Source organism: Mycobacterium alsense (assembly GCF_002086635.1).
GTDB classification, from domain to species: Bacteria; Actinomycetota; Actinomycetes; order Mycobacteriales; family Mycobacteriaceae; genus Mycobacterium; species Mycobacterium alsense.
The window spans coordinates 1-56569 of record NZ_MVHD01000030.1; the positions used below are offsets into that span (position 1 = coordinate 1).

Genomic DNA, 56569 nt, shown 5'->3' on the forward strand with positions numbered 1-56569 from the left:
CCATCGCCGCCGCCACCCCCGTCGCCACCGGGGCCGTACAGCCATCCGCCGCGGCCACCGTCGCCTCCGGCGCCGCCGCTACCGCCGGCGGCGCCGGGGGCGCCGGTAGAGCTGGTGCCGTCGCCGCCGGTCCCGCCGGCCCCGCCGGCGCCCCACAGCCCGGCCGAGCCGCCGGCGCCCCCGCTGCCGCCGTTGGTGCCGCTGCCGAGAAGGCTCGCTACACCGGGCCCGCCGTGGCCGCCGGCCCCGCCGTTGCCGAACAGCCACCCGCCGTTCCCGCCGTTTCCTCCGGCCGCGCCGGGGCCGCCGGTGCCGCCGAGCCCGCCGTTGCCCCACAACCCTGCGCTACCGCCGGCGCCGCCGGCGACTCCGTTGGCGCTGCTGTTGAAGCCGTTGCCGCCGTTGCCGTACAGCAGCCCCCCGCCCTGCCCGTTGGGGCTCGTCGCGGTGCCGGCCCTGCCGTCACCGACCAGCGGGCGGCCCACCAGCGCCTCGGTTGGTGCGTTGATCAGCGCGAGCGCGTCTTGTTCGACGCTTTGCAACCCGAAGGCCGCCGCGGTCTCGGCGGCCGCATACGACTGCGCCCCACCGGTCAGGGCCTGGACGAACTGGGCATGAAATCCCGTCACTTGGTCGCTGAGCGCCTGATATTCCGCCGCGTAACCGGAAAACACCGCGGCGATGCCCGCGGACACCTCGTCGCCGGCCGCGGCCAGCAGTCCGGTCGTCTGTGTCGCCGCGGCCCGATTGGCCGCGGTCAGCGCCGCGCCGACACCCGCCAGATCCGTGGCCGCAGCCGTCAGCGCCTCCGGCGCCGCCATCACGTAGGACATCGTTGTCCTCCCAAAGGCAAGCCGATATGCCCGAGACCTGCAGAGTTTACCCCGGTCATAGTTGCCGGTGTGCAGAATTCACGGAATGGGAGAAAACGGTCGATCGCTTCCTGAATCCGCGTCCCGCGGAACTGAAATGTTGGCCATTCTGGGAGAACGGTGGCGCTCGGGACACAATGACCACATGACGCTGGACCTGAACGGATACTTCGGCCGCATCAACTATCGCGGTCCGGCCGAGCCCAACCTCGACGTGCTGCGGGAGCTGGTGACGGCGCATACGCAAACGATCCCGTTCGAGAACCTCGATCCGGTGATGGGCGTGCCGGTCGACGACCTCAGCCCAGAGGCCTTGGCGGACAAGCTTATTCGTCGGCGGCGCGGTGGCTATTGCTACGAGCAGAACGGGCTGATGGGCTACGTGCTGGCCGAAATCGGTTTTCGGGTGCGGCGATTGGGCGGTCGGGTGGTCTGGATGCGTGCGCCCGACGCGCCCTTCCCGGCGCAGACGCACACCGTGCTTGCGGTGACGTTCCCGGGATCGCAGGGGTCCTATCTCGTCGACGTGGGCTTCGGCGGTCAGACGCCGACCTCGCCACTGCGCATCGAAACCGGCAGCGTGCAGCAGACGACGCACGAGCCGTACCGGCTCGAGGACCGCCGCGACGGGCTGGTCCTGCAGGCCCAGATCCGTGGGGAATGGGTGCCGCTCTACGAATTCACCACGCGGACCCAGCCCCCGATCGATCTGGAGGTGGGCAGCTGGTTCGTCTCGACCCACCCCTCGTCGGGCTTCGTGACCGGCCTGATGGTCGCGCTGGTCACCGACGACGCCCGGCTGAACCTGGCCGGCCGTCACCTGACCATCCACCGCGCCGGCGGCAGCGAGAAGCTCCGCCTCAACGACGCGGCGGCCGTCGTGGATGCCCTGGCCGGGCGGTTTGGCATCAACGTGGCCGATGCGGGCGAGGCCGCCGCGCTCGAGGCCCGCCTCGACGCGATCCTCGGCGCTTAGCCCCGCCGCCACGCAATCGCCATGGGGGACAACCCGGTTGCGCGGGGTGACCGGCAGCCTGCGCGGCGCGGATAGTGACGACCACCATATAGCCAGAAATGTTCAAATTGTAAGTCTGTCTATTAATCTGTCCCCTCGTGAGTCGGGATCACGGGTTGACCAATGCTGCGCCGAGCATCGTCGTGCCGGAGGGCACGACGTTGACATCGAATTTCGACGCGAACAGGGCCGAATTCGGTGACGCTCCGGCCTACCGCTTCATCGACTACTCGCAGGAACAGGACGGCCGCGTCGTCGAGCTCACCTGGAATGAGTTGTGGTCGCGGGTCTGCGCCATCGGCGCCCGGCTGCAGCAGGTGACCGAGCCCGGTGATCGGGTGGCGATCCTGGCGCCGCAGGGCCTCGACTACGTGGCGGGTTTCTTCGCCGCCGTGCACGCCGGCAACGTCGCGATCCCGCTGTTTGCGCCGACGCTGGCCGGGCACGGCGAGCGGCTGGCGGCGGTGCTGGCCGATGGCCGCCCCGCGGCGGTACTGACCACGACCGCGGCGGCCGAGTCGGTTCGGACGTTCATCCGAACACTGGCCCCGGACGAACGGCCGCGGATGCTCGCGGTGGATGCGATCCCCGCGACGCTCGGTTCGATGTTCACCGACGTGGTCCGCGACACCGGCGATCTCGCGTATTTGCAGTACACGTCGGGCTCGACGCGCACGCCGGCCGGGGTGGAAATCACCCACCGCGCCGTTTACACCAATGCGATGCAGATGATCGTGCACGGGTGCCTGGACACGGACGTCCAATGTGTGAGCTGGCTGCCGCTGTATCACGACATGGGTTTGATGATGATCGTGTTCACCGCGTTCTTCGGCGCCCACGTCACGTTGATGGATCCGATGGCCTTCCTGCGCCGGCCCTACCGATGGATCAAACAGCTGGGCATCGCGGCCCAAAGCGGCCGGACCATGGCGGCGGCGCCGAACTTCGCCTTCGAGCTGACGGCCCAGCGGGGGCTGCCCCCACAGGGCGAGAACCTCGACCTCAGCAACGTCGTCTGCCTGCTCAACGGGTCGGAGCCGGTGACGATGTCGGCCATCGAGCAGTTCACCAACGCGTTCGCCCCGCACGGTCTGCCCGCGTCGGTGGTCAAGCCGTCCTACGGAATGGCGGAGGCGACGCTGTCGGTCGCCAGCATCGCCCACGACGCCGCGGCCAGCGCCGTCTTCCTCGACCGGGAGCAGCTCGGTGCGGGCCGCGCCGTGGTCGTCGAGCCCACCGCGCCGGGCGCGGTTGCCCACGTCTCGTGCGGCCGGCCGATCGTCGATCAGTGGGCGGTGATCGCCGATCCGGATGGCGCCGAGGTGCCGGACGGCACCGTGGGGGAAATCTGGTTGCACGGCAACAACATCGGCCGCGGATATTTCGGCCGCGAGGAAGAAACCCGGCGCGTGTTCGACAACAAGCTGCAGTCCCGGCTCGACCTGGGAAGCCACGCCGAAGGCGCACCGGACAACGGATGCTGGCTTGCCACAGGCGATCTCGGTGTCTATCTCGACGGCCAGCTGTACCTGACCGGGCGGATCAAGGACCTCATCATCATCGACGGTCGCAACCACTACCCGCAGGACATCGAAACGACCGTCAGCGAAGCCTCTCCCGCGATCCGCTCCGGCTACGTCGCCGCGTTCTCCGTTCCCGCCGACGCGGTTACAACTCCTGATGGAAACGGCGCCTCCGGCGAGCAGGTGGTCGTCGTCGCGGAGCGCGCGGCCGGGGCGGGCCGTGCCGAGCTCGGCCCGATCGCCGAGACGGTGCGCGCGGCGATCTCCCGCCAGCACCAGATCCGCGTCGCCGACGTCCGGCTGGTGGCGGCGGGGACCATTCCCCGCACCACCAGCGGCAAGCTGGCCCGCAGCGCCTGCCGGGCCGAGTACCTCGCCGGGCGGCTCAGCCGCTGACGCGCAGCCAGGGGCCGATGCGGCGCAGGGCTTCCTCGATGTCGGCCGTGGGTCCGGCGAACGACAGCCGGACGAACGAGTCGCCCCGCGCGGTGTCGAAGTCGATGCCCGGCGCGATGGCGACGCCGGTGTCGGCCAACAGCTTTGAGCAGAACGAAAGCGAGTCGCTCGTGAAGTCCGAGACGTCGGCGTACACGTAGAACGCGCCGTCGGTGGGCGCCAGGCGGTCGATGCCGATGCGGCGCAGGCCATCGAGCAGCAGCGACCGGTTGACCGCGTAGTGGCGCAGGTTGCCGTCGGCCTCGGCGGTGGCCTCCGGGGTGAACGCCGCCACCGCGGCGACCTGGGACAGCACCGGCGGGCAGATGGTGAAGTTGCCGGTCAGGCAGTCCACCGCCCGGCGCAGCTCCGGCGGCACCAGCAGCCAGCCAAGCCGCCAACCCGTCATCGCGTAGTACTTCGAAAAGCTGTTGACCACCACCGCGTCTCGCGAAGTCTGCCAGGCGCAGCTGGTCTGCGGCGCCCCCTCGTAGACCAGTCCGTGATAGACCTCGTCGCTGATCAGGCGCACCCCGTTGGCCGCACACCAGGAGGCGATCGCGGCCAACTCGGCCGGCGGGATGACCGTGCCGGTGGGATTGGCGGGGCTGGCGACGACGACGCCGCGGGGCGGCGGGTCGAGCTCGGCGAGCATCTGCGCGGTGGGCTGGAAGCGGGTCTGCGGCCCGCACGCGATGTCCACCACCTGACATCCCAGCGCCGACAGGATGTTTCGATAGCAGGGGTAGCCGGGACTGGCCAACGCCACCCGGTCGCCCACGTCGAAGCACGCCAGGAAGGCCAGCAGAAAGCCGCCCGAGGAGCCGGTGGTCACGACGACCGCGTCGGGCTCCACATCGATGCCGTGTTTGCGTTCGTAGTCCGCCGCTATCGCGGCGCGCAGCTCGGGAATGCCCAGCGCCACCGTGTAACCCAGCTGGTTGACGTGCAGCGCGGCGGCCGCCGCCGCACGCACCGGCTCCGGCGCGCCCACGCTGGGCTGCCCCGCCGACAGGTTCACCAGGTCGCCATGGCTGCGCTGGCGCTCCGCGGCGGCCAGCCAGACATCCATCACATAAAAGGGCGGGATGCCGGCGCGCAGGGCGACCCGATCGGTCACGTTGGCAGGACTTCGGATTCCAGCCGGCGCAACAGCTCTCGCGGCGAGCCGAGCAGCCGCGCACTGCCGTGTGCGCGCTTGAAATACAGGTGCATGTCGTGTTCCCAGGTGATCGCGATGCCACCGTGCAGCTGGATCCCCTCGGCGGCAACGGTTTGCAGCGCCTCGGTCGCGGCCAGCCGCGCGGTGGCCGCGTTCGTGGGGGTGGGGGCATCGCACGCCTCGGACACCACGGCCTTGGCCGCGGCAACGGTGACATACAGGTCCGCCATCCGGTGCTTGAGGGCCTGGAAGCTGCCGATCGGGCGGCCGAATTGCACCCGGCTCTTGGCGTATTCGACGGTCAGCTCCAGGCAGCGCTCGGCCGCGCCGATCTGCTCGGCCGCGAGCAGGATCGCCGCGGTGTCCGCGAGGCCCGGGTCGGCGCCGATCGTTTCGCTCTGCTCCGGCCGCACCCGGGCCAGGCGGCGGGTCGGGTCCATGGTCGCGACGGGCTCGGCGGTGAAGCGCGTCCACCGGGTCAGCTGCCCGCCGGATGGCCCGTCCGGTGCGGCGGCGACCACGATGTCGGCGATGTCGCCGTTCACCACGTAGTCCGCATCGAGCACCAGCGCCCCGATCGAGGTGCCCTCGGCAAGCCCGGCCAGCGCCTCGGCGTCCGGCTCGGGGGCCGCGAGCAGAGCCAGCTCGGCGAGCGTGGTGCCGAGCAGGGGAGAGGGCACGAGGGCGCGGCCCAGCTCCTGCAAAACTGTTGCCGCGTCGGCTAATTCGCCGCCCGCCCCACCCAGCTCCTCGGGGACCATCAGCGCGGCGGCGCCGACCTGTTCGCACAGCAGCCGCCACAGCGATTCGTCGTAGCCGCGGTCGGACTCCATCGCGGCACGCACCGCCGCGGGGTTTGCGTGCTTGGTCACCAGCGCCGCCACGGTCTCCCGCAGCATCTGCCGTTCTTCGGTCATAAGGCCTCCAGCACCCGCCGCCGGTGGTCCTCGGGCGTGCCCCAGGCCGAGCGTAGCGCCTGGACCCGCAGCAGCCACAGCGACAGGTCGTGTTCCTGGGTGAACCCGATCGCGCCGTGCGTCTGCAGCGAGGCGCGCGCCGCCAGCAGGGCCGCCTCGGATGCCGCCGCTTTGGCCGCGCTGACGTCCCGCCGGTCCAGCGTCAGCGCGGCGCCGTACACCAGCGGGCGGGCGAGCTCGACCGCGATGTGCACGTCGGCGAGCTTGTGCTTGATCGCCTGATACGAGCCGATCACCCGGCCGAATTGGCTGCGCTGCTTGGCGTAGTCGACGGCGCCGTGCAGCAGGGCCTCGGCCGCACCCACCAGCTGCGCGGCGGTGGCCAGGGCCCCGAACTCGTAGGCGCGCTTGGTGTCCGCCTGCCAGGTGTGGCCGGTCGCGGTCACGTCGTAGAGCCGGCGGCTGGGGTCGACGGACGCGTGCCGGTCCCCCGGTCGGGCCTCGCTGACCCCGCCGGTCTCGTTCAAGGTGGCCAGCAGCACCAGCCCGGCGGCATCGGCGTCCGCCGCGCGCGGGACGTGCGGCGGCAACGCGACCGTGGCGACGAGCCCGCCGGCGGCGAGCGCGGCGCAGCGCTCGGCGTGATCGTCGGAGGCGAGCAGAACCGGTGCCACCGCAACGGATTCGGCCACCGGACCCGGCACGCACCAGCGCCCGAGCCGTTCGAGGGCCACCACCAGGTCGACGGGGCCGGCGCCGATGCCGTCGAATTCTTCGGGCACGGCCAGCGCGGTGACGCCCAGCTCGGCCAGCCGCTCCCACACCTTGCGGCCGGGCGCGGTGTCCCCCGCCGCCCAGGCCCGCACCGCGCCGGGCAGGTCGGCCGCGCCCAGCGCGGCGTCGATGCTGGCCGCGAAGTCGCGCTGCTGTTCGTCGAGTGCGAATCTCATTTCTTGGCGGCCCCGGTCTTCTCTCGCGGCAGGCCCAGCAGCCGTTCCGAAATGATGTTGCGCTGGATCTCGTTGGTACCCGCATAGATCGGGCCGCCCAGCGCGAAAAGCAGGCCATCGGTCCACGGGCCGGCCAGCTCGCCGTCGGCCGCGAGGATGTCGAGCGCGGTCTGGTGAATGGCCACGTCGAGCTCGGACCAGAACACCTTGGTCACCGACGATTCGGCGCCGAGTTCGCCGCCGGCGGCCAGCCTGGTCACCGTGCCGAAGGTCTGCAGCCGGTAGGCCTGCGCCTTGATCCACGCGTCGGCGACGCGGTCGGCGAACGCGGCGGGTGAGCCACGGTCCTTCCACAGCCGCACCAGCCGTTCCGCGGCCGCCAGGAAGCGGGCCGGGCTGCGCAGCGACATGCCGCGCTCGTTGCTCGACGTGCTCATGGCGGCCCGCCAGCCGTCGTTCGGGGTGCCGATCACGTCCTCGTCGGGAACGAAGGCGTCGTCGAGGAAGATCTCGCCGAAGCCGGTGTCGCCGCCGAGCTGGACGATGGGCCGCACGGTGACGCCCCTGGCCTTCAGGTCGAACATCAGGTAGGTCAGCCCGTTGTGCCGCTCGGCGTCGGGGTCGGAACGGAACAGGCCGAAACCCATCTCGGCGAACGGCGCGCGCGAGCTCCAGATCTTCTGGCCGTTGAGCAGCCAGCCGCCGTCGGTCCTGGTGGCGGTGGACCGCAGCGACGCGAGGTCGCTTCCGGACTCGGGTTCCGACCAGGCCTGGGCCCAGATCTGTTCGCCGCTGGCCATTTTCGGCAGGATCCGGTCGAGCTGCTCCTCGGTGCCGTGCGCGAACAGCGTCGGCGCCAGCATCGAGGTTCCGTTCGCGCTGGCCCGCCCCGGCGCACCGGCGCGAAAGTACTCCTCCTCGAACACGACCCAGTGCAGCAGCGGCGCATCGCGGCCCCCGTACTTCTTCGGCCAGGTGATCACCGACAGGCCGGCGTCGTATAGCACCCTGTCCCAATGCCGATGTTGGGCAAAGCCTTCGGCGTTGTCGTAGGACTTGGTCGGTATCGACTCGGCGTTGGCGGACAGGAATTCCCGGACCTCGGCCTGGAAGGCCAGGGTATCGTCGTCTAATTGCAGGTCCATTACTTCATTTCTCGCAGTTGTGGTTTGACCACCTTGCCGCCCGGATTGCGCGGCAACGCGTCGACGAACCGCACCGACCGCGGCGCCTTGAAGTTCGCCAAATGCTCACGGGTGTAAGCGATCACGGATTGCTCGTCGAGGTTCGCCCCCGGCCTGGCCACCACAAACGCGCGGCCGACCTCGCCCAGTCGCTCGTCGGGTACCCCGATCACCGCCACGTCGGCCACCCCTTCCATCCGGGCCAGCGCCTGCTCGACCTCGGCGGGGTAGACGTTGAAACCGCCGCAGATGTACATGTCCTTGAGCCGGTCGGTGATGCGCAGGTTGCCGGCCTCGTCGACGGTGCCGATGTCGCCGGTGTGCAGCCAGCCGTCGGGGTCGATGGCGGCGGCGGTCGCCTCCGGGTCGTCCAGGTAGCCCAGCATCACGTTGGGCCCGCGCAGCAGCACTTCACCGGAATCGGCGATGCGCAAATCGAAGTCGGCGAAGGGGCGGCCACAGGTGGAAGCGACGGTGACGGCGTCGTCGTCGGCGCGGCACATCGTTCCCATGCCGTTGGCCTCGGTCAGCCCGTAGGCCGTCAGCACGATGTCGATGTCGAGTTCGGATTGCATGCGCTCGACCAACACGACCGGCACGGTGGCCGCGCCGGTCACCGCGAACCGCAGCGAGCTCAGGTCGTAGTCGCCGCGCGCGGGGTGGTCGAGCAGCGTCTGGTAGATCGTCGGCGGCCCGGGCAACACGGTGATGCGGTGCCGCTCGATGGCCTGCAACGTGCGCACCGGGTCGAAGGTCAAATGCGGGATCAGTGTGGCGCCGGTCTGCAGGCAGGCCAGGATGCCGGCCTTGTAGCCGAAGTTGTGGAAGAACGGGTTGATGCACAGGTAGCGGTCGTCGGCGGTGATCTTGCCGTTGGCCGCCCACGCCGCCGAGGCGGAAAGCGACTGCCGGTGCGCGCACAACACGCCTTTGCTGCGGCCGGTGGTGCCGGAGGTGAACAGGATGTCGCTGACGTCGTCGGGCGCGACGGCGGCGGCGCGCGCGGCGACCGCATCGGCGTCGGATGCGTGCTCGATGAAGTGGTCCCAGGTGCCCGGGACGGCATCGTCGGCCTCGACCGGGATCCGCACGACGTGGCGCAGCGCCGGCAGGGCTTCGGAGCCCAAGCGGTCCAGTTCAAAGACGCGGTCGTTGCCGAGGAATCGGCCCATCGCGAACAGCACCGGGGCGCCGGTGCGGGCCAGGATGTCGCCGGCCTCCCCGGCGGTGTAGCGGGTGTTCAGCGGCACCATGGCGGCGCCGGCGTGGTGAATCGCGAGGCAGGCCACCACCCAGTGCCAGGTGTTCGGCGACCAGATGGCCACCCGGTCTCCGGCTTGAACGCCCAGCGCGATCAGCGCGGCCGCCGCGCGGCGCACCTCGTCGCGCAGTTCGGTGGCGGTGAAGGACCGTTCGTCGGTGATCAGCGCGGGCTGATGGGGGAATTGGCGCACGAGACGATCCAGCGCCGCGGGAATGGTGCGCGGTTCGCCGGTCATCGATGCTCCCTTGGGTCAATCGCCCGGCTCTCCGCACGCCGCTGCGCGGCGCGCATCGTCGCCCGGGCCACCAAAGCAAGTGCTTGGTAGGTTAGCCTACAGGGCATGCAGGACGTCGAGGAGTTCCGGGCGGAGGTCCGGCAGTGGCTCGCCGACAATCTGGTCGGCGAGTTCGCCGCCCTCAAGGGCCTGGGCGGGCCCGGGCGCGAGCACGAGGCGTTCGAGGAGCGCCGGGCGTGGAACCAACACCTCGCGGCGGCCGGGCTGACCTGCCTGGGCTGGCCGGTGGAGCACGGCGGGCGCGGGCTGTCGACCGCGCACCGGGTGGCGTTCTACGAGGAGTACGCCCGCGCCGACGCGCCGGACAAGGTCAACCACTTCGGCGAGGAGCTGCTCGGCCCGACGCTGATCGCGTTCGGGACCCCCGAGCAGCAGGCGCGGTTCCTGCCGAGGATCCTCGACGTGACCGAGCTGTGGTGCCAGGGGTACTCCGAACCCGGCGCCGGCAGCGACCTGGCGAACGTGTCGACCACCGCGGAACTCGACGGCGACCAATGGGTCATCAACGGCCAGAAGGTGTGGACGTCGCTGGCGCACCTGTCGCAGTGGTGCTTCGTGGTCGCGCGCACCGAGAAGGGCTCCAAGCGGCACGCCGGCCTGTCGTATCTGCTTGTGCCGCTGGATCAGCCGGGCGTGCAGGTGCGCCCGATCGTCCAGATCACCGGCACCGCGGAGTTCAACGAGGTGTTCTTCGACGACGCCCGCACCGATGCGTCCCTGGTGGTCGGCGAGCCCGGCGACGGCTGGCGGGTGGCCATGGGCACGCTGACGTTCGAGCGCGGCGTCTCCACCCTGGGGCAGCAAATCCGCTACGCCCGTGAGCTTTCCAACCTGGCCGAGCTCGCGCAGCGCAACGGCGCGGCAGACGACCCGTTCATCCGGGATCTGCTGACGCGGGCGTGGGCGGGCCTGCGGGCCATGCGCTCCTACGCGCTGGCCACCATGGACGTCGAGCAGCCCGGGCAGGACAATGTGTCGAAGTTGTTGTGGGCCAACTGGCATCGCGCCCTGGGGGAGCTGGCGATGGACGTGATCGGTAAGCCGTCGATGACGTTGTCCGATGGGGAGTTCGACGAATGGCAGCGGCTTTACCTGTTCACCCGCGCCGACACCATCTACGGCGGCTCCAACGAGATCCAGCGCAACATCATCGCCGAGCGGGTGCTCGGCCTGCCACGAGAGGTCAAGGGATGACGCTGTCCGAAGCGCCGCACGAGATCCCCGGGCACGGTCTGCTCAAGGGCAAGGTGGTCATCGTCACCGCGGCCGCCGGCACCGGCATCGGTTCGGCGACAGCCCGGCGCGCCCTGGCCGAGGGCGCGGACGTGATGGTGTCCGACCACCACGAGCGACGCCTGGGCGAGACCGCCGACGCGCTGTCCGCGCTGGGACTGGGCCGAGTCGAGAAGGCGGTGTGCGACGTGACGTCCACCGCCCAGCTCGACGCCCTGATCGACTCGACCACCGCGCGCCTGGGCCGCATCGACGTGCTGGTCAACAACGCAGGGCTGGGCGGGCAGACGCCGGTGGTCGACATGACCGACGACGAATGGGACCGCGTGCTGGACGTGACGCTGACGTCGGTGTTCCGCGCCACCCGCGCCGCGTTGCGCTACTTTCGCGACGCCAGGCACGGCGGCGTCATCGTCAACAACGCCAGCGTGCTGGGCTGGCGCGCCCAGCACTCGCAGTCCCACTACGCCGCGGCCAAGGCCGGGGTGATGGCGCTGACCCGTTGCAGCGCAATCGAAGCCGTCGAGTACGGCGTGCGGATCAACGCCGTCTCGCCCAGCATCGCCCGGCACAAGTTCCTGGACAAGACGACGTCGGCCGACCTGCTCGACCGGCTGTCCGCCGGCGAGGCGTTCGGCCGTGCCGCCGAGCCGTGGGAAGTGGCGGCCACGATCGCGTTCCTGGCCAGCGACTACTCGAGTTACCTGACCGGAGAGGTGATTTCGGTATCCAGCCAGCACCCGTGAGGCTGCCGCGTCCCGGCGTTACCCCAACATCCGGCTGAGGTTGAAGATCCCGGAGGCGGTGGTACTCGTGTTGAACAGGCCCGAGGCATAGCCGCTGACCGCGCTGCCCAAGAAGATGATGGGGCTGTCCGGGATGATGTGGTTTCCAATGCCGGAGACCTGCCAGTTGTAGACGCTTCCGCCGGTGACCGAGTTGAAGAACCCCGACACAGAGCCGTTGAAGCCTGTGCCGCCGCCGGCGGTGTTGAAGAACCCCGAGACGTCGTCACCGACGTTGCCGTAGCCCGAGTTGAGCAGGCCCGAGTCGGTGGTGATGCCGACGCCCGTGTTCGTGCTGCCCGAGTTCCAGAGTCCCGTGTTGACGAAGCCCGAGTTCCCGTTGCCGGTGTTGACGTCGCCCGAATTCCAGTTGCCCGTGTTGTCCTGGCCCGCGTTGCCGAAGCCCGTGTTCTGGGCGCCGGAGTTCCCGAAGCCGGTGTTCGATTGCCACGCGTTGCCGATGCCGGTGTTGCCCAGGCCCGAGTTGCCGAAGCCGACGTTGTTGCTGCCCGAGTTCCCGACGCCAAAGCTGTTGACGTGGCCCAGCGGGTTCAGGGTGCTGGCTCCGGTGTTGAAGATGCCGACGTTGCCGTCACCGGAGTTGAAGAACCCGATGTTGTTGGTGCCCGAGTTCCCGAAGCCGATGTTGCCGGTGCCCGAGTTCAACCCGCCGAGGTGGAACGTGTTGGTCGCCCGGTCGAAGTAGGCGTTCCCGATGCCGACCTGGTTGTTGCCGGTCAGCCCGAACCCGATGTTGTTGTTGCCCGTGTTCCCGCCGCCGATGTTCCCGTTGCCGACGTTTCCGCCGCCCTGGTTCCCGATGCCCTGGTTTCCGAGGCCGACGTTGTTGTTGCCGGTGTTGCCCATCCCGATGTTGCCGCCCGAGGTGGGCGTGTTGCCCCAGTTTCCGAAGCCGATGTTTCCGGCCCCGATGTTTCCGGCGCCGACGTTGTGGTCGCCGGTGTTGCCGCTGCCGATGTTGTTGTTGCCGATGTTGCCGCCGCCCAGGTTGGAGCTGCCGGTGTTGCCGCTACCGACGTTGCCGCTGCCCTTGTTGCCGCCGCCGACGTTGGCCGCGCCGACGTTGCCCAGCCCCAGGTTGGGCAGCTGGGCCAGCAGGCCCTCCAGCGTCTGGGCGGGCACCAGCTGCGCCGCCGCCGCCGACACGCCGCCGTGGTAGCCGACCATCGCCGCCACGTCCGCGGCCCACATCTCCTCGTACTGGGCCTCGGCGGCGGCGATCGCCGGTCCGGCGAGCCCGAGGAAGTTCGACCGCACCAGTTGCAGGAACGCGCTGCGGTTGGCCGCCACCGCCAGCGGATGCACCGTCGCGGCCTGCGCGGCCTCGAAGGCGCTGACCACCGCTTGGGCCTGCCCGGCCGTCGTCGCGGCTTGCGTCGCCGCCGCGCCCAACCACCCGCTGTACGGTGTGGCCGCGGCCGCCATCGCCTGCGCCGCCGGACCCTGCCAGGCCTGCGCGGCCAGCCCGGAAGTCACCGAGGCGAATGATTGTGCCGCGGTGGATAATTCGTCGGCCAGCCCCGACCACGCCTGCGCCGCCTGCAGCATCGGCGCGGCGCCCGCCCCATCGAAGATCAGCAGAGAATTGATTTCGGGCGGCAACATCGGAAAATTGACCACAATAGACCTCCCAACTTGTAGACCGCCACCGGGAAACCGTGTTCCCCGGCTGGGACGGGGCGGTAGGCCTCAGATGCTACAACGAGGCCGCGGCAAAACGCGCGCTTTTCGCCAACTATGGCTATAGCCGGGCTACAGGCGGGCTATAGGCGGCCGATGTTGAACAGGCCCGCAATGCCCGAGCCGATATTGAACAAGCCCGAGTTGTAGACGCTGGCTTGGCCGGCGGGCAGGCCGGCGATCGCTTGGGTGACAGCGGTGTTCAAAAAGCCCGACATGCCGCCGTCGACGTTGACGCCGCCGAACGCCAGGTTGGAGAACCCGGAGATTGCTTCTCTTGTGGCGCCGTCCCGGGCCGAATTGAAAAATCCCGATACCCTGTCCCCGGTGTTGTTGAAGCCCGAGGTTTGGGTCCCGGCGTTGTTGAAGCCCGAGGTCGTCAGCCCGGTGTCGGTCGCGGACCCAACCCCCGTGTTGACGTTGCCGCCGTTCCACAGCCCCGTGTTGCTGTCGCCCGAATTTCCATTGCCGGTGTTGTAGTCGCCGGCGTTCCCGAAGCCGGTGTTGACATTCCCCGCGTTGCCGGCGCCGGTGTTGTATAGGCCCGCGTTGCCGAAGCCCGTGTTCACCGTGCCCGTGTTCCCGATGCCCGAATTGAGGGTGCCCGAGTTTCCCAAGCCGAAATTGCCGAGGCCGGAATTCCCGACGCCGAAGTTGTTGTGGTTGCTCGGGAGTAGCCCGAAGTTCGATCCCGAATTGAGGATGCCGACGTTGCCGGCGCCCGAGTTGAAGAAGCCAACGTTGTTGGTGCCCGAGTTCCCGAAGCCGATGTTGCCGCTGCCCGAGTTCAGCCCGCCGAGATGGAATTGGTTGGTCGCCCTGTCGAAGTACGTATCCCCGATGCCGACCCGATTGTTGCCGCTCAGCCCCAGGCCCCAGTTGTTGGTGCCGGTGTTCCCGAGGCCGACGTTCCCGGCGCCGGTGTTCCCGCCGCCGTAGTTTCCGCTCCCGGTGTTTCCGAGGCCGACGTTGCTGTTGCCGCTGTTGCCCATGCCCACGTTGTTGTTGCCCGGAACCAACCCGTTGGCGTCGCCGATGTTTCCGAAGCCGATGTTGCCGTTGCCCAGATTCCCCGCGCCGAAGTTGGAGTTGCCCTTGTTCCCGGCGCCGAAGTTGCCGCTGCCCCGGTTTCCGTCGCCGACGTTTTGGCTGCCGACGTTCCCGTTGCCGACGTTGTTGTTGCCCCTGTTGCCGTTGCCCACGTTGGCGGCCCCCCTGTTGCCGACACCCAGGTTCGCCAGGAAGTCCTGCAGACTTGCCGCCGGATTCAGCTGCGCGGCGGCGGCCGACGCCCCGGCGTGGTAGCCGGTCATGGCCGCGACGTCGGCGGCCCACATCTCCTCGTACTGGGCCTCGGCGGCGGCGATCGCCGGTCCGGCGAGCCCGAGGAAGTTCGACCGCACCAGTTGCACGAACGCGTTGCGGTTGGCCTCGACCAGCAGCGGATGAACCGTCGCGGCCTGCGCGGCTTCGAACGCGCCGGCCACCGCGCGGGCCTGGCCGGCCGCTTCGGCTGCCGCGGCCCCCGCCTGGCTGAGCCACCCCGCGTACGGCGTCGCCGCGGCCGCCATGGCCTGAGACGCCGGGCCTTGCCACGCCTGCCCGGTCAGCCCCGAGGTCACGGTCGAGAACGACGCCGCCGCCGCACTCAGCTCCGAAGCCAGGCCATCCCACGCCGCCGCCGCGTTCAGCATCGGCGCCGGCCCGGCCCCGCTGAACATCAGCAAAGAGTTGATCTCCGGCGGCAACACCACGAAATTGACCATGCCCGACCTCCTACCCGATTCCCTCGGTTGCTCTGCGTCAACCGATGCCCGACGGGAATCGAGAATTTCCCAGGGATGTTATGACGATTCCGCGGGAACTGCTGGGCGTTTCGTCAAGAAGGGCGCAACCGCCGGCTCGGCAATCCCCGGCGCTCACGCGTTTGCGGCGAAAGGAGGGCCTTCGATGGCGGTGTGCGGATCGACGGCCCGTTGGCGTGTCGCGGCAAATGTTTCGCGGCGGCTGGGCTCGGCGGGCTAGCCCGTCAGCCCGGCCAACCGTTGGGCGAGGCTGAAGAACCCGGCCATTTGCGTGCCCATGTTGAAGAAGCCGGAAGTGGCTCCGCTGATACCGGGGCCGAACGCGCCCGGGATGCCGGTGTTTCCGATGCCGGAGACGAAGCCGTTGATTCCGAGGAATCCCGTGGCCCCGCTGGCGGTGTTGAAGAAGCCCGACATGAGGCCGTTGATGGTGCTGGTGTCGCCGACCGCTCTGTTGAAAAAGCCGGACACTTCGAGACCGGTGTTGCCGTAGCCCGACGTCGGGTTCCCGCTGTCGGTGGTGATCCCGAAGCCCGTGTTGACCTGGCCGGAATTCCAGAAGCCGGTGTTGGTGCTACCGGAATTTCCGTTGCCCGTGTTGACGGCTCCCGAGTTCCAGAAGCCCGTGTTGTAGCTGCCGCCGTTGCCGAAGCCGGTGTTCAAGGTCCCGGCGTTGCCGGCACCGGTGTCCAGGTTGCCCGAGTTGCCGAAGCCGAAGTTCCCAGCAGCCGAGTTGCCGAGGCCGATGTTGGCGCCGCCGGAGTTCCCCATTCCGAAGTTGTTGAGGTGCCCGGGCATCGCGGCATTGGTGCCGGTGTTGAAGAAGCCGACGTTGCCACTACCGGAGTTGAAAAAGCCGATGTTGTCGGTGCCCGAGTTGCCGAAGCCGATGTTGCCGCTTCCGGAGTTCAACCCGGCGAACGTGAACTGCTGGGTCGCGGTGTCGTAGTAGGCGTTCCCGATGCCGACCAGGTTGTTTCCGGTGAGACCGAAGCCGATGTTGTTGTCGCCGGTGTTGCCACCGCCGTAGTTTCCGTTGCCGGTGTTGCCCGTACCCCAGTTGTTGTTGCCGAAATTGCCCATGCCGACGTTGTGTCCGTTCACGCCGGTGAAGCCGCCGATGTTGCCGAAGCCGATGTTCCCGTCGCCCGTGTTACCGCTGCCGAAGTTGTTGTTGCCCACGTTGCCGTTGCCGATGTTGTTGCTGCTCGGGGTCGGCGAACTGATGCCGCCGCCGACCCCGTTGCCGCTGCCGACGTTGCCGCTGCCGGTGTTGCCGTTGCCGATGTTGGCGGTACCCGTGTTGCCGTTGCCGATGTTGCCGGTGCCGCCGGTGTTGCCGATGCCGATGTTGGGCAGGGCCTGCAACAACTGCTGGAACGGGTTCAACTGCGCCGCCGCCGCCACGGCGCCGGCCTGATAGCCCGTCATGGCCGAAACGTCGGCGGCCCACATCGCCTCGTATTGCGCTTCCGCTTCGGCGATCGCCGGTCCGGCCAGGCCGAGGAAATTCGACCGCACCAACTGCACGAATGCGTTGCGGTTGGCCTCCACCAGCAACGGGTGCACCGTCGCGGCCCGCGCGGCCTCGAACGCGTTCGCCACCGCCCGGGCCTGGCCGGCCGCGCCGGCGGCCTGCGCCGACGCCGCGTGCAGCCAGCCCGCGTACGGGGTGGCCGCGGCCGTCATGGCCGCCGAAGCCGGGCCCTGCCAGGCCTGCCCGGCCAGCCCGGAGGTCACCGAGGCGAACGAGCCCGCCGCGGTCCCGAGCTCGTCGGCCAAGCCCTCCCAGGCCGCGGCCGCCTGCAACATCGGGGCGGAACCCGCGCCGCTGAACATCAGCAACGAATTGATCTCCGGCGGCAATATCGGAAAACTCACCATGGCTGTCTCCTCGCCCCATTAGCCGCGGAAAAGTCCCGGCGCCCAATCACATCGAGCAATTCGCCACAGATGCTACGGCGGTGTTGCCGAAAACATTTGAGTTTCGCAAGAGCCACCGGAGAATTTCGTCGGTCGACGGAGCGGGGCCTTATGGCACTGGTCCGCCGGTGTGGGGGCGCGCCCGTGTGGCCGAGCAAGCGCTTGGTTGATACCCTGATCGAATGGACCGAGTGGCCGGTCAGGCCAATACCCGGCGAGACGAGCTGCTAGAGCTCGCCGCCACCATGTTCGCCGAGCGCGGCCTGCGCGCCACCACGGTGCGCGACATCGCCGACGGCGCCGGCATCCTGTCGGGCAGCCTGTATCACCACTTCTCCTCCAAGGAGGAGATGGTCGACGAGTTGCTGCGGAGCTTTTTGGACTGGCTGTTCGCGCGCTACCGCGAAATCATGGACACCGAGGCCAATCCGCTCGAACGGCTCAAGGGGCTGTTCATGGCGTCGTTCGAGGCGATCGAGGATCGTCATGCCCAGGTCGTCATCTACCAGGACGAGGCCAAAAGGCTGCTGGCGCAACCCCGGTTCTCCTACATCGAGGACATGAACCGCCAACAGCGCAAGATGTGGGTCGAGGTGCTCAATCAGGGAGTCGACGAGGGCTACTTCCGGCCCGACCTCGACGTGGACCTCGTCTACCGCTTCATCCGCGACACCACGTGGGTGTCGGTGCGCTGGTATCAACCCGGCGGGCCACTCACCGCAAAACAGGTCGGCCAGCAATATCTCGCCATCGTGCTTGGCGGCATAACGGCGGAATTTTCAAAAGATTGAAGAAGGAGTCTGAAACATGCCCGAGGCGTACGTCATCGACGCAGTGCGCACCGCGGTCGGCAAGCGCAATGGCGCCCTGGCCGGAGTACATCCCGTCGACCTCGGCGCGCTGGGATGGCGCGGGCTGCTCGACCGGGTCGACGTCGACCCCGCCGCGGTTGACGATGTGATCGCCGGCTGCGTCGACGCCATCGGGGGGCAGGCCGGCAACATCGCCCGGCTCTCGTGGCTGGCCGCAGGCTATCCCGAAGAGGTTCCCGGCGTCACCGTCGACCGGCAGTGTGGTTCCAGCCAACAGGCGGTTTCCTTTGGCGCGCAAGCGATCATGGCGGGGACCGCCGATCTGATCGTGGCCGGCGGCATGCAGAACATGAGCTGGATCCCGATCTCGTCGGCGATGACGGTCGGCGAGCAGTTCGGGTTCACCTCGCCGACCAACGAGTCCAAGCAGTGGCTGCACCGCTACGGCGACCAGGAGATCTCCCAGTTCCGTGGCGCGGAGATGATCGCCGAGAAGTGGAACCTGTCGCGCGAGGAGATGGAGCAGTACTCGCTGACCAGCCACGAGCGCGCGTTCGCGGCGATCCGCGGCGGGCACTTCGACAACGAAATCATCACTGTCGACACCGAATCCGGCCCCTTCCGGGTCGACGAGGGACCGCGCGAGTCGTCGCTGGAGAAGATGGCCGGGCTGAAGACGCTGGTCGAGGGCGGCCGGCTGACCGCGGCGATGGCGAGCCAGATCTCCGACGGCGCCAGCGCGGTGCTGCTGGCCTCCGAGCGGGCCGTCAAGGACCACGGCCTGACACCCCGCGCGCGCATCCACCACATCAGCGCGCGCGCCGCCGATCCGGTGTTCATGCTCACCGGGCCCATCCCCGCGACCCGCTACGCGCTGGAGAGGACGGGGCTGTCCATCGAGGACATCGCCACGGTCGAGATCAACGAGGCGTTCGCGCCGGTGGTGATGGCGTGGCTCAAGGAGATCAAGGCCGACCCGGAGAAGGTCAACCCCAACGGCGGGGCGATCGCGCTCGGGCATCCGTTGGGCGCCACGGGCGCCAAGCTGTTCACCACCATGCTCAACGAGCTCGAGCGCATCGGCGGGCGCTACGGGTTGCAGACGATGTGCGAGGGCGGCGGCACGGCCAACGTCACGATCATCGAACGGTTGTAGCGCTCACCCCATTCCCTTCGCGGCCGAGTGTGAAATCTGCGACGCGTCGACGGCGTGTCGCGTCGTGGATCGCACACTCGGCGCCAGTGTCGGTGGGTCTCGGCAGCATCGGGGCATGACCGAGCCGTTCCTGGCCAGTGAGGCGCTGGCCGCAAAGGCCATGCCGGAGCGGGCACTGCGTTCGCTTCACCAGGCGGTATACCCGGGCGTCTACAGCCCGGCCGGGATCGAGCTGACCGCGCGGGAACGAGCACGGGCGGCATGGCTGTGGTCGCGACGCGAGGCGGTCGTCGCAGGCAACTCCGCGGCCGCACTCCTCGGCGCCAAGTGGGTCGACCCGGCACTCGACGCCGAGCTGATCCACGACAATCGCCGCCCGCCGCCCGGCATCGCGGTGCACAGCGAAACCCTGCTTCCGGGTGAGGTGGTTGAAGTTGACGGCATGCGCGTAACCAGCCCCCCGCGCACGGCTTTCGACGTGGGGAGGTGGACATCGTCACGGCTGCGGGCGATCCAGCGCCTCGATGCGCTGGCGAACGCCACCGATGTCAAGCTCACCGACGTCGAGGCCGTGATGTCAGAACATCGCGGAACACGCGGCCTTGCCCGCCTGCGAGCGGTATTGCCGCTCGTCGATTCAGGCGCCGAATCACCGCAAGAGACGCGGGCCCGCCTGGCGTTGATCGAGGCACGATTGCCGCGGCCGCAAACGCAGATCCGGGTGCTCGACGACTACGGCGACTTCGTCGCCCGCATCGACATGGGCTACCGGGAGCTGCTCGTCGGCATCGAGTACGACGGCCCGCAACACTGGACGGACGCGGCGCAGCGCGACCGCGACATCGACCGGCAGGCCGCCTTGGCCGACTTGGGCTGGAGGATCATTCGAGTCAGTAGTGACCTGCTGCGATACCGGCAAGGCACCTTCGTCGCCCGGGTCGCCGCCGCGATGCGCGCGGCGGGATGGCGTCCCTGACGGCCGAGTGTGAACCGTGCGACGCCGTAACGGCGTGTCGTGTCGTGGATTTCACACTCGGCGAATTCAGGGTTCTTCGATCAGCGTCGCGGCGGCCCGCAGGTGCTCGATCGCGTCCCGCACGATCGACTCGATCAGCTCGGCGCATGACGGAAGGTCGTCGAGGATGCCGGCCACCTGCCCGGACGCCAGCACCCCGGCCTGGGTGTTGCCCTCCACGAGCCCGGCCTTGAGCAGCATCGGGGTGTTCGCCGCCATCACCACCTGGGACCAGGTCAGCTCCTTGCCGTGGCGCATCGCCAGGCCGTCGCGGACCATCGAGCGCCAGGTCATCTGCGACATGTTCTTGAACTTCGCCGCGTTGCGCACCGCCGCCGCGAAACCCCGCAGCGGGGAACCGCTTTCCAGCTTTTCCACCAGCCCGGTGCGCAGCACCCGGTGCGGCATGCCGTCGACCCGCGTGGTCACGACGGTGCCGTCCAGCGCGGCCTCGAGGTAGCGTCGCTTGACCGCATCGGGCACGGTGGAGTCCGAGGTGAGCAGGAACCTGGTCCCCATCGCCACGCCGGCCGCCCCGTAGGACAGCGCCGCGGCCAACCCGCGCCCGTCGAAGAATCCGCCGGCCGCGATCACCGGGATCCCGGTGCCCCGCACGGCATCCAGCACGGACGGCAGCAGCAGCGTGGTCGCGACGGGCCCGGTGTGCCCGCCGCCCTCGCCGCCCTGCACGATCATCGCGTCGGCGCCCCAGCCCGCGACCTTGCGCGCGTGTTTGGCCGCGCCGATCGACGGGATCACCACCGCCCCCGCCTCTTTCAGCCGGGCGATCAGCTCCTGCTTGGGTGCCAGCGCGAACGACGCCACCTTCACGCCCTGGCGGATCATCAGCTCGACCCGGTCGCCGGCGTCGGCGGCGTCGGCGCGGATGTTCACGCCGAAGGGCTTGTCGGTCGCGGCCTTCACCTTGCCGATGGCGGTCGCCAACTCGTCGAGGGTCATCGTCGCCGACGCCAGGATGCCCAGTCCGCCCGCGTTGGCGGTGGCGGACACCAGCCGGGCGCCGGCCACCCAGCCCATCCCGGTCTGCACCACCGGATGCTCGACGCCGACCAGCTCGGTCAGCGGCGTGCGCAGCCTCACGACCGTATCTCTTTGTCGCGCAGCGCCTTCGGGTCGATGACCTCACGAATGAGGCGCAGCTCGTCGTCGGTGGGCAGCCGCGTCTCCCCGGCCTCCTCGAGGCCGTGCACGGCGAAGGACGTCGCCTCGCGAACCTCGTCGGGCTTGACGCCCGGGTGCAGGGACACCGCCCGCATCGTCCGGTCCGGGCCGGCGAAGTCGAACACCCCGAGGTTGGACACCACCCGGTAGGGGTTGGCGAACCGGAACGCCGGGTTGCCGCCGTCGACCTTGTCCCAGCCGATGCCGCAGACCACGTCGACCGTCTCGCAGAACACCCGCTTGGAGTGGTTGCCGACCCAGTAACTGGTCGCGTGGTTGATCGCGTTGCCGGGGGCTCCCCGCAGGCCGAACATCTGCCGGGTCGGGCGCTGCAGGGGTCCGAACGCCGAGATGTTCTGATTGCCGAAGCGGTCGACCTGATTGGCGCCCATCACCACGTGCCGCCGCCCCCACGCCAGCGTGTCGAAGACGCGCCCGAACGGCATCCAGCCCTCGATCGCGCCGGCCTGGCCGAGCGCCGGCGTGTCCGCGAGCAGCTGCGCCTCGCCGTCGGTCAGCAAGATGTCCGGCGCGAACGTCAAGCGGGCCAGCCGCGCCCCGACCGAGGCCATGTTGGTCATCGGGCTGACCATGATTTCGCCCGCGTCCCTGAACAACTCGGCACACGCGATGGCGCAAATCTCGGCTCGAGTGCTGGTCACTTCGCCGCCTCCTCACCAAAGGCGCGCACGGCGGCCTGATAGTCGTCCTCGCCGCCGGACAGATAGGTCTGGACGAACGCCCGCCAGCCCTCCTCCGTGGAGGCCGCCTCGGCGTAGTGGCGCTGGAACTTCTCGTCGCGCCCGTAATCCGTTGCGGCGGTGGTGAAGTGGGCGCCGCCCGGCGCCTCCACGACCGCGTCGACCATCATCCGGTTCACCAGCAGCGCCTGCGGGGGCACCGCCTTGACCAGGTCCTCGGTCGGGACGACGCGCTCCACCGACAGGTAGCGCTTGTCGGCGGCCATCAGGAACAGGTCGTCGAAGTAGGGGTCGATGCCGGTGTAGGCGGCGTTGCCCTGGCTGTCACCGAGGTTGAGGTGCACGAACGCGGCGTCCAGGCGCAGCGCCGGCATGGCGAGCAGCGTCTCGTGGCCCCCATCCGTGGGGTAGGGCGAAGTGACGGTGTGCAGTTCGCCCTCCCAGAAGTCGAGGACCGCGCTGCCCAGCCCGGCGCGGATCGGCAGGAACGGCAGGCGTTGCGCGGCGGCCTGCAGGCCACAACGCAGCATGCCCTCGTCCATTTCGCGGGCCTCGATCGCTCCGCTGGTGCGGGCCCTGGCGAACCACGGGTCGTAGAACGGCGGCGAGTCCAGCGACACGAATCCGTAGTAGACCCGCCTGACCTTGCCCGCCGAGCAGAGCAGCCCCAGGTCGGGCCCGCCGTAGGTGACCACGGTCAGGTCCTTGACGCCGGTACGCAGCATGGCCCGCACGAAGGCCATGGGTTTGCGTCGCGATCCCCAGCCGCCGATGCCGATCGTCATGCCGCTGCGCAAGCCGGCGACGGCCTCGTCGAGGGTGATTCGCTTGTCGCTCACGGCTTCTCGCCCTTCTTGTCGCCCTTTGCGGTGCCGGCGAACGCGTCGCGATGCTCGTCGGACACCCCGGCGAGGTTGAGTTCGAACGTAAAGCCCTGCTCCATGCGATAACTCGAGTTGACCCGTTGCACGTCGATCAGGTTCAGCGCCTCCTTGGCGGCGCGGATGACGCGGGTGTCCTTGGCGGCGATGTCGCGGGCCACTCGCAGGGCGGCCTCGTCCAACTGGTCCCGCGGCACCACCTCGTGCACCGAGCCGAAGTGGTGCAAGGTGGCGGCGTCGACGGTGGCGGCGGTGAAGAACAGCCGGCGCATCAGGTGCTGGGGGACCAGGCGCGACAGGTGCGTGGCCGCGCCGAGCGCGCCGCGTTCGACCTCGGGCAGACCGAACGTGGCGTCGTCGGAGGCGACGATGACGTCCGAGTTGCCCACCAGGCCGATGCCGCCGCCGACGCAGAACCCGTTGACCGCCGCGATCACCGGGACCGCGCATTCGTACACCGCGCGGAACGCGGCGAAGCAGCCGCGGTTGGCATCGATCAGCGCGGTGAACCCCTCGGTCCTCTGCATCTCCTTGATGTCCACCCCGGCGTTGAAGCCGCGGCCCTCGGCGCGCAGGATCACCGCGTGGGTCGCGGGGTCGTCGCCGGCGGCGGTGAGGGCGTCGGCCAGGTCGAACCAGCCGCGCGACGGGATGGCGTTGACGGGCGGGTAGTCGACGGTCACCGCGACGATGCCCGGTTCGGTGGTGCTGGATGTGATGGTCAACGTGCACGTCCTCGGAAAAATAGGGTCCGCTACCTAAGCAAGCACTTGCTTGGTACGCTAGCACAGTGACTCCCCCCGAAGCAGGCTCGCCCCTTTCGGAAGGCATCAATCTGGGGCTGGCCGGGCGGGTGGTTCTGGTCACCGGCGGCGTGCGGGGGGTGGGCGCGGGCATCAGCGCGGTTTTCGCCCGCCAGGGGGCCACCGTGATCACCTGTGCGCGACGGGCCGTCGAGGGCCTGCCGTACGAGTTTCACTCGTGCGACGTGCGCGACGACGACGCCGTAAAGGCGATGGTCGACGCGATCGTCGACGGGCATGGTCGGCTCGACGTCGTGGTCAACAACGCCGGCGGCTCGCCGTACGTGCTGACCGCCGAGGCCACCGCGAAGTTCAACCGCAAGATCATCGAGCTCAATCTGATTGGCGCGCTGTCGGTTTCCCAGCACGCCAACGAGAGAATGCAAGGCCAGCCGCGCGGGGGGTCGATCGTCAACATCTGCAGCCTCAGCGGCCGCCGGCCGTCCCCGGGCACCGGCGCCTACGGCGCGGCCAAGGCCGGCCTGGAAAGCCTCACGCAGACGCTGGCCGTCGAGTGGGGCCCGAAGGTCAGGGTGAACGCGTGTGTGGTCGGGATGGTGGAAACCGAACAGGCGCACCTGTTCTACGGGGACGCCGAGTCGATCGCCGCGATATCCAAGAACGTGCCGCTGGGTCGGCTTGCCAAGCCGGACGACGTCGGTTGGGCCGCAGCGTTTTTGGTGTCGGACGCGGCCGCATACATCAGTGGTGCCACGTTGGAGGTGCACGGGGGCGGCGAGCCGCCACACTACCTTTCCACCACCAACGCCAGCGCGGTCAAGTAAGGGAGAAACAAGGTATGGGATTGGTTGACGGTCGCGTGGTCATCGTCACCGGGGCGGGCGGCGGCATCGGTCGCGCGCACGCGCTCGCCTTCGCGGCGGAGGGCGCGCGCGTGGTGGTCAACGACATCGGCGTGGGCCTGGATGGTTCGCCCGCAAGCGGTGGCAGCGCCGCGCAGGGCGTCGTCGACGAGATCACCGCGGCCGGTGGCGAAGCCGTCGCCGACGGATCCAACGTCGCGGACTGGGACGAGGCCGCCGGTTTGATCCGGACCGCCGTCGACACCTTCGGTGGGCTCGACGTCCTGGTGAACAACGCCGGCATAGTGCGCGACCGGATGATCGCCAACACCAGCGAGGAGGAGTTCGACGCCGTCGTCGCCGTGCACCTCAAGGGCCACTTCGCCACGATGCGGCACGCTGCCTCCTACTGGCGCGGGCTGTCCAAAGCCGGTCAGGCGGTAGACGCTCGAATCGTCAACACCAGCTCCGGGGCCGGCCTGCAGGGGAGCGTCGGGCAGGGCAACTACAGCGCCGCCAAGGCCGGCATCGCCGCGATGACCCTCGTCGGCGCGGCCGAGATGGGCCGCTACGGCGTGACCGTCAACGCCATCGCGCCGTCGGCGCGCACCCGCATGACCGAGACCGTCTTCGCCGAGATGATGGCGACCCAGGACCGGGATTTCGACGCGATGGCGCCCGAGAACGTCTCGCCGCTGGTCGTCTGGCTGGGCAGCGCCGAGTCGCGCGACGTCACCGGGAAGGTGTTCGAGGTCGAGGGCGGCAAGATCCGCGTCGCCGAAGGCTGGGCGCACGGACCGCAGATCGACAAGGGCGCGCGGTGGGACCCCGCCGAGCTGGGGCCCGTCGTGGCCGACCTGCTGGCCAAGGCGCGGCCGCCGGTCCCGGTCTACGGCGCATAACCGGGCGCGCCGGATCAGCGCGAAACGGGCTCGCACACCACCAGCGGGATCACCCGGTCCGCGGCCTCGCGGTAGTTGCGGTAGCGCGGATACATCTCCAGCAGCGCGGGCCAGTAGCGCTCGCGCTCGGGGCCGGTGGCGTCGCGTGCGACCAGGTCCAGGCGCTCCGCTCGGATCTGCACCCGCACCTCGGGATTCTCCTTGAGGTTGAAGTACCACGCCGGGTTTTCCTCGCGCCCGCCGAACGACGCCGGCAGGATCACCCGCTCACCGTCGCGCAGGTACAGGGTCGCGGTGGTCCGCGGCTCGTTGGACTTGCGGCCGGTCGTCGTCACCAGCGCGGCCGGGAACCGCAGCAGCCTCCCGCCGATCCTGCCGTCGGTTCGGCGGTACACCCAGATATGGGCGCGCGCAAAGTATTTGAGCAGCAGCGCGATCAGTCGGGAATTGCGAATCCGGTTCACGGGTCGCAGATGACGATCGGGATGACCCGATCGGTCCACGACTGGTAGTCGGTGAACGAGGGATACATGGCCACCAGCTTCGGCCAGTACTCCTCACGCTCCTCCGCCGTGGCGTCACGCGCCCGCAACTGCAACACCTCGTCCTTGATCTGCACGGACACCTTGGGGTCCGCCTTGAGGTTGAGGTACCACATCGGGTGCTTGTCGCTGCCGCCCCGCGACGCGACCAGGATGACGCGGTCTTTATCGCGCAGGTACAGCAGCGGGCTCACCCGCGGCTGCCCGCTCTTGCGGCCGGTCGTCGTCAGCAGCGCGACCGGAGCCTTTTGGAAGGTGCCGCCCAACTTGCCGTTGCTGCGTTGGTAGATCCACGAGTTGCCCTTGGCCATCCATTTGATGAAGAAGCTGACCCAAGGAGCATTCAATGAGCGTGGCTTCGGTTTGGGCATCACGTTCCTTCGCGCCGGTGCATGGTTGAAAGCGAGCCGCGATTGAGGCTGCGGCGCAGGTGATTTCCGGAGAAACGGTTCTTGATCCCCGGCTGCGTGACGACCACCGATGGGCTAGATGCGCTCGATGATGGTGCCGGTGGACAGGGCCCCGCCCGCGCACATGGTGATCAGCGCGGTGCTCTGATCGGTGCGCTCCAACTCGTGCAGCGCCGTGGTGATCAGCCGGCTGCCGGTGCTGCCCACCGGGTGCCCGAGCGCGATCGCCCCGCCGTTGACGTTCACCCGGGCCATGTCGGGCTCGTGGACCCGCGCCCAGGACAGCACCACCGATGCGAAGGCCTCGTTGATCTCGGTGAGGTCGATGTCGCCGATCTTCATGCCGGCCTTCTCCAGCACCTTCGCCGTCGACTGCACCGGCCCGTCCAGGTGGTAGTAGGGCTCCGCGCCGACCAGCGCCTGGCTGACGATGCGGGCCCGCGGCCGCAGCCCGAGCGCCTTGGCCTTGTCCTCGTCCATCCACAGCACTGCGGCGGCGCCGTCGGAGATCTGCGACGACGTGCCCGCCGTGTGGATCCCACCCTCGATCACCGGCTTGAGCTGGCTCAACCCCTCCATCGTGGTGTCGCGCAAGCCCTGGTCGCGGCCCACCATGTGCCGCTCGCTGGTGGGCTGCTTCTGCTCGTCGAGCACCGGCGCCTCGATCGGCGAGATTTCCCGATCGAACCGGCCCTCGTCCCACGCCCGCTTGGCGCGCAGCTGCGACTCGAAACCCCAGTTGTCGATGTCCTCGCGGGTGATGCCGCGGCGCTTGGCGATCCGCTCGGCGGCGGTGAACTGGTCGGGCAGGTCGATGTCCCACGACTCGGGCCGCAGCACGGTGCGGTCGGGACCCGCGTTGGCGCCGAGCCCGACGCGGCTCATCGCCTCGATTCCGCACGCGATGCCGATGTCGATGGCACCCGCCGCGATCAGGCCCGCGACGAGCCCGTTGGCCTGCTGGCTGCTGCCGCACTGGCAGTCGACCGTCGTGGCGCCGACGTGCTCCGGCAACCCGGCAACCAGCCAGCTCACCCGCGTGATGTTGTTGGACTGCTCGCCGAACTGCGTGACGCAGCCGCCGATGACCTGCTCGACCATGCCGGCTTCGATGCCGGCCTTTTCGACGACTGCCCTTTGCACCGCGCCCAGCAGCTCGGTGGCGTGCAGTCCGGAGAGCCATCCGTTGCGCTTGCCGATCGGGCTGCGCGTGGCTTCGACGATTACCGGGTTACCCATGGGGTCAGGCTAGAACACGTTTCATTACTATGACAAGCGACGATGCTGGGCTGGTTCGGCAACTCTTTTGTGCTGCAGTTACGGCATGTTTTACTGGCAGAATAGCGCCACTAGGAGAGCTAGTAAGGAGAAGTACGCCGTGCCCACCCCCAATCTTCCTCCCGGGTTCGATTTCACCGATCCCGACATCTGGACCGAGCGCATCCCGGTCGAAGAATTCGCCGAGGTGCGGGCGACCGCGCCGATCTGGTGGACCGAACAGGCCCCGGGCGAAGGCGGCGGGTTCCACGACGGCGGCTACTGGGCGATCACCAAGCTCAACGACGTCAAGGAGATCTCCCGGCGCAGCGACATCTTCTCCAGCTACGAGAACGGTGTGATCCCGCGGTTCAACAACGACATCGCGCGCGAGGACATCGAGGTCCAGCGGTTCGTGATGCTCAACATGGACGCGCCGCACCACACCCGGCTGCGCAAGATCATCTCCCGCGGTTTCACGCCGCGGGCCGTCGGGCGCCTCGAGGACGAGCTGCGGGAGCGCGCCCAGAAGATCGCCCGCGACGCCGCCGCCATGGGGGCCGGCGACTTCGTCGAGCAGGTGTCGTGCGAGCTGCCGCTGCAGGCGATCGCCGGGCTGCTCGGGGTGCCGCAGGAGGACCGCGACAAGCTGTTCCGCTGGTCGAACGAGATGACGGGCAACGACGACCCCGAGTACGCCGATATCGACCCCAAGATGTCGTCGTTCGAGCTGATCCAGTACGCGATGCAGATGGCCGAGGAGAAGTCCAAGAACCCCGGCGACGACATCGTGACCCAGCTGATCGAGGCCGACATCGACGGCGAGAAGCTCTCCGACGACGAGTTCGGTTTTTTCGTGGTGATGCTCGCGGTGGCCGGCAACGAGACCACCCGGAACTCGATCACCCAGGGGATGATGGCGTTCGCCGAATTCCCCGACCAGTGGGAGCTGTACAAGAAGGAGCGCCCGGCCACCGCCGCCGACGAGATCGTCCGGTGGGCCACCCCGGTCAGCTGCTTCCAGCGCACCGCGCTCGAGGACTACGAGCTGTCCGGCGTGCAGATCAAGAAGGGCCAGCGGGTGCTCATGTTCTACCGCTCGGCCAACTTCGACGAGGAGGTCTTCGACGACCCCTACACCTTCAACATCCTTCGCGACCCCAACCCGCATGTCGGGTTCGGCGGCACCGGCGCGCACTACTGCATCGGCGCCAACCTGGCCCGGATGACGATCAACCTGATCTTCAACGCCGTGGCCGACCACATGCCCGACCTCAAGCCGCTGTCCAAGCCGGAGCGGCTGCGGTCCGGCTGGCTCAACGGAATCAAGCACTGGCAGGTCGACTACGCGGGCAAACCCCCGGCGGCGAACTGATGGATTTCGATCTCACCGCGACGCAGCAGGCCGTCGCCGACGTGGTCACGTCCGTGCTGGAGCGCGAAAACTCCTGGCAGGCTCTGGTCGACGGCGGGGTGACGGCGCTGCCGGTGCCGGAAAGCCTCGGCGGTGACGGCGTGGGCCTGCCCGAGGTCGCCACGGTGCTCACCGAGGTGGGTCGCCACGGCGCCATCACACCGGCGCTGGCCACGCTGGGCCTCGGCGCGGTGCCGCTGCTCGATCTCGCGTCCGAGGAACAGCGGGGCCGTTTCCTGGCCGGGCTCGCCAGGGGCGGGGTGTTGACCGCCGCGCTCAACGAGCCGGGCGCGCCGCTTCCCGACCGGCCCGCCACCACGCTCGCGGACGGGCGGCTGTCGGGCACCAAAATCGGTGTGCCCTATGCCGAACAGGCCGACTGGGTGATCGTGACCGCCGACAGCGGCGTCGTGGTGGTGTCGCCCAAGGCCGACGGCGTGCGGCTGGTGCGCACGCCGACGTCCAACGGTTCGGACGAGTACACGGTGACGTTGGAGCGGGTGGCGGTTACCGACGCCGACATGCTCGCGGGCTCCGAGACGAACACAGCGGCGCGCCGCGTCAACCAACTGGCGCTGGCGGCAATCGGCGCCTTCGCCGACGGCCTGGTGGCCGGGGCGCTGCGCCTGACCGCCGACTACGTGGCGAACCGGAAGCAGTTCGGCAAGCCGCTGTCGACCTTCCAGACCGTGGCCGCGCAGCTCGCCGAGGTCTACATCGCCTCGCGGACCATCGATTTGGCGGCGAAGTCGGTGGTTTGGCGGCTTTCCGAGGGACGGGACGCGGATGACGATTTGGACGTCCTCGGCTACTGGATCACCTCGCAGGCTCCGCATGTGATGCAACTCTGCCACCACCTGCACGGCGGGATGGGCATGGACATCACCTATCCGATGCACCGGTACTACTCCACGATCAAGGACCTGACCCGGCTGCTGGGCGGCCCCTCGCATCGCCTCGACCTGGTGGGAGCGCAATGTTCATCGACCTGACCCCGGAGCAGCGGCAACTGCAAGCCGAGCTGCGGCAATACTTTTCGAACCTCATCTCGTCCGACGAGATGAAGGCGATGGAGCAGGACCGCCACAACGAGGCCTACCGCGCGGTCATCCGGCGGATGGGCAAGGACCGCAAGCTCGGGGTCGGATGGCCGAAGGAGTTCGGCGGCCTGGGCTTCGGCCCGATCGAGCAGTCGATCTTCGTCAACGAGGCGCACCGGGCCGACGTGCCCCTGCCCGCGGTGACGCTGCAGACGGTCGGGCCGACCCTGCAGCAGTTCGGCAGCGAGATGCAGAAGAAGAAGTTCCTGCCGGCGATCCTGGCCGGCGAGGTGCACTTCGCGATCGGCTACACCGAGCCCGAGGCGGGCACCGACCTGGCGTCGCTGCGGACCACCGCCGTGCGCCACGGCGACGAGTACATCGTCAACGGCCAGAAGATCTTCACCACCGGTGCGCACGACGCCGACTACATCTGGCTGGCCTGCCGCACCGACCCGGATGCCGTTAAGCACAAGGGCATTTCGATCCTCATCGTCGACACCAAGGATCCCGGTTACTCCTGGACCCCGATCATCCTGTCCGACGGCGCCCACCACACCAACGCCACCTACTACAACGACGTGCGGGTGCCCGCCGACATGCTGGTCGGCGAGGAGAACGGCGGGTGGCGGCTGATCACCACCCAGCTCAACAACGAGCGGGTGATGCTGGGCCCCGCGGGCCGGACCGCCGGCATATACGAGCGGGTGCGCGCCTGGGCGTCCAAACCGGGCGCCGACGGCGTCACTCCGATCGACCACGCCGACGTCAAGCGGGCACTCGGCGAGATCTACGCGATGTGGCGGATCAACGAGCTGCTCAACTGGCAGGTCGCCGCGGCGGGCGAGGACATCAACGTCGCCGACGCGGCGTCCACCAAAGTCTTTGGCACGGAGCGGGTTCAGTACATCGGCCGGCTCGCCGAAGAGATCGTCGGCAGGTACGGCACCCCCGCCGAGCCGGCCACCGCCGAGCTGCTCGAGTGGTTGGACTCCCAGACCAAGCGCAACCTGGTGATCACGTTCGGTGGGGGCGTGAACGAAGTCATGCGGGAGATGATCGCGGCCGCGGGCCTCAAGGTTCCGAGGGTGCCCCGATGACCGATATCGCCGAAGCCATCGCGGAGATCAAGGCGGCCGCCGGCGCCAAGCCGCGCGCCGGCCGCGATCCGGTGAACCGGCCGACGATCAACAACTGGGTGGAGGCCCTCGGCGACCGCAACCCGATCTATATCGACGAGGCCGCCGCCCGCGCCGCCGGGCACCCGGGAATCGTCGCGCCCCCGGCCATGATTCAGGTCTGGACGATGTTCGGCCTGGGCGGGGAGCGCCCCAAGGACGATCCGCTGGGGCCCATCATGCAGCTGTTCGACGACAACGGCTACATCGGTGTGGTCGCCACCAACTGCGAGCAGACCTACCACCGCTACTTGCAGCCGGGCGAAGAGGTCACCATCACCTCGGAGATGGGCGACATCGTCGGGCCCAAGCAGACCGCGCTGGGCGAGGGCTTCTTCGTCAACCAGCACATCATCTGGCGGGTGGGTGACGAGGACGTCGCCGAGATGAATTGGCGCATACTCAAGTTCAGACCCCGGGAGGCTTCCGCCGCGCCGGCCGTCCCCGACGACCTGGACCCCGACGCCATGATGCGCCCGTCGTCGTCGCGCGACACCGCGTTCTTCTGGGAGGGCGTCAAGGCCCACGAATTGCGGATACAGCGGCGCCCGGACGGCAGCCTGCAGCACCCGCCGGTGCCGGCGGTATGGCAGGACAAGTCCGCCCCGATCGACTACGTGGTGGCCAGCGGTCGTGGCACCGTCTTCAGTTTTGTCGTGCACCACGCGCCCAAGGTGCCCGGCCGCACGCTGCCGTTCGTCATCGCGTTGGTGGAGCTCGAGGAGGGCGTGCGCATGCTGGGCGAGCTGCGCGGGGCCGATCCGGCCACCGTGGCGGTCGGAATGCCCGTGCGCGCAACCTATATCGACTTCCCGGCCGGCGACGGCGGGCCGGAGTGGACCCTCTACGCCTGGGAGCCTGACGCATGACCGCCGTCGGTACCTTACTGCCGGAACTGAAGCTGTACGCCGATCCCACGTTCATCATCTCGACGGCCATCGCCACCAGGGACTTCCAGGACGTGCACCACGACCGGGACAAGGCCGTCGCCAAGGGCTCCAAGGACATCTTCGTCAACATCCTCACCGACACGGGGCTGGTGCAGCGCTACATCACCGACTGGGCCGGGCCGTCGGCGCTGATCAAGTCGATCGGGCTGCGGCTCGGGGTGCCGTGGTACGCCTACGACACGGTGACGTTCTCCGGTGAGGTGACCGCCGTAGAGGACGGGCTGATCACCGTGAAGGTGGTGGGGCGCAACAGCCTTGGCGACCACGTGATCGCGACCGCGACGCTGACGATGGGGGCCGCCTGATGTTGTCCGGGAAGGCGGCGATCGTCGGGATCGGTGCCACCGACTTTTCGAAGGACTCCGGCCGGTCCGAGCTGCGGTTGGCCGCCGAGGCGGTGCTGGACGCGCTGGACGACGCCGGCCTGAGTCCCGCCGACGTCGACGGCTTGACGACGTTCACGATGGACACCAACACCGAGGTCGCCGTCGCGCGCGCGGTGGGCATCGGCGAGCTGAAGTTCTTCTCCAAGATCCACTACGGCGGCGGCGCCGCGTGCGCGACCATCCAGCAGGCGGCGATGGCCGTCGCGACCGGCGTCGCCGATGTCGTCGTCGCCTACCGGGCGTTCAACGAGCGATCCGGTATGCGGTTCGGCCAGGTTCAGACCCGGTTGGTGGGAGACGGTGGCGCCCAGGCGGATTCGACGACCGCGGACAACTCGTTCTCCTACCCGCACGGGCTGTCCACCCCGGCGGCGCAGGTCGCGATGATCGCGCGCCGCTACATGCACCAGTTCGGCGCGACCAGCCGGGACTTCGGCGCGATCTCGGTGGCCGACCGCAAGCACGCCGCCAACAACCCCAAGGCGTACTTCTACCAGAAGCCGATCACCATTGAGGACCACCAGAATTCGCGTTGGATCGCCGAACCGCTGCGGTTGCTGGACTGCTGCCAGGAGACCGATGGGGCGGTGGCGATCGTGGTGACGTCGGCGGAGCGCGCGCGGGACCTCAAGCACCGCCCCGCCGTCATCGAGGCGGCGTCGCAGGGCTCCAGCCCCGACCAGTACACGATGGTCAGCTACTACCGGCCCGAGCTCGGCCTGCCGGAGATGGGCGTCGTGGGCCGGCAGCTCTGGGCGCAGTCCGGGCTGTCGCCCGCCGACATCCAGACCGCCGTGCTATACGATCACTTCACGCCGTTCACCCTGATTCAGTTGGAGGAGTTGGGGTTCTGCGGTCGCGGCGAGGCAAAGGACTTCATCGCCGACGGCGCCATCGAGGTCGGCGGCCGACTCCCCATCAACACCCACGGCGGCCAGCTCGGTGAGGCCTACATCCACGGCATGAACGGCATCGCCGAGGGCGTGCGCCAACTGCGCGGAACCTCGGTGAACCCGGTGCCCGGCGTCGAGCACGTCCTCGTCACCGCGGGAACCGGCGTGCCGACGTCGGGGTTGATCCTGGGCTAGGTTCGTCCCCATCCCCTGGTGCGCTGAAGTGACGCGGGCGGCCGCGCGTGACACGCTGGCGCCATGTACCACGAATCACATGAGTCACTCGGGGAAAGTGGTAATACCTTCTCCAACTTGACAGCGCATTTGATATCACGCCGACCGTGAACCGCTACACCTACCGCGCCGAATGGTCGCCCGAGCACGGCGAATACGTCGTCCGTTGCATCGAGCTGCCATGGTTGTCGCATTGGGCACCAACCCTGCAGGAGGCTACCGCCGCCATCGAGCGAGCAGTCGACGAGTTGGTCGCGGAGCGCGAAGCGGCCGGCGAGGACGTGCCGAAGCCACTCACGGAGCGTCAATACAGCGGCAAGTTCGTCGTCAGGACGTCCCCGTCGTTGCACGCGCGACTCGCCATCGAAGCCACGGAGCAGAACGTGTCCATGAATCAGTGGGTGGTACAAAAGCTTGCCGGACGCGGTGGGCAGAGCCTAAGCGACCTCTTCGGGTTCGATTAGCGGCCCGGTGATATCGCATGTGCCAGCGCATTCCGCAGCGTGTCATGCCCGACCCGGCGGTACTGGTGTGACCGCTGAGACGCAGAGTGGCTGGCGGGTCAGGCGGGAACCAGCTCGACGCCGCTGAGCACCACGGCGTTGTCGCGCGACGGCGCGACGACGCTCGCCAAGAACCGGCCGCCGTCCTTCCAGATGCCGACCTTGAGCGTCTCGCCGGGGAAGGCCACGCCGGCGAAGCGCGCGCCGTAGGCGGCCACCGCGCCGGCGTCGCCGTCCAGCAGCGCGTCGGTGATCGCCTTGCACGTCATGCCGTAGGTGCACAGGCCGTGCAGGATGGGCCTGGCAAAGCCTGCGGCGGCGGCGAATTCGGGATCCGAGTGCAGCGGGTTGCGGTCGCCGCACAGCCGGTACAACAGCGCCTGCTGCGGCAGGATGGGCACGTCGACCTCGAGATCGGGCGCGCGATCGGGCGCCGCGTCGGAGGATGAGGGCCCCCGCTCGCCGCCGAACCCGCCCTCGCCGCGGGCGAAGATGGACCGCCGCTGCGTCCACAGCGGGGTGCCGTCGGGCGAGCTGACCGTCGTCTCGCTCCAGATCACCGCGGCCTTGCCCTTGTCCCAGATGTCGGTGAACCGGGTGACCGCCGTGGCCGACCCGGACGGCGGCAGCGGGGCGGGCACTTCCACACGCTCGGAGGCGTGCAGCACCTTGCTCAGCTCGATGTCGATACCGGGGAACTGCACCGTCGGCGGCTTGGTCATGTGGAAGCTGGCGGCCACGTTGCCGAACGTCGGCAGCACCTGTGGCGTCTCGTCCACCAGATAGCGCAGTTCGCGGGGGTCAATCGGGTCCGCGCCGGCCCCCAGCGCGAGGTGATACAGCTGGATATCGCTACTGGTCCAAGAGAATTCGATCGGATCCAGCTCGGCGTTCAGCGCGACTTCGACATCGATCGGCACGTCAGTTGACCCCCGCGATATGTAGGGCCGCCAGGTAACCGAACGTCATCGCCGGACCGATCGTCCCGCCCGGGCCGGGATAGGTGTGTCCCATCACCGGGGCGCTGACATTGCCCGCGGCATACAGTCCCTCGATGACGCTGCCGTCGTCGCGTAACGCGCGGCCGCGCGCGTCGGTGCGGATCCCGCCCTTGGTGCCCAGGTCGCCCGGAACCATCTTGGCGGCGTAGTACGGCGCGTGGGCCAGCTCGCCGAGGTTGGGGTTCGGCTTGTTGGTCGGGTCGCCGTAGTAGCGGTCATAGGCGCTCTCGCCGCGGTGGTAGTCCTCGTCGACGCCCGAGCGCGCGAAGCCGTTGAATCGCCGCACGGTCGCCACGAACTCCTCGACCGGGAGGCCGGCCTTCGCGGCCAGTTCCTCGAGCGTATCGGCCTGGATGATCACCCCGGAGTCCAGCCACTTGCGCGGAATGCGTTGTCCGGGCTGCAATCCGGCGAAGATGTAGCGGTCGCGGTACTGCTGGTCGAAGACCAGCCAGGCGGGAATGTTCTCCCCGGGCCCCGGCCCCTGGCCGTATTCCCCGCCGTACATGTGGTGGCAGGCCTCGACGTAGGGCATCGATTCGTTCATGAACCGCCTGCCCGACATGTTGACGATGATCGACCCCGGCGAGTTGCGCTCCGACAGCGCGAACCACGGCGCGCCGACCAGCGGCACCGTCGGGCCCCACCAGGCGTCCTCCATGATATCCAGTGCGGCGCCGAGCTTTTCACCGGCGATGATGCCGTCGCCGGTGTTGGCCTTGGCGCCGACGGTCCATTCGGTGGTGATCGGCGCGCGCTGGTACTTCACCCGCATCTGCTCGTTGTGCTCGAACCCGCCGCAGGCCAAGATCACCCCGCGCCGGGCCCGGATCAGCCGCGGCTCGGCGGCGTCCGGCGAGCCGGTGTCGCGGGCGTAGACCCCGCGGACCACGCCGTCCTCGACGTACAGGTCGGTCAGGGCGGTGTTGAGCAGCACCGGAACGCCGGCGCGCTGCAACCCGATTCGCAGCGGCCCGATCAGCGCGCGTCCCATGCCGACCAGGTGCTTACCGGTCGCCTTGGCCCACATCGTGCGGGCGCCGACCTTCAGGCTGCGCGCCACGCCCCGCGGGTGCCGCTTGAGCTGGTTCAGCCGCACGTAATCCTGTTGCATGACAACGACATTGAGTGGAACCTTGCCGTACGGGGGTTCGAGCCCGGCCTCGTCGGTGCCGAGCTTGCGGGCGTCGAAAGGCTTGGGTTCGATCGAGCGGCCGCCGGCGCGACCGCCCGGCGCCTCCGGGTAGTAGTCGGAGTAGCGCGGCACCCAGCACATCTTCAGCGGGGTGTGCTTCAACACGAACGACAGCATCTCGGGCCCGCGGTCGAGGTAGGCGTCGATGCGCTCCGGCTCCACGATGTCGCCGATGATGCCGTGCAGGTAGGTGCGGGCCGCCTCGGGGGTGTCCCGCACGCCGTCGCGCTTGAGCACCTCGTTGTTCGGGATCCACACGCCGCCCCCGGACCGCGCGGTGGAGCCGCCGAAATGGGGGGCCTTCTCGATCACTATTGTCGATAGGCCCCGGTGCGCGGCGGTAAGGGCAGCCACCATGCCGGCGCCGCCGCTCCCGACCACGACGACGTCGTACTCCTGCGCTGTCATGTAGAACACGTTATAGAATTGCCCGGGTTGGGCGCTACTGACCCGGTCACACCGATGACTTGAGGACAAGGGGACTTCGGAGGAATGCTCAGCGTTGCGATCCGCGACGAGCTGGCCGCCGACCTGGCGCAGGCGGAGCGAAGCCGCGAACCCATCGCCCCGCTGACCGCGGCGTACCCGGACATCGACGTCGTCGACGCCTACCAGATCCAGCTGATCAACATCCGCCAGCGGGTGGCCGAGGGAGCCCGCGTGCTGGGCCACAAGGTGGGCCTGTCGTCGTTGGCGATGCAGCAGATGATGGGGGTCGACGAGCCGGACTACGGCCACCTGCTCGACGAGATGCAGGTCTTCGAGGACAAGCCCGTCACCGCGGCCAACTACCTGTATCCGCGGGTCGAGGTCGAGGTGGCCTTCATCCTGTCCGCGGACCTGCCCGGCGCCGGCTGCACCGAGGACGACGTGCTGGCGGCCACCGCAGCCCTGGCCCCCGCGATCGAGTTGATCGACACCAGGATCACCGACTGGAAGATCGCGCTGTGCGACACCATCGCCGACAACGCCTCGTCGGCGGGCTTCGTGCTGGGCGAGGGGCGGGTGTCGCCGGCCGACATCGACGTCAAGGCGATCGACGCGGTGCTGACCCGCAACGGCGAGGTGATCGCCGAGGGCCGCAGCGACGCCGTGCTGGGCAACCCGGTGACCGCGGTCGCGTGGCTGGCCCGCAAGGTGGAAAGCTTCGGGGTGCGGCTGCGCAAAGGCGACATCGTGCTGCCCGGATCGTGTACGCGAGCGATAGATGCACGCGCCGGGGACGAATTCGTCGCCGACTTCACCGGGCTGGGTTCGGTTCGGTTGTCCTTTGAATAGTGTCGGATTAGTTTGGAACTAATCCAAATAAAAGGGAGCATCATGCCGTCCAAGGCGAGTGTGGCCATCGTTGGTTCGGGAAACATCAGCACCGACCTGCTCTACAAGCTGCTGCGATCCGACTGGCTGGAGCCCCGGTGGATGGTGGGCATCGACCCGCAGAGCGAGGGCCTGGCGCGGGCCCGCAAGCTCGGGTTGGAGACCACGCACGAGGGGGTCGACTGGCTGCTCGCGCAGGCGGAGAAGCCGGACCTGGTGTTCGAGGCCACCAGCGCCTACGTCCACCGCGACGCCGCGCCCAAGTACGCGGCCGCCGGAATCCGGGCCATCGACCTGACGCCGGCCGCGGTGGGCCCGGCCGTGATCCCGCCGGCGAACCTGCGCGAGCACCTGGACGCGCCCAACGTCAACATGATCACCTGCGGGGGGCAGGCGACCATCCCGATCGTGTACGCGGTGTCCCGGGTGGTGCAGGTGCCCTACGCCGAGATCGTCGCCTCGGTCGCGTCGGTCTCGGCCGGACCCGGCACCCGGGCCAACATCGACGAGTTCACCAAGACCACCAGCAAGGGCGTCGAGACCATCGGCGGCGCCGAGCGCGGCAAGGCGATCATCATCCTCACCCCGGCCGAACCGCCGATGATCATGCGCGACACCATCTTCTGCGCCATCCCCGAGGACGCCGACCGCGACGCGATCGCCAAGTCCATCAACGACGTGGTGGCCGAAGTCCAGACCTATGTGCCCGGCTACCGGCTACTCAACGAGCCGCAGTTCGACGACCCGTCGGTCAATTCCGGCGGCCAGGCGCTGGTCACCACCTTCGTCGAGGTCGAGGGCGCCGGCGATTACCTGCCCCCCTACGCGGGCAACCTCGACATCATGACCGCCGCGGCCACCAAGGTCGGCGAGGAGATCGCCAAAGAGAGCCTGGCAGCAGGAGCGCAAGCATGAGTACCGATATCTTCTTCAACCCGATCTGGGACGTCCGGTTGACCGACACGTCGCTGCGGGACGGGTCGCATCACAAGCGTCACCAGTTCACCACCGACGAGGTCGGCGCGATCGTGGCGGCGCTGGACGCCGCCGGGGTCCCGGTCATCGAGGTGACGCACGGCGACGGGCTGGGTGGGTCGAGCTTCAACTACGGGTTCTCCAAGACGCCCGAGCAGGAGCTGATCAAGCTCGCGGCCGAAACGGCCAAGGAGGCCAAGATCGCCTTCCTGATGCTCCCGGGCGTGGGCACCAAGGAGGACATCAAGGAGGCGCAGAACAACGGCGGTTCCATCTGCCGGATCGCCACCCACTGCACCGAGGCCGACGTGTCGATCCAGCACTTCGGGCTGGCCCGCGAGCTCGGCCTGGAGACCGTCGGGTTCTTGATGATGGCCCACACCATTCCGCCGGAGAAGCTGGCCGCCCAGGCGCGCATCATGGCCGACGCCGGCTGCCAGTGCGTCTACGTCGTCGACTCGGCCGGGGCACTCGTCCTCGAGGGGGTGCGTGACCGGGTCGCGGCGCTCGTCGCCGAACTGGGTGACGACGCCCAGGTGGGCTTCCACGGGCACGAGAACCTCGGGCTGGGCGTGGCGAACTCGGTGGAGGCCGTCCGTGCGGGCGCCAAGCAGATCGACGGTTCGTGCCGCCGCTTCGGGGCCGGCGCGGGCAACGCGCCGGTCGAGGCCCTGATCGGGGTGTTCGACAAGATCGGCGTGAAGACCGGCATCGACTTCTTCGACATCGCCGACGCCGCCGAGGACGTCGTGCGCCCGGCCATGCCGGCCGAATGCCTGCTCGACCGCAACGCGTTGATCATGGGCTACTCGGGCGTCTACTCGAGCTTCCTCAAGCACGCCGTGCGGCAGGCGGAGCGCTACGGCGTGCCGGCCCACGCGCTGCTGCACCGGGCGGGTCAGCGCAAGCTCATCGGCGGCCAGGAAGACCAACTCATCGACATCGCGCTGGAAATCAAACGCGAGCAGGAAAGCGGCGCCGTCGTAACGCATTGATGCGGCAATTACTCCAGCCCCAAAAAAAAGTTAGCCGTTCAATTTGCTGAAAAAGCGAGACGGCTGGCCGAACTCACCTTAATGTCCGTACGTTCGCACATTCGGGCTGTGAAGGACGGATTTGATGAGCTTCATAATGTTGCCGCCGGAAATTAATTCTTTGCTGATGTTTTCGGGTGCGGGTTCGGGTCCGCTGTTGGAGGCGGCGGCGGCGTGGGAGGGGTTGGCCTCGGAGCTGTCCGATGCGGCGTCGTCGTTCGGGTCGGTGACGTCGGGCCTGGCCGGCCAGGCCTGGCAGGGGCCCGCGGCCGCGGCGATGGCGGCGGCGGCCACACCGTACAGCGGGTGGTTGGGCGCGGCGGCGGCGCAGGCCTCCGAGGCGGCGGCCCAGGCCCAGGCGGTGGTCGGCGCGTTCGAGGCGGCGCGCGCGGCGACCGTGCAGCCGCTGCTGGTGGACCTCAACCGCAATTCGCTGGTGCAGATGGTGATGTCGAACTGGTTCGGGCTCAACGCCCCGGTGATCGCCGAGATCGAGGGCGAGTACGAGCGGATGTGGGCCGCCGACGTGGAGGCGATGGTCGGCTACTACTCCGGGGCGTCGACGGCGGCCGCGGCGATGACGCCCATCGAGCAGTTGGAGCAGGCCCTGATGGGTCTGCCGAATTTGTTGCCCGGCAACATCGGCAACGCCAACCTGGGCGGTGGCAACAAGGGCAACCTCAACCTCGGCAGCGGCAATCAAGGCAACACCAACGTCGGCGGCGGAAACCAGGGCGACGCCAACGTCGGCGGCGGCAACATCGGCAACTCCAACTTCGGCAGCGGCAACACCGGGAGCGGCAACTTCGGCAGCGGCAACGGCCTCGGCGGCCTCCCGAGCAACGGGAACTTCGGCAACGGCAATCTCGGCAACAACAACTTCGGCAGCGGCAACACCGGCACCGGCAACGTGGGCTTCGGCAATAACGGCGTGTCCAACGTCGGCATGGGCAACAGCGGCGGCAACAACAACGTCGGCGCGGGCAACACCGGCAGCAACAACATGGGCTTCGGCAACACCGGGGTCGGCAACATCGGGTTCGGCAACACCGGCACCGGCAACATCGGGATCGGCCTGAGCGGCAACGGTCAGGTGGGCGTCAACCTGACCGGGCTGCTGAACTCGGGCAGCGGCAACATCGGCTTCGGGAACTCGGGCACCAACAACGTCGGGTTCTTCAACTCCGGCAACGGGAACTTCGGCTTCTTCAACTCCAGCGACGGAAACGTCGGGTTCGGGAACTCGGGCTCCGAGCTCCTGACGGGCGTGGCGGGCCATAACACCGGCTTCGGGAACTCGGGCAGCCTCAACACGGGGTTCGGCAACGCGGGCTTCATCAACACCGGTATCGGCAACGGTGGCGTGACGAACTTCGGGTTCGGCAACTCGGGACAGGCCAACGCCGGCATGGGCAACTCGGGCCTCGCCAACACCGGCAGCTTCAACTCGGGCCTCGCCAACACCGGCGACATGAACTCGGGCGACCTCAACACCGGCGAGGGCAACTCCGGCGACCGGAACACCGGCATGTTCAACGCCGGCAACCTGAATACCGGAGTCGGAATGGTCGGCACCGGCCCCGGCACGAGCTCGGGGTTCGGCAACACCAAGCCGGGCTCGTCGGGGTTCTTCAACACGGGCGTGAGCGACTCGGGATTCTTCAACGCCGGTGTCGCCAGTTCGGGCATTTACAACACGGCGACCTCGGTTGGCTCCGCGGGTGTCGCAAACGCGGGCAACGGGGTCGCGGGCGTGGCGAACTCGGGCATGATCGTGAGCGGCTTCCAGAATTCCGGCGGACTGAGCTCGGGGGGCTTCAACCGAGGCAACTTCGTCTCGGGATTCGGGCACTGACGGCCACCGGACCCGTCCCCGGCCGATCCGCCCGTGCGCGGCGGGCTTAATCTATAAAATGCTTTGAAACCGGCCGAAGGCGACGATGCCCCGCCCGGGGCTGGTTTAGCCTTCGTTTTTACCGACCGCATGCGCCGCTAGGGGATCCGATGAGCTTCTTGACGTTGCCGCCCGAGATCAACTCGCTGCTGATGTACGCGGGTGCGGGTTCGGCCCCGATGCTTCAGGCCGCGACGGCCTGGAACGGGCTGGCGGCCGAGTTGGGTGCCGCGGCCGAGTCGTTCGCTTCGGTCACCTCGACGCTGGCGAGCCAGGCCTGGCAGGGCGCGGCGGCCCAGGCGATGGCGGCGGCCGCGGCCCCGTACGCCGGGTGGTTGAGCGCGGCGGCGACGCAGGCGTCCAGCGCGGCGGCCCAGGCCCAGGCGGTGGCAAGCGCGTTCGAGTCGGCGCTTTCCGCCACGGTGCACCCGTTGCAGGTGGACGCGAATCGCAATGGGCTCGTGCAGCTGGTGATGTCCAACCTGTTCGGCCAGAACTGGCCGGCGATCGCGGAAACCGAGTTCCAATACCTTGAGATGTGGGCCCAGGACGTGTCTGCGATGGTGGGCTATCACGGCGGGGCGTCGGCCGCGGCCGGGCAGCTGCTCGCCGGGCAGGCCAGCCTGCCGCCCATTCCCAGCATCCCGGGCGCGGGCGCCATCGGCGCCGCCGCGAACGCGGCGGGCGGTGGCGCCGCCGGCCCCGCCGGCACGGGCGCCGCGGGCGTCGGCGCTGCGGGCGCCGGTACCGCGGGCGCGGTTGGCGGAACCGGCGGCGACGGCGGCGGGAGCGCCGGAGGCGCCGGTGGTGTGGCCGCCGGTGGTGTGGCCGGCGGTGGCGGAACGCTGGACGGCGGCTACGCCGGCACCGCCCCCGTCGCCGGCGGTGCCGACGCCGGACTCGCGCCCGCGGGCGCAGCCGGAGGCGGCACGGGTCTCGACGCGGGAAGCGCGGGCGCCGGCGGCGTCGCCGCCGCCGCGAACGTCGGTGGCATAAATCCCGGTTTCATCGGGGTCGGTGGCATGGCGGCGATGACGATGGCGGCAGCGGCGGGCGGTGCCTCGGGGTCCACCGGCACGGCCGGGGCGCCCCAGGCCCCGGCGGCGAAGGAACCGGCGGCGGCGACGCCACCGCCTGCGGAGCCCGTGGCGCCCGAGGCCGAGGAAGTCGCGATACCCACGGCTGCCACGCCCCTCGCCACGACATCGACCGCGGCCGGACCGGCCGCCCAGGTGTCGGAGATCGAGGCCAGGGCCGCCGCCGAGGCCGGGGAATCGCGCGGCTCCGGGGAGCGGCTGGCCGTGGCGACACCCCTCGAAGAGCCGGAGCGGGAAGCCCGGGCGAACTAACCCGCCTCGTTGGCGGACCCGTTTTTGGGCCGCCGCCGCCGGGTAGTGTGGATTGCAACCTGTTCGAAGGAGCAATCCGATGACTGTGAAAGACGTATTGGGGGGTCGCGGCCTGTTTGGGATGGTCGCCGGCGGTCTGTTAGGCGCCGCGGCCGCGGCGCTGATCTCGCTGCCCGTGGCCGCCGCGGATCCGGGGTGCAATCAGACCGTGGGTCAGTCCATCGACTCGTATTTGCAGCGGCATCCCGACCTGCATCAGCAGCTGCAGGCCAAGTCGCAGGCGGAGGGCGACGGCGGCGACGTCATCGCCTACCTGAATCGGCACCCGGATGTGCGGCAGCACCTGATCGACCTGTCCCAGCAGTGCGTGCCGTGATGACTCGGCCTCGTCGCCGAACACCGCGGCGGACGCGCGGGAACGTTCGCCATTGACTAAAAAGTAGAACACGTTCTAGCGTCTAGGCGTGCCCGCAAACTCCTTTTCCGGCCCGCTCACCCAGGCGATCGCCGAGGCCGAACAACTGGTCGCCGCCGCGCCGTTCATCGAGACCGAAGCCGACCTGCTCGAAGGGCTGCAATATCTGGCCGGCTGCATCGCGGCCTGCACGCACCTGGCCTTCGACTACGAGCGCGACCATCCGTTTCTGCAGTCCGGCACCGGGCCGTTCACCAAGATGGGGCTCGACAACCCCGACACCCTCTACTTCGGCACCCGGGTCCAGCCCGGCCACGAGTACGTCGTCGCCGGCAGGCGCGGCACCACCACCGACCTGAGCTTCCAGCTGCTCGGTGGCGAGTACACCGACGACAACGTGCCCGCCAGCCAGGCCGCCTTCGACGACCGTGAGCTCGACATCGCGCCCGACGGCAGCTTCGAGTGGCGGGTGACGCCGACCAGCCCGGGCCAACTGGTGATCCGCGAGGTGTACGGCGACTGGTCGGCCCAGCGCGGCACGCTGACCATCTCCCGGTCGGACACCGCGGGCACCGCGCCGCCGCCGCCGACCCGTCAGACGATCGAAAAGCGTTACACCACAGCGGGTAAGCAGCTGGTGAACCGCGTCAAGACGTGGCTGCAGTTCCCGCAGTGGTTCTATCTGGACATCCCGGTCAACACCATGGTCGCGCCCCGGTTGACCCCCGGCGGGCTGGCGACGCAGTACTCGTCGGCCGGGCACTTCGACCTGCGACCGGATCAGGCGCTGGTGATCACGATCCCGGTCTCGGACGCCCCCTATCTCGGGTTCCAGCTGGGCAGCCTGTGGTACATCTCGCTGGACTACATCAACCACCAGACGTCGCTGAACAACACGCAGGCACAGGCGGATCCGGACGGCAAGGTCCGCATCGTGGTGGCCGACCAGAACCCGGGCGTGACCAACTGGGTGGAGACGCTCGGTCATCGGCGGGGCTTCCTGCAGTTCCGGTGGCAGCGGGTGTCCCGTGAACTCACCGAGGCCGACGGGCCCACGGTGGAACTCGTCGACTTCGACGCGGTGCCCGGCGCGCTGCCGTACTTCGAGCACAACAAGATCTCCGAGGACAAGTGGCGCGAGCGAATCGCGTTGCGCCAACGACAAATCGCGGCCAGGATGCTGGGATGACGACATTGGGGATGCTCAAGCGGAAGGTGGTCGTGATCAGTGGTGTCGGGCCCGGGCTGGGCACCACGCTGGCGCAGCGGTGCGCGCGCGACGGAGCCGACCTGGTGCTGGCGGCCCGCAGCCTCGATCGGCTGGAAGCCATCGCCAAGCAGATCAACGACACCGGGCACAAGGCGCTGGCGGTGCGCGCCGACATCACCGAGGACGAGGAGGTGGCCTACCTCGTCGAGACCACCATGGCGACGTACGGCAAGGTTGACGCGCTGATCAACAACGCGTTCCGGGTGCCGTCGATGAAACCGTTGGCCGGCACGTCATTTCAGCACATCCGTGACGCGATCGAGCTCAGCGCCCTGGGTGCGTTGCGCCTGATCCAGGCGTTCACTCCCGCGCTGGAGGAGTCGTCGGGATCCATCGTCAACGTCAACTCCATGGTGTTGCGGCATTCGCAGGCCAAGTACGGCGCCTACAAGATGGCCAAGTCGGCCCTGCTGGCGATGTCGCAGTCGCTGGCCACCGAGCTGGGCGAAAAGGGAATTCGCGTGAATTCCGTTGCACCCGGCTATATCTGGGGCGATACGTTGCAGGCCTATTTCGAACACCAGGCGGGCAAGTACGGCACGACCGTGGACCAGATCTATGCGGCCACCGCCGCGAACTCCGACCTCAAGCGGCTGCCCACCGAGGACGAGGTGGCTTCGGCGATTCTCTTCCTGGCCAGCGACCTGTCCAGCGGCATCACCGGGCAGACGCTGGACGTCAACTGCGGGGAGTACCACACGTAAATGGACCGGGGCACCGATCGGACAGATATTGCCACCGCCGAGGAGCTGCACGCATCGGCCACCAAGCTGACCGGGCTCGACGACTTCGGCGCCGACGACGACAACTACCGCGAGGCGCTGGACGTGCTGCTGGACTCCTACCGGCGTGACGCGGGCCTGACGGTGTTGGGCAGCAAGATGAATCGCTTCTTCCTGCGCGGCGCGCTGGTGGCCCGGCTGCTGTCCGAATCCGCTTGGAAGCAATACCCGCAGCACGCCGACGTGGCGATCGAGCGGCCGATCTTCGTCACCGGGCTGGTGCGCACCGGAACCACGGCGCTGCACCGGCTGCTCGGCGCCGACCCGGCGCATCAGGGTCTGCACATGTGGCTCGCCGAGTTCCCGCAGCCGCGCCCGCCCCGTGAAACCTGGGACTCAAACCCGTTGTACCGCCGGCTCGACGAGCAATTCACGCGGCACCACCAAGAGAACCCCGGCTACACGGGCCTGCATTTCATGGCCGCATACGAGCTCGAGGAATGCTGGCAGCTGCTGCGGCAGTCGCTGCATTCGGTGTCCTACGAGACGCTGTCGCACCTGCCCACGTACTCGAAGTGGTTGTCGCAGCAGGACTGGACGCCGTCGTACAACCGGCACCGCAAGAACCTCCAGCTGATCGGGCTCAACGACGCCGACAAGCGGTGGGTGCTGAAGAACCCCAGCCACCTGTTCGCGCTGGACGCGCTGATGGCGACCTATCCCGACGCGCTGGTGATCCAGACCCACCGGCCCGTGGAAACCATCATGGCCTCGATGTGCTCGCTGGCGCAGCACACCTCGGAGGGCTGGTCGACGACGTTCGTCGGCGCCCAAATCGGCGCCGACTCAATGGAAACCTGGTCGCGCGGGCTGGAGCGGTTCAACACGGCGCGCGCCAAATACGACCCGGCCCAGTTCTACGACGTCGACTACCGCGACCTCATCGCCGACCCGATGGGCACGGTGGCCGCCATCTACCGCCACTTCGGCCTCACGCTGACCGACGAGGCGCGGGCCGCCATGGAAAAGGCCCATGCCGAAAGCCAGTCCGGCGAGCGCGCGCCCAAACACACCTATTCGCTGGTCGATTACGGGTTGACCGAGGAAGCGGTCAAGGAGCGGTTCGCCGGGCTGTGATCGGCGGCCGCCAATTGGGTCCCACCGGCCGCGGGGCGACTGACCTCAGTCGTCCGGGTGATCCAGGTACCCTTCCGCAACCGCGTGCTCGATGCTGTCGGTCAGCTTCGGGCAGGACTTGACCCGCGCGGTGTCACCGCCGGACTCGCGCACCGCGGCGAAGTGCGCGCACCGCTCCCAGGCTTCGGTGTTCCACTGAACCGCGGTGTGGCCGGGACCGAGCCTGCGGACCGTCACCGTGACGTGACAGAACCGGCAGTCCACCGGCAGCAGGCCCGAGGTGAGGTAGCGCTCGCGCTCCGCGCGGCTGGCTTCGGCCACGTCGGCGGCGCGTTGCGGGTCGTCGGTGAAATCCCTTGATTTCTGCCAGGATCCGGAGCCCCCGTCGGACGCGGGCGCATCCTCGTGGTCGTGATGGTCACCGTGCAGCAGCAGCATCGACCGGGCGAGCCGATCGACGTCGGGAACCGGCGGCTGCTCCTCGGCCATCACACCGATTCGGCGTCCTTGGCTTTGAGGTTCGCCTCGACCTCGGCGTTCCAATACTCGTTCGCGCGGGTGGTGTCCACCTCGATCTCGAAGCGCTCCACCATCTCAGGGGCCACGTCGGCCACATCCACGTAGAACTGCTGATACCACCGGCGCAGCTGGTAAACGGCGCCGTCCTCCTCGACGAGCAGCGGATTGTCGATGCGCGTCTTGTGCTTCCAGATCTCGACGTCCTGCAGGAAGCCCTTGCTGACGCCCTCGGTGAACACCCGCGACAGCTTGTCGGTCATCTCGTCGTCCATGCCCTTGGGCTTTTCGACGATGACTCCCCACTGCAGCACGAACGAGTCCTGGGTGACCGGGTAGTGGCAGTTGATCAGGATCGACTCGGCCTTGTAGCCGCCGTAGCTGTTGTGCAGCCAGTTGATCATGAACGACGGGCCGAAGTAGGACGCTTCGGAGTCCAAATGTGCTTCGCCGTAGGAGGTTCCGAGGTCGTTCACGTCGGGCCGGCCCACGTTGTGCAGGTACTGCGAGGCGATGTGGCCCTCGAAGACGTTCTTGAAGTACGTCGGCAACCCGAAATGGATGTAGAAGAAGTGCGCCATGTCGGTGACGTTGTCGATGATGTCGCGGCAGTTGGATCCCTCGATGAGGATGCTGTTCCACCGCCAGTCGGTCCACTCGTCGCTGTGGGCCTCGGGGATCTCGGGGATCCTGACCGCGGGGTCCGGCGGGTTGTTCTCGTGGTCGTGCCACACGAACAGCAGGCCCCCGCGGACGTCGGTCGTCCAGGACCGGGTGCGCGCCGTCTTGGGCGTGCGCTTGGCGTACGGGACCAGCTTGCAGCGCCCGTCGCCGCCCCAGCGCCAGTCGTGGAACGGGCAGGCGACCTCGTCGCCCTTGATGGTGCCCATCGACAGGTCGCCGCCCATGTGCCGGCAGTAGCCGTCGAGCACCTTCAGATCGCCGTGGGAATCGGCGAAAACCACCAGCTTGGTCCCGAAGGCCTGGATGGCGTGCGGTTTGCCGTCCTGGAAGTCCTTCGCGACGCCCAGGCAGTGCCAGCCCCGGGCGTACCTGGTCGGCAAGGCGCCCGGATCGATCTCCCGGATGCCGACCGCCTTGGTGTCCGTAGTCACCCTGTCACCTCCAAGTCTTTCTAACTAGAACACGTTACAGTTTTGGGCCGGGGTGGCGCAATGAAGGCTGGTCGGACCGCCGGATCGGGGCACTGAGGTATATCTAGACGATGCCGCTGTTTGCTTTCGAAGGCCGCTCGCCGCGCATCGACCCCACCGCGTTCGTCGCCCCGACCGCGACCCTGATCGGCGACGTCACCGTGGAGGCGGGCGCGTCGGTGTGGTTCAACGCCGTCCTGCGCGGCGACTATGGGCCGATCGTGGTGCGGGAGGGCGCCAACGTGCAGGACGGATCGGTGCTGCACGCGCCGCCGGGCATCCCCGTGGACATCGGCCCCGGGGCGACGGTGGCGCACCTGTGCGTCATCCACGGCGTGCACGTCGGCCCCGAGGCCCTGATCGCCAACCACGCCACGGTCCTGGACGGGGCGGTGATCGGCGCGCGCAGCCTGGTCGCCGCCGGGTCTTTGGTGCTGGCCGGGACCCAGATCCCGGCCGGGATGCTGGCGGTCGGATCGCCCGCGCAGGTCAAGGGCCCGGTCGCCGGAACCGGCGCGGAGATGTGGGTCAACGTCAACCCGCAGGCCTACCGCGACCTGGCGCAGCGTCACCTGGCCGGGCTGGAGCAGATCTAGGCTAGCCCGACACCTTCTTGACGGACGCGGTCGCGCGGTCCATCTCCCAATACGCGCGCAGGGCAACGAGTTTGCCTTCGTCGTCGGCCTTGTAGGTGAACACGCCCTCCGCGGTGATCTGGTAGTCGCCGGTCGTGATGAGGATGTGCCCGACGTTGGCTTCCTCGTTGCCGCACTGGTAGGTGTCGCGGAAGACGAACTCGATCTTCGTCGTGGGGGCGATGGCCTTGTCCCAGAAGGCGGCGATCGCGGCGCGCCCGCGGTGCCCCTTGCCCTCGGGATCGAACGCCGACGGCCCGATGGGGTCCTCGACGATGGCGTCGTCGGCGAAGACCGCAACCCAGGCGTCCTTGTCCCTGGCGATCACCGCCTCGCGGGAGCGGCGGCCGGCCTCGTGCGCGGGGTGCATGGTCAGCCCTTTCCGGGGTGGGCCGGCTTATCGGCACCGACGACCCACATCGAGTAGTACTGCGAGCCGCCACCGTAGGCGTGCCCCAAAGCCTTTCGCGCACCCGGGACCTGGTGATCCCCGCCCTTGCCCATCACCTGGATCGCCGCCTCGGCGAAGCGGATCAGGCCCGACGCGCCGATCGGGTTCGACGACAGCACGCCGCCCGACGGGTTCACCGGCAGCCGACCGCCGATCCTGGTCTCGCCGGCTTCGGTGAGCTTCCAGCCCTCGCCCTCGGGGGCAAACCCCAGGTTTTCCAACCACATCGGCTCGAACCACGAGAACGGAACGTAGATCTCGGCGGCGTCGATCTCGTCGATCGGGCTGGTGATGCCGGCCGCCTTCCACAGCGCGGCGGCCGCGTCACGCCCCGCCTGCGGACTGACCTGGTCACGCCCGGAGAACTGCAGCGGCTCCGTGCGCAGGGCGGTGGCGTGGATCCAGGCGACCGGATTGCCTTGGGCCAACCAGGCTTCGGCGGCCTCCTCGTTGCCGATCACGACCGCGGCGGCGCCATCGGACGACGGGCAGGTCTCGTCGTAGCGGATCGGGTCCCACAGCATCGGCGACTGCATCACCTTCTCCAGCGTTATGTCGGGCTGATGCAGGTGCGCCAGCGGGTTTTTGGCGCCGTTGAGCCGGTCCTTGACCGCGACCATGGCGCCGATGTTCGTCGGCGCACCGGAGCGGCGGATGTACGAGCGCACGTGGGGGGCGAAATACCCGCCCGCCCCGGCGCCGACCGGCTTGATGAACGGGATCGGAATCGACAACGCCCACATGGCGTTTGATTCCGACTGCTTTTCCCAGGCCATCGCCAGCACGCGCCGGTACTTGCCCGACTGCACCAGGCTGGCGGCCACCACCGCGGTGGATCCGCCGACCGAACCCGCGGTGTGCACGCGGATCAGCGGCTTGCCGGTGGCGCCCATGGCGTCGGCCATGAACAGCTCGGGCATCATGACGCCCTCGAAGAAGTCCGGCGCCTTGCCCACCACGACGGCGTCGATGTCGTCGAAGGTGGAACCGGAGTCGGCGAGTGCCCGGTCGATCGCCTCGCGCACCAGGCCGTTCATCGACACGTCCTTGCGTTTGGCGACGTACTTCGTCTGCCCGGTACCCAGCACCGCGGCGAGGTTTGCCCCTGCACCGGCCATCAGTTCTTTCCTTCCATGACCGCGACCAGGTTCTGCTGCAGGGCGGGGCCGCTGGTGGCGTGCGCCAGCACCCGCTCGGCCGAACCGTTCCAGATGTGTTGTGCCGCAAAGCCGATCCGCTCCAGGCCGGCGGTGAACATCGGGTTGGCCGCCAGCGCGCCGCCGGACGGATTGACCTTCGTCTTTCCCGGTATCCTGATCGCCTCAGCGAGGATGAGGTGCTGGTGGGTGAACGGCGCGCAAATCTCGGCGACGTCGAGGTTGTGGGTCTTGCCGCCGGTGGCCGCGTGGGCCGCCGCCTTGGTCGACGGCGACTCGGTGAGGTCGCGAACGCCCAGCGACGGAGAGTCGATGCGGTGTTCGATGCCGGTGATCCAGGCCGGATTTTCGCGCAACTCGCGCGCGCGATCGTCGGCCGCCAGGACGATCGCGGCGGCCCCGTCGGTGATCGGGGCGATGTCGTGGCGGCGCAGCGGGTCGGCGAAGAACGGCCGCTCGAGCAGTTCGTCGAGGCTGACCGGGGGCTCCACGGAGTCGACCCGTTTGGCGTTCGCGAACGAGTCGAACGCGACCCGCGCCATCTGCAGCTCCGTCCACTTGCCGCTGTCCAGCCCGATGCGCGCCTGCAATCCGGCCATGGACACCGAGTCCGGCCACAGCGGGGCGACCGTGTACGGGTCGGTCTGCCGCGACAGGACCCGGCGAAGGACCCCCGCCGAGGACTTGCCGAAGCCGTACACCAGCGCGGTGTCCACCTCGCCGGTCAGGATCTTGATGTAGGCCTCGTACAGCGCCCAGGCCGCGTCCATCTCGACGTGCGACTCGTTGATCGGCGGGACGGCGCCGATCGAGTCGATCGCGGAGATGAACGAAAACGCCCGTCCGGCAAGGTAATCGGAGGAGCCGGAGCACCAGAAGCCGATGTCGGCCTTGGTGATGTTCAGGTCCTGGTAGAGCTGGGCGAAGCACGGCATCAGCATTTCGACGCCGTTGGTGGTGCCGTCGGTACGGCGGACATGCGGGGCGTGGGCGAAGCCCACCACCGCGACGTTGCGAGCGCTCATGTGTAGGTAGGCCCTTTACAGGTGGTGCTTGTAGGTGTCGTAGTCGGCGTCGGGTTCGCCGGTCGGCCGGAAGTACTCGATGTTGTCGATGCCAAATCCCCACTCCTCGCGGGGCTTCCACACCGCCTCGACCCGCATGCCCATCCGCACCTCGTGCGCGTCGATGTCGGCGACCAGGTGCAAAAACGGGATGTCCGCGCCGTCGAGCAGCACGTAGGCCGCCACGTAGGGCGGTTTGATGCGCTGACCCTGGAACGGGATGTTGATGATCGCGAACGTCGTCACCGTGCCCTTGTCGGGCAGCTCGACGAAGTCGGTGGTCGGCAGGCCGGTCGCGGGGTCGGCGCCGTGGGGCGGGAAGTACACCTTGCCCTCTTGCCCGTTTTCGCTTCGTGTCTTGGCGCCCAGCAGCCTGCCCTCGGCGATGGCCCGCAGATACGCGCTCTCCTCGTGCGAGGCGCTGTGCTGGATCGTCAGCGAGACCGGCGTGACGATCATGGTGACCGGGTCCTGGTCGCTCGGCTGACCCTCCGGTTCCGCTTCCTCGCCGAGGGCAAAGTAGGCGATGTCGGTGATGGCGCCCACCGGCTCGTCGGCCCAGTGCGCGTGCACCCGGGCCCCGGCGCTGATCGCCTCCGGCCCGCCCGCATCCACCGCGTGCAGCAGCAGGGTGTCGGCGCCGTCGAGCTTGATCAGCGCCCAGGCGAAGGGCCGGTCCAGTGGCTGACCCTCCAGCGGTTCGGGCTGCCACGTCCAGGACGCGACCGTGCCCACGCTGGCCACCGGTACCATCTCGCCCAGCGGCTCATAGGTAACCGGGTCATATTCCGCCGGCGGGACATGCACCCGGCCATCCGATCCGCGCACCCCGAGGATGCGGCGCTCACGCAACGCGGTGAAGAACTTACTGAGCGTGGGTCCCACCGAACGGGTGTAGTCGAATGACAACGTCAGTGGCGCGGAGAGTGGTGGCTCGGGGTGATCGGTCAAGGTCGGGCTGCTCGAGCTGGCTGTCACGCCATCGAGTAGAACAGGTTCTAAGAACGGTTTCAACACTGGGTCGGCCGGAAGGGTAGAGGCTATGAAGCTGGGGCTGCAGCTGGGGTATTGGGGCGCTCAACCGCCGCAGAACGCGGCGGAACTCGTCGCCGCGGCCGAGGACGCCGGCTTCGATGCCGTGTTCACCGCCGAGGCGTGGGGATCGGACGCGTACACGCCGCTGGCCTGGTACGGGTCGTCGACCTCGCGGGTGCGGTTGGGCACGTCGGTGGTCCAGCTGTCCGCGCGGACGCCGACGGCGTGCGCGATGGCGGCGCTGACGCTCGACCACCTGTCCGGCGGCCGCCACATCCTCGGGCTCGGCGTCTCCGGTCCCCAGGTGGTCGAGGGCTGGTACGGCCAGCCGTTTCCCAAGCCGCTGGCGCGCACGCGCGAGTACATCGACATTCTGCGGCAGGTGTGGGCCCGCGAAAAACCGGTCACCAGCGACGGGCCGCATTACCCGCTGCCGGTGACGGGCCCCGGGACCACCGGGCTCGGCAAGCCGCTCAAGCCGATCACCCACCCGCTGCGCGCCGACATCCCGATCATGCTGGGCGCCGAGGGGCCCAAGAACGTCGCACTGGCCGCCGAGATCTGCGACGGCTGGCTGCCGATCTTCTACACGCCGCGGCTGGCCGACATGTACAACGAGTGGCTCGACGAGGGCTTCGCCCGCCCGGGCGCCCGGCGCAGCCGCGAGGACTTCGAGATCTGCGCGACGGCCAACATCGTCATCACCGACGACCGCGCCGCCGCCTTCGCGGCCATGAAGCCCTACCTGGCCCTCTACATGGGCGGCATGGGCGCCGAGGACACCAACTTCCACGCCGACGTCTACCGCCGGATGGGCTACGCCGAGGTCGTCGACGACGTCACCAAGCTCTTCCGCAGCAACCAGAAGGACAAGGCCGCCCAGGTCATCCCCGACGAGCTCGTCGACGACGCGGCGATCGTCGGCGACGTCGACTACGTGCGTAAGCAGATCGAGGTCTGGGCGGCGGCCGGCGTCACCATGATGATGATCAGCGGCCGCAATACCGAGCAGCTACGCGAGGTGGCCGCGCTGGTCTAGCGGGGTCCCGCAGGCCCTTGCCGGACCAGTAGAACGCGTTCTAGATTGGCCCGATGACAGCCTCGCAGCACACCATCGCGGGCACGGTACTCACGATGCCGGTGAAGATCCGCAGGGCAAACCAGCACATGGCGATGTTCTCGGTCGACGCCAACGCCGCGCAGCGGCTGATCGACTACAGCGGCCTGCGGGTCTGCCGCTACCTGCCGGGGCGCGCGATCGTGGTCCTGATGTTGATGCACTACCTCGACGGCGACCTGGGCCAGTACCACGAGTTCGGCACGAGCGTGATGGTCAATCCCCCAGGGTCGGACGCCAGCGGGCCCCGGGCGCTGCAGTCCGCCGGCGCCTTCATCCACCACCTGCCCGTCGACCAGGCGTTCACGCTGGAGGCCGGCACCAAGATCTGGGGCTACCCGAAAGTCATGGCGGACTTCAACGTTCGCGAGGGGCGCCGGTTCGGCTTCGACATCAGTGTGGACGGACAACTGGTGGCCGACATGGAATTTCGCCGGGGCCTGCCGTTCAGCCTGACCCCGCGCACCCAGGCGCAGCGCTCGTATTCGCACCGCGACGGGGTCACCCGCGAGACCGGCTTCGAGCACACGCTGGAGGGGGTGCGCACGCGGTTCGGCGGCGTGCGTCTCCGATTGGGCGACCACCCCTACGCGAAAGAGCTGGCGTCGCTTGGCCTTCCGAAGCGCGCGCTATTGTCGAGCTCTGCCGAGAACGTCCAAATGTCATTCGGCGACGCCCAGGAGATCCCATGACGGTGCCTTCAACGACTTCAACGACCAGACCCGACGTCGACCTGACCGACGGCACCTTCTACGCGGGGGATTCGCGGTCCGTCTACCGGTGGATGCGGGAGAACGAGCCGGTCTTCCGCGACCGCAACGGGCTGGCCGCGGCGTCGACGTACCAGTCGGTGATCGACGCCGAGCGCAACCCCGAGCTGTTCTCCAACGCCGGCGGCATCCGTCCCGACCAACCGGGCGTCGAGATGATGATCGAGATGGACGACCCGCAACACCTGTTGCGTCGCAAGCTCGTCAACTCCGGTTTCACCCGCAAGCGCGTCAAGGACCTGGAATCCAAGATCACGGCGCTGTGCGACACGCTGATCGACGCGGTGTGCGAACGGGGCGAGTGTGACTTCGTCTGGGACCTGGCCGCGCCCCTGCCGATGGCGGTCATCGGCGACATGCTCGGCGTGCGTCCCACCGAACGCGAGATGTTCCTCAAGTGGTCCGACGACCTGGTCAGCTCCCTGAGCAGCACGGCGGCGCAGGAGGACATGCAGGTCACCATGGACGCCTTCGCCGCCTACACCGAGTACATGATGGGCATGATCACGGCCCGCAAGTCCGAGCCCACCGACGACCTGGTCAGCGTCCTGGTGCATGCGGAGGTCGAGGGATCGCGGCTCGAGGACCACCAGATCGTCACCGAGGTGCTGCTGCTGCTGATCGGCGGCGACGAGACCACGCGCCACACGCTGTCCGGCGGCACGCGCCAGCTGCTGCTGCACCCCGACCAGCACCGGCGCCTCGCGGCCGACCTCAAGCTGCTGCCCAACGCGATCGAAGAGATGCTGCGCTGGACCGCCCCGGTGAAGAACATGGCCCGCACCGTCACCGCCGACACCGAGTTCCACGGCACGCCGCTGCGCCAGGGTGAAAAGATGATCCTGCTGTTCGAGTCGGCGAACTTCGACGAGAAGGTCTTCGACGACCCGGAGAGCTTCAACATCGGGCGCTACCCGAACAACCACCTCGCGTTCGGTTTCGGGACGCACTTCTGCCTGGGCAACCAGCTCGCCCGGCTCGAGCTGTCGATCATGCAGACGCGCCTGCTGCAGCGCCTTCCGGACATGCGGCTGGCGTCGGACGCCGCCCTGCCGCTGCGCCCGGCCAATTTCGTGTCCGGGCTGGAGAAGATGCCGGTGGCGTTCACGCCGGGCGCGCCGCTCTCCTGACCCTTCGCGCAGCTTTGCGCCGAGCGTGAAACTGTTGCGAAAAATTGGCGGAAGATTCGCAACAGTTTCACTTTCGGCGGGCCCAGGCCGTTGCCAGCCGCGCCAAAATGCCGCCCGGCGTATCACCGGCCGTGACCCTGATCGTGATCCAACCGAGTTCGGGTAGCGCTTCGTAGCGCTCGACATCCCGGCGGATTTGGCGGGGATCGGTCCAGTGATGGACACCCTCGTACTCGAGCGCGATTTTGACGTCTTCCCAACCCATGTCGACGACGGCGACGATCTCCCCGTATTTGCCGTAGACCGGTATCTGGGTCTGCGGCGGCGGGTAACCGGCCTCGATGACCAGCAGCCGCAGCCAGGTTTCGCGGGGTGACTGGGCGCCTGGATCGACGAGATCCAGGGCGCGCAGCGCTCTGCGGACGCCTCGGCGTCCCCTATAGCGCTCTGCAAGTAGCTCCACGTCGGCCATCTTGAGGTGGGTCGCTCGGGCGAGCGCATCGATCAGCGCGACCGCTTCGTCGAGGAGATACCGGGACGCCAGGTCGAGGGCGGTGCGCGCCGGCGTCGTCACCGGCATCCCGCGGCGTATCGCGATCTCGTCGTGCTCGATGCGATCGGCCCAGATGCGGATTGTTTTGGGCGCGTGCCGATTCCGGTAAATGAGTTCGGCGGGTGCGTGCGCGTCAACCCATTTGGCGCCGTGTAGCGCCGAGGCGTAGCGACCGGCGATGACGCCGCGCCGCCGCGACCACAGCCATGCCGCCTCGGCGCGCAGCACAGCAGTGATCTCGGTGCCACGGGGTATGTAGACGTCGCGGTGGACTGTCACGAACCTGCTGCGCAAGGCGTACGGTGTCACACGACCGGACGCGACGGCCTCGCTACCCAAAAACGGCTCTCCCATGCGCGGGAGTGTGCCGGGGAGGACCGACACTTCACCGAACGTGAAACGGTTGCGAAAAAACGGCGAAAAAATCGCAACAGCTTCACGCTCGGCAAACGTGCACGTTCGGCGCAGTGGGGGCAGAGGGGAGGCTAGCGGTTCTTGAACTGCGGCTTGCGCTTCTCGGCGAACGCCCGCGGGCCTTCCTTGGCGTCGTCG

At 68.5% G+C, this 56569-nt stretch carries 54 protein-coding genes and 1 pseudogene (1 of these 55 cut by a window edge); 29 read left to right on the forward strand and 26 right to left on the reverse strand.

Annotated features, from left to right (window positions below; translation table 11 throughout):
• Positions 1 to 833: PE family protein (locus BST11_RS16600; protein ID WP_142276398.1), on the reverse strand; the 833-nt coding region annotated here is incomplete at its 3' end.
• 184 nt (positions 834 to 1017) lie between these two features.
• Here BST11_RS16600 and BST11_RS16605 point away from each other — a divergent pair.
• Positions 1018 to 1848: an arylamine N-acetyltransferase family protein gene (locus BST11_RS16605; protein ID WP_083139079.1), complete on the forward strand. Its 831-nt coding sequence runs from the start codon at positions 1018 to 1020 to the stop codon at positions 1846 to 1848.
• Between the two features lie 137 nt (positions 1849 to 1985).
• Entirely contained in the window at positions 1986 to 3806 is a 1821-nt protein-coding gene (locus BST11_RS16610) for a fatty acyl-AMP ligase (protein ID WP_244897682.1), read from the forward strand.
• Here the strand turns inward: BST11_RS16610 and BST11_RS16615 are convergent.
• Genes BST11_RS16615 through fadD3 form a run of 5 tightly spaced genes read right to left on the reverse strand, consistent with a single transcriptional unit; the run spans position 3796 to position 9557 of the window.
• Positions 3796 to 4965, reverse strand: a complete 1170-nt coding sequence (locus BST11_RS16615; protein ID WP_083139027.1) for a pyridoxal phosphate-dependent aminotransferase — start codon at positions 4963 to 4965, stop codon at positions 3796 to 3798. The two genes, BST11_RS16610 and BST11_RS16615, sit on opposite strands and share 11 nt — an antisense overlap.
• A complete protein-coding gene (gene ipdE2, locus BST11_RS16620) occupies positions 4962 to 5924 on the reverse strand; it encodes an acyl-CoA dehydrogenase IpdE2 (protein ID WP_083139028.1) in 963 nt (320 codons plus the stop codon). The genes BST11_RS16615 and ipdE2 overlap by 4 nt, the downstream gene beginning before the upstream one ends.
• On the reverse strand, positions 5921 to 6874 hold the full coding sequence (locus BST11_RS16625) for an acyl-CoA dehydrogenase family protein (protein WP_083139029.1): 954 nt from the start codon (positions 6872 to 6874) through the stop codon (positions 5921 to 5923). Before BST11_RS16625 ends, ipdE2 begins: the two co-directional genes overlap by 4 nt.
• The gene (locus BST11_RS16630; protein WP_083139030.1) at positions 6871 to 8019 is read right to left on the reverse strand and encodes an acyl-CoA dehydrogenase family protein; all 1149 of its coding nucleotides are present in this window, start codon (positions 8017 to 8019) and stop codon (positions 6871 to 6873) included. Before BST11_RS16630 ends, BST11_RS16625 begins: the two co-directional genes overlap by 4 nt.
• A complete protein-coding gene (gene fadD3 / locus BST11_RS16635; protein ID WP_083139031.1) occupies positions 8019 to 9557 on the reverse strand; it encodes a 3-((3aS,4S,7aS)-7a-methyl-1,5-dioxo-octahydro-1H-inden-4-yl)propanoate--CoA ligase FadD3 in 1539 nt (512 codons plus the stop codon). Before fadD3 ends, BST11_RS16630 begins: the two co-directional genes overlap by 1 nt.
• A gap of 105 nt (positions 9558 to 9662) precedes the next feature.
• Between fadD3 and ipdE1 the strand changes: the two genes are divergently transcribed.
• Both ipdE1 and ipdF read left to right on the forward strand, forming a co-directional pair.
• Positions 9663 to 10811, forward strand: coding sequence for an acyl-CoA dehydrogenase IpdE1 (gene ipdE1, locus BST11_RS16640; RefSeq protein ID WP_083139032.1), 1149 nt, complete (start codon positions 9663 to 9665; stop codon positions 10809 to 10811).
• A complete protein-coding gene (ipdF, locus tag BST11_RS16645) occupies positions 10808 to 11596 on the forward strand; it encodes a (5R,7aS)-5-hydroxy-7a-methyl-1-oxo-2,3,5,6,7,7a-hexahydro-1H-indene-carboxyl-CoA reductase (protein ID WP_083139033.1) in 789 nt (262 codons plus the stop codon). Before ipdE1 ends, ipdF begins: the two co-directional genes overlap by 4 nt.
• A gap of 18 nt (positions 11597 to 11614) precedes the next feature.
• Here the strand turns inward: ipdF and BST11_RS16650 are convergent, their stop codons facing one another.
• The 3 genes from BST11_RS16650 to BST11_RS16660 form a co-directional block, all read right to left on the reverse strand.
• Complete coding sequence (locus tag BST11_RS16650) at positions 11615 to 13276, reverse strand: PPE family protein (RefSeq protein WP_083139034.1); 1662 nt, start codon at positions 13274 to 13276, stop codon at positions 11615 to 11617.
• Between the two features lie 143 nt (positions 13277 to 13419).
• A complete protein-coding gene (locus tag BST11_RS16655) occupies positions 13420 to 15102 on the reverse strand; it encodes a PPE family protein (protein ID WP_083139035.1) in 1683 nt (560 codons plus the stop codon).
• Positions 15103 to 15357: 255 nt separating this feature from the next.
• Positions 15358 to 17025: a PPE family protein gene (locus BST11_RS16660; RefSeq protein ID WP_083139036.1), complete on the reverse strand. Its 1668-nt coding sequence runs from the start codon at positions 17023 to 17025 to the stop codon at positions 15358 to 15360.
• Positions 17026 to 17246: 221 nt separating this feature from the next.
• On the opposite strand from BST11_RS16660, the gene kstR2 reads away from it, so the two are divergent.
• The 3 genes from kstR2 to BST11_RS16675 all read left to right on the forward strand — a co-directional run bounded on the left by kstR2 (position 17247) and on the right by BST11_RS16675 (position 20008).
• A complete protein-coding gene (gene kstR2, locus BST11_RS16665; RefSeq protein ID WP_083139037.1) occupies positions 17247 to 17855 on the forward strand; it encodes a TetR family transcriptional regulator KstR2 in 609 nt (202 codons plus the stop codon).
• 16 nt (positions 17856 to 17871) lie between these two features.
• Complete coding sequence (fadA6, locus tag BST11_RS16670) at positions 17872 to 19032, forward strand: steroid 3-ketoacyl-CoA thiolase FadA6 (protein WP_083139038.1); 1161 nt, start codon at positions 17872 to 17874, stop codon at positions 19030 to 19032.
• A gap of 115 nt (positions 19033 to 19147) precedes the next feature.
• Entirely contained in the window at positions 19148 to 20008 is an 861-nt protein-coding gene (locus tag BST11_RS16675) for a DUF559 domain-containing protein (protein ID WP_083139039.1), read from the forward strand.
• 66 nt (positions 20009 to 20074) lie between these two features.
• On the opposite strand, the gene ipdC is transcribed toward BST11_RS16675, so the two are convergent.
• The 4 genes from ipdC to echA20 are packed head-to-tail and all read right to left on the reverse strand — an operon-like array spanning position 20075 to position 23536.
• On the reverse strand, positions 20075 to 21148 hold the full coding sequence (ipdC, locus tag BST11_RS16680) for a (3aS,4S,5R,7aS)-5-hydroxy-7a-methyl-1-oxo-octahydro-1H-indene-4-carboxyl-CoA dehydrogenase (protein WP_083139040.1): 1074 nt from the start codon (positions 21146 to 21148) through the stop codon (positions 20075 to 20077).
• A complete protein-coding gene (gene ipdB, locus BST11_RS16685; protein ID WP_083139041.1) occupies positions 21145 to 21891 on the reverse strand; it encodes a cholesterol ring-cleaving hydrolase subunit IpdB in 747 nt (248 codons plus the stop codon). The genes ipdC and ipdB overlap by 4 nt, the downstream gene beginning before the upstream one ends.
• Complete coding sequence (gene ipdA / locus BST11_RS16690; protein WP_083139042.1) at positions 21888 to 22769, reverse strand: cholesterol ring-cleaving hydrolase subunit IpdA; 882 nt, start codon at positions 22767 to 22769, stop codon at positions 21888 to 21890. Before ipdA ends, ipdB begins: the two co-directional genes overlap by 4 nt.
• On the reverse strand, positions 22766 to 23536 hold the full coding sequence (gene echA20, locus BST11_RS16695; protein ID WP_083139043.1) for a (7aS)-7a-methyl-1,5-dioxo-2,3,5,6,7,7a-hexahydro-1H-indene-carboxyl-CoA hydrolase: 771 nt from the start codon (positions 23534 to 23536) through the stop codon (positions 22766 to 22768). Before echA20 ends, ipdA begins: the two co-directional genes overlap by 4 nt.
• 65 nt (positions 23537 to 23601) lie before the next feature.
• Here echA20 and BST11_RS16700 point away from each other — a divergent pair, with 65 nt between their 5' ends.
• Entirely contained in the window at positions 23602 to 24399 is a 798-nt protein-coding gene (locus BST11_RS16700; RefSeq protein ID WP_211284728.1) for an SDR family oxidoreductase, read from the forward strand.
• A 14-nt stretch (positions 24400 to 24413) separates the two neighbouring features.
• The gene (locus BST11_RS16705; protein ID WP_083139044.1) at positions 24414 to 25319 is read left to right on the forward strand and encodes an SDR family oxidoreductase; all 906 of its coding nucleotides are present in this window, start codon (positions 24414 to 24416) and stop codon (positions 25317 to 25319) included.
• A gap of 14 nt (positions 25320 to 25333) precedes the next feature.
• On the opposite strand, the gene BST11_RS16710 is transcribed toward BST11_RS16705, so the two are convergent.
• The 3 genes from BST11_RS16710 to BST11_RS16720 all read right to left on the reverse strand — a co-directional run bounded on the left by BST11_RS16710 (position 25334) and on the right by BST11_RS16720 (position 27510).
• Entirely contained in the window at positions 25334 to 25783 is a 450-nt protein-coding gene (locus BST11_RS16710; RefSeq protein WP_083139045.1) for a nitroreductase family deazaflavin-dependent oxidoreductase, read from the reverse strand.
• Positions 25780 to 26232: a nitroreductase family deazaflavin-dependent oxidoreductase gene (locus tag BST11_RS16715; protein WP_083139081.1), complete on the reverse strand. Its 453-nt coding sequence runs from the start codon at positions 26230 to 26232 to the stop codon at positions 25780 to 25782. Before BST11_RS16715 ends, BST11_RS16710 begins: the two co-directional genes overlap by 4 nt.
• A 114-nt stretch (positions 26233 to 26346) precedes the next feature.
• Positions 26347 to 27510, reverse strand: coding sequence for a steroid 3-ketoacyl-CoA thiolase (locus BST11_RS16720; protein WP_083139046.1), 1164 nt, complete (start codon positions 27508 to 27510; stop codon positions 26347 to 26349).
• A gap of 139 nt (positions 27511 to 27649) precedes the next feature.
• Between BST11_RS16720 and BST11_RS16725 the strand changes: the two genes are divergently transcribed.
• The 7 genes from BST11_RS16725 (at position 27650) to BST11_RS16755 (ending at position 34087) form a co-directional block, all read left to right on the forward strand.
• Entirely contained in the window at positions 27650 to 28903 is a 1254-nt protein-coding gene (locus BST11_RS16725) for a cytochrome P450 (protein ID WP_083139047.1), read from the forward strand.
• Positions 28903 to 29934 carry an acyl-CoA dehydrogenase family protein gene (locus tag BST11_RS16730; protein WP_083139048.1) on the forward strand — a complete coding sequence of 344 codons (1032 nt, stop codon included), beginning with the start codon at positions 28903 to 28905 and terminating at the stop codon, positions 29932 to 29934. Before BST11_RS16725 ends, BST11_RS16730 begins: the two co-directional genes overlap by 1 nt.
• Positions 29919 to 31082 (forward strand): acyl-CoA dehydrogenase FadE29, encoded by a 1164-nt coding sequence (fadE29, locus tag BST11_RS16735; protein WP_083139049.1) that lies wholly within the window; start codon positions 29919 to 29921, stop codon positions 31080 to 31082. The genes BST11_RS16730 and fadE29 overlap by 16 nt, the downstream gene beginning before the upstream one ends.
• Entirely contained in the window at positions 31079 to 32029 is a 951-nt protein-coding gene (locus BST11_RS16740; protein ID WP_083139050.1) for a bifunctional MaoC family dehydratase N-terminal/OB-fold nucleic acid binding domain-containing protein, read from the forward strand. The genes fadE29 and BST11_RS16740 overlap by 4 nt, the downstream gene beginning before the upstream one ends.
• Positions 32026 to 32415 (forward strand): MaoC family dehydratase, encoded by a 390-nt coding sequence (locus tag BST11_RS16745; RefSeq protein WP_083139051.1) that lies wholly within the window; start codon positions 32026 to 32028, stop codon positions 32413 to 32415. Before BST11_RS16740 ends, BST11_RS16745 begins: the two co-directional genes overlap by 4 nt.
• A complete protein-coding gene (locus tag BST11_RS16750) occupies positions 32415 to 33584 on the forward strand; it encodes a lipid-transfer protein (protein WP_083139052.1) in 1170 nt (389 codons plus the stop codon). Before BST11_RS16745 ends, BST11_RS16750 begins: the two co-directional genes overlap by 1 nt.
• Before the next feature lie 146 nt (positions 33585 to 33730).
• Complete coding sequence (locus BST11_RS16755) at positions 33731 to 34087, forward strand: type II toxin-antitoxin system HicB family antitoxin (protein ID WP_083139053.1); 357 nt, start codon at positions 33731 to 33733, stop codon at positions 34085 to 34087.
• Positions 34088 to 34185: 98 nt separating this feature from the next.
• Here the strand turns inward: BST11_RS16755 and BST11_RS16760 are convergent, their stop codons facing one another.
• Together BST11_RS16760 and kstD are read right to left on the reverse strand one after the other, a co-directional pair.
• Positions 34186 to 35046 carry a MaoC family dehydratase gene (locus BST11_RS16760; RefSeq protein WP_083139054.1) on the reverse strand — a complete coding sequence of 287 codons (861 nt, stop codon included), beginning with the start codon at positions 35044 to 35046 and terminating at the stop codon, positions 34186 to 34188.
• Position 35047: 1 nt separating this feature from the next.
• Positions 35048 to 36730: a 3-oxosteroid 1-dehydrogenase gene (kstD, locus tag BST11_RS16765; RefSeq protein ID WP_083139082.1), complete on the reverse strand. Its 1683-nt coding sequence runs from the start codon at positions 36728 to 36730 to the stop codon at positions 35048 to 35050.
• A gap of 84 nt (positions 36731 to 36814) precedes the next feature.
• On the opposite strand from kstD, the gene BST11_RS16770 reads away from it, so the two are divergent.
• From BST11_RS16770 to BST11_RS16810, 9 genes and pseudogenes are all read left to right on the forward strand, one after another.
• Positions 36815 to 37600 carry a 2-keto-4-pentenoate hydratase gene (locus BST11_RS16770; RefSeq protein WP_083139055.1) on the forward strand — a complete coding sequence of 262 codons (786 nt, stop codon included), beginning with the start codon at positions 36815 to 36817 and terminating at the stop codon, positions 37598 to 37600.
• 42 nt (positions 37601 to 37642) lie between these two features.
• A complete protein-coding gene (locus tag BST11_RS16775; protein ID WP_083139056.1) occupies positions 37643 to 38554 on the forward strand; it encodes an acetaldehyde dehydrogenase (acetylating) in 912 nt (303 codons plus the stop codon).
• Entirely contained in the window at positions 38551 to 39609 is a 1059-nt protein-coding gene (gene dmpG, locus BST11_RS16780; protein WP_083139057.1) for a 4-hydroxy-2-oxovalerate aldolase, read from the forward strand. The genes BST11_RS16775 and dmpG overlap by 4 nt, the downstream gene beginning before the upstream one ends.
• 124 nt (positions 39610 to 39733) lie before the next feature.
• Positions 39734 to 41503 (forward strand): PPE family protein, encoded by a 1770-nt coding sequence (locus BST11_RS16785; RefSeq protein ID WP_083139058.1) that lies wholly within the window; start codon positions 39734 to 39736, stop codon positions 41501 to 41503.
• A 149-nt stretch (positions 41504 to 41652) separates the two neighbouring features.
• A pseudogene (locus tag BST11_RS28595) lies at positions 41653 to 42384 on the forward strand (PPE family protein); the annotation flags it as partial.
• A gap of 586 nt (positions 42385 to 42970) precedes the next feature.
• A complete protein-coding gene (locus BST11_RS16795) occupies positions 42971 to 43267 on the forward strand; it encodes a hypothetical protein (protein WP_083139059.1) in 297 nt (98 codons plus the stop codon).
• 88 nt (positions 43268 to 43355) lie between these two features.
• Positions 43356 to 44495 (forward strand): hypothetical protein, encoded by a 1140-nt coding sequence (locus tag BST11_RS16800; protein WP_083139060.1) that lies wholly within the window; start codon positions 43356 to 43358, stop codon positions 44493 to 44495.
• Positions 44492 to 45280, forward strand: coding sequence for an SDR family oxidoreductase (locus tag BST11_RS16805; RefSeq protein WP_083139061.1), 789 nt, complete (start codon positions 44492 to 44494; stop codon positions 45278 to 45280). Before BST11_RS16800 ends, BST11_RS16805 begins: the two co-directional genes overlap by 4 nt.
• Positions 45281 to 46435, forward strand: a complete 1155-nt coding sequence (locus tag BST11_RS16810) for a sulfotransferase family protein (RefSeq protein ID WP_083139062.1) — start codon at positions 45281 to 45283, stop codon at positions 46433 to 46435.
• Positions 46436 to 46480: 45 nt separating this feature from the next.
• Here BST11_RS16810 and BST11_RS16815 read toward each other — a convergent pair whose 3' ends face one another.
• Together BST11_RS16815 and BST11_RS16820 are read right to left on the reverse strand one after the other, a co-directional pair.
• Positions 46481 to 46924: a hypothetical protein gene (locus BST11_RS16815; protein ID WP_083139063.1), complete on the reverse strand. Its 444-nt coding sequence runs from the start codon at positions 46922 to 46924 to the stop codon at positions 46481 to 46483.
• Complete coding sequence (locus tag BST11_RS16820; protein ID WP_083139064.1) at positions 46924 to 48066, reverse strand: 3-ketosteroid-9-alpha-monooxygenase, oxygenase component; 1143 nt, start codon at positions 48064 to 48066, stop codon at positions 46924 to 46926. The genes BST11_RS16815 and BST11_RS16820 overlap by 1 nt, the downstream gene beginning before the upstream one ends.
• A gap of 110 nt (positions 48067 to 48176) precedes the next feature.
• Between BST11_RS16820 and BST11_RS16825 the strand changes: the two genes are divergently transcribed.
• Complete coding sequence (locus BST11_RS16825; protein WP_083139065.1) at positions 48177 to 48701, forward strand: gamma carbonic anhydrase family protein; 525 nt, start codon at positions 48177 to 48179, stop codon at positions 48699 to 48701.
• 1 nt (position 48702) lies between these two features.
• On the opposite strand, the gene BST11_RS16830 is transcribed toward BST11_RS16825, so the two are convergent.
• Genes BST11_RS16830 through BST11_RS16845 form a run of 4 tightly spaced genes read right to left on the reverse strand, consistent with a single transcriptional unit; the run spans position 48703 to position 52390 of the window.
• Positions 48703 to 49110, reverse strand: a complete 408-nt coding sequence (locus BST11_RS16830; RefSeq protein WP_083139066.1) for a nuclear transport factor 2 family protein — start codon at positions 49108 to 49110, stop codon at positions 48703 to 48705.
• Between the two features lie 2 nt (positions 49111 to 49112).
• Positions 49113 to 50309, reverse strand: a complete 1197-nt coding sequence (locus BST11_RS16835; protein WP_083139067.1) for a thiolase domain-containing protein — start codon at positions 50307 to 50309, stop codon at positions 49113 to 49115.
• Entirely contained in the window at positions 50309 to 51373 is a 1065-nt protein-coding gene (locus tag BST11_RS16840) for a thiolase domain-containing protein (RefSeq protein ID WP_083139068.1), read from the reverse strand. Before BST11_RS16840 ends, BST11_RS16835 begins: the two co-directional genes overlap by 1 nt.
• A 15-nt stretch (positions 51374 to 51388) precedes the next feature.
• Positions 51389 to 52390 carry a Zn-ribbon domain-containing OB-fold protein gene (locus tag BST11_RS16845; RefSeq protein ID WP_083139069.1) on the reverse strand — a complete coding sequence of 334 codons (1002 nt, stop codon included), beginning with the start codon at positions 52388 to 52390 and terminating at the stop codon, positions 51389 to 51391.
• A 64-nt stretch (positions 52391 to 52454) separates the two neighbouring features.
• On the opposite strand from BST11_RS16845, the gene BST11_RS16850 reads away from it, so the two are divergent.
• Genes BST11_RS16850 through BST11_RS16860 form a run of 3 tightly spaced genes read left to right on the forward strand, consistent with a single transcriptional unit; the run spans position 52455 to position 55464 of the window.
• Positions 52455 to 53486 carry an LLM class F420-dependent oxidoreductase gene (locus BST11_RS16850; RefSeq protein WP_083139070.1) on the forward strand — a complete coding sequence of 344 codons (1032 nt, stop codon included), beginning with the start codon at positions 52455 to 52457 and terminating at the stop codon, positions 53484 to 53486.
• Between the two features lie 53 nt (positions 53487 to 53539).
• Positions 53540 to 54256 (forward strand): acetoacetate decarboxylase family protein, encoded by a 717-nt coding sequence (locus BST11_RS16855; RefSeq protein ID WP_083139071.1) that lies wholly within the window; start codon positions 53540 to 53542, stop codon positions 54254 to 54256.
• Positions 54253 to 55464: a cytochrome P450 gene (locus tag BST11_RS16860; protein ID WP_083139072.1), complete on the forward strand. Its 1212-nt coding sequence runs from the start codon at positions 54253 to 54255 to the stop codon at positions 55462 to 55464. The genes BST11_RS16855 and BST11_RS16860 overlap by 4 nt, the downstream gene beginning before the upstream one ends.
• 67 nt (positions 55465 to 55531) lie before the next feature.
• On the opposite strand, the gene BST11_RS16865 is transcribed toward BST11_RS16860, so the two are convergent.
• A complete protein-coding gene (locus BST11_RS16865; RefSeq protein ID WP_083139073.1) occupies positions 55532 to 56371 on the reverse strand; it encodes a hypothetical protein in 840 nt (279 codons plus the stop codon).
• A 131-nt stretch (positions 56372 to 56502) separates the two neighbouring features.
• On the reverse strand, positions 56503 to 56569 hold the end of the coding sequence (locus BST11_RS16870) for a crotonase/enoyl-CoA hydratase family protein (RefSeq protein WP_083139074.1). The gene runs 755 nt beyond the window's last position; only the last 67 of its 822 coding nucleotides appear in the window; its start codon lies off the right edge, out of view; the stop codon is at positions 56503 to 56505.

Bases quoted from the DNA above. Each gene is read 5' to 3' on its own strand.
- BST11_RS16605 (WP_083139079.1), top strand. From the start codon at position 1,018: ATGACGCTGGACCTGAACGGATACTTCGGCCGCATCAACTATCGCGGT.
- ipdE2 (WP_083139028.1), bottom strand. From the start codon at position 5,924: ATGACCGAAGAACGGCAGATGCTGCGGGAGACCGTGGCGGCGCTGGTG.
- BST11_RS16625 (WP_083139029.1), bottom strand. From the start codon at position 6,874: ATGAGATTCGCACTCGACGAACAGCAGCGCGACTTCGCGGCCAGCATC.
- BST11_RS16630 (WP_083139030.1), bottom strand. From the start codon at position 8,019: ATGGACCTGCAATTAGACGACGATACCCTGGCCTTCCAGGCCGAGGTC.
- fadD3 (WP_083139031.1), bottom strand. From the start codon at position 9,557: ATGACCGGCGAACCGCGCACCATTCCCGCGGCGCTGGATCGTCTCGTG.
- ipdE1 (WP_083139032.1), top strand. From the start codon at position 9,663: ATGCAGGACGTCGAGGAGTTCCGGGCGGAGGTCCGGCAGTGGCTCGCC.
- ipdF (WP_083139033.1), top strand. From the start codon at position 10,808: ATGACGCTGTCCGAAGCGCCGCACGAGATCCCCGGGCACGGTCTGCTC.
- BST11_RS16655 (WP_083139035.1), bottom strand. From the start codon at position 15,102: ATGGTCAATTTCGTGGTGTTGCCGCCGGAGATCAACTCTTTGCTGATG.
- BST11_RS16660 (WP_083139036.1), bottom strand. From the start codon at position 17,025: ATGGTGAGTTTTCCGATATTGCCGCCGGAGATCAATTCGTTGCTGATG.
- kstR2 (WP_083139037.1), top strand. From the start codon at position 17,247: ATGGACCGAGTGGCCGGTCAGGCCAATACCCGGCGAGACGAGCTGCTA.
- fadA6 (WP_083139038.1), top strand. From the start codon at position 17,872: ATGCCCGAGGCGTACGTCATCGACGCAGTGCGCACCGCGGTCGGCAAG.
- BST11_RS16675 (WP_083139039.1), top strand. From the start codon at position 19,148: ATGACCGAGCCGTTCCTGGCCAGTGAGGCGCTGGCCGCAAAGGCCATG.
- BST11_RS16705 (WP_083139044.1), top strand. From the start codon at position 24,414: ATGGGATTGGTTGACGGTCGCGTGGTCATCGTCACCGGGGCGGGCGGC.
- BST11_RS16715 (WP_083139081.1), bottom strand. From the start codon at position 26,232: ATGCCCAAACCGAAGCCACGCTCATTGAATGCTCCTTGGGTCAGCTTC.
- BST11_RS16720 (WP_083139046.1), bottom strand. From the start codon at position 27,510: ATGGGTAACCCGGTAATCGTCGAAGCCACGCGCAGCCCGATCGGCAAG.
- BST11_RS16730 (WP_083139048.1), top strand. From the start codon at position 28,903: ATGGATTTCGATCTCACCGCGACGCAGCAGGCCGTCGCCGACGTGGTC.
- fadE29 (WP_083139049.1), top strand. From the start codon at position 29,919: ATGTTCATCGACCTGACCCCGGAGCAGCGGCAACTGCAAGCCGAGCTG.
- BST11_RS16740 (WP_083139050.1), top strand. From the start codon at position 31,079: ATGACCGATATCGCCGAAGCCATCGCGGAGATCAAGGCGGCCGCCGGC.
- BST11_RS16745 (WP_083139051.1), top strand. From the start codon at position 32,026: ATGACCGCCGTCGGTACCTTACTGCCGGAACTGAAGCTGTACGCCGAT.
- BST11_RS16750 (WP_083139052.1), top strand. From the start codon at position 32,415: ATGTTGTCCGGGAAGGCGGCGATCGTCGGGATCGGTGCCACCGACTTT.
- kstD (WP_083139082.1), bottom strand. From the start codon at position 36,730: ATGACAGCGCAGGAGTACGACGTCGTCGTGGTCGGGAGCGGCGGCGCC.
- BST11_RS16770 (WP_083139055.1), top strand. From the start codon at position 36,815: ATGCTCAGCGTTGCGATCCGCGACGAGCTGGCCGCCGACCTGGCGCAG.
- BST11_RS16775 (WP_083139056.1), top strand. From the start codon at position 37,643: ATGCCGTCCAAGGCGAGTGTGGCCATCGTTGGTTCGGGAAACATCAGC.
- dmpG (WP_083139057.1), top strand. From the start codon at position 38,551: ATGAGTACCGATATCTTCTTCAACCCGATCTGGGACGTCCGGTTGACC.
- BST11_RS16785 (WP_083139058.1), top strand. From the start codon at position 39,734: ATGAGCTTCATAATGTTGCCGCCGGAAATTAATTCTTTGCTGATGTTT.
- BST11_RS16795 (WP_083139059.1), top strand. From the start codon at position 42,971: ATGACTGTGAAAGACGTATTGGGGGGTCGCGGCCTGTTTGGGATGGTC.
- BST11_RS16805 (WP_083139061.1), top strand. From the start codon at position 44,492: ATGACGACATTGGGGATGCTCAAGCGGAAGGTGGTCGTGATCAGTGGT.
- BST11_RS16810 (WP_083139062.1), top strand. From the start codon at position 45,281: ATGGACCGGGGCACCGATCGGACAGATATTGCCACCGCCGAGGAGCTG.
- BST11_RS16815 (WP_083139063.1), bottom strand. From the start codon at position 46,924: ATGGCCGAGGAGCAGCCGCCGGTTCCCGACGTCGATCGGCTCGCCCGG.
- BST11_RS16825 (WP_083139065.1), top strand. From the start codon at position 48,177: ATGCCGCTGTTTGCTTTCGAAGGCCGCTCGCCGCGCATCGACCCCACC.
- BST11_RS16830 (WP_083139066.1), bottom strand. From the start codon at position 49,110: ATGCACCCCGCGCACGAGGCCGGCCGCCGCTCCCGCGAGGCGGTGATC.
- BST11_RS16835 (WP_083139067.1), bottom strand. From the start codon at position 50,309: ATGGCCGGTGCAGGGGCAAACCTCGCCGCGGTGCTGGGTACCGGGCAG.
- BST11_RS16840 (WP_083139068.1), bottom strand. From the start codon at position 51,373: ATGAGCGCTCGCAACGTCGCGGTGGTGGGCTTCGCCCACGCCCCGCAT.
- BST11_RS16850 (WP_083139070.1), top strand. From the start codon at position 52,455: ATGAAGCTGGGGCTGCAGCTGGGGTATTGGGGCGCTCAACCGCCGCAG.
- BST11_RS16855 (WP_083139071.1), top strand. From the start codon at position 53,540: ATGACAGCCTCGCAGCACACCATCGCGGGCACGGTACTCACGATGCCG.
- BST11_RS16860 (WP_083139072.1), top strand. From the start codon at position 54,253: ATGACGGTGCCTTCAACGACTTCAACGACCAGACCCGACGTCGACCTG.
- BST11_RS16865 (WP_083139073.1), bottom strand. From the start codon at position 56,371: ATGGGAGAGCCGTTTTTGGGTAGCGAGGCCGTCGCGTCCGGTCGTGTG.